Source organism: Citrobacter sedlakii NBRC 105722 (assembly GCF_000759835.1).
Lineage (GTDB): Bacteria > Pseudomonadota > Gammaproteobacteria > Enterobacterales > Enterobacteriaceae > Citrobacter_A > Citrobacter_A sedlakii.
This window is the reverse complement of the sequence record NZ_BBNB01000002.1, coordinates 401791-458000: the sequence shown is the minus strand read 5'-3', so window position 1 is coordinate 458000 and position 56210 is coordinate 401791. Positions and strand designations below refer to the sequence as shown.

The following is a 56210-nucleotide window of genomic DNA, read 5'->3' as shown; positions in this document are numbered from 1 at the left end:
GCAGCCCGCGGCGAACCGGCAAGTTTTGCCACGTCACCGTAGGTGGTGACGAATCCTTCAGGTATTGAGGCAATGATTTGCCAGACTCGTTGGGGAAAAGTGTCTTCTCTGTCCATTATTTCTTCCTGCGGTAATCCTTCAGGATAATCCCGAAACGGCGGCGGGTGAAGCGCCATTGCGCAAGAAACCAGCATCCGACGCCCGACGGCTTGCAATTGGCCGGGGCAGCAGTGATAATGCGCCTGCGCGTTGGTTAACAACGCTCTCAATGGGGGCTCTGTTGGTTCTCCCGCAACGCTACTCTGTTTACCAGGTCAGGTCCGGAAGGAAGCAGCCAAGGCAGATGACGCGTGTGCCGGGATGTAGCTGGCAGGGCCCCCACCCATTTCTGCCGTCCGAAGTAGCCCGCCGTCTCACTTCTTCATTTTGTCATGAATTCGTCATTTTTTTGTAATGAACAACTGGCAGAGTGTTGTCGGGAAGTTAAAACATAATCCCCTCTTTCTTTCCACGTCGTACCGGCGCGTTTGCGGCTACGCCGTGTTTTGCCTGCTTGCACACAAGGATTTTACGATGGCTACAGCGGTACTAAATGTCAAAATCGATGAGGCGGTGAAAGAGAAACTTCGCCAGCACGCCGAAACGAACAACGAAAATTTGAGTATCACGACAGAAAAACTGCTGCTTAGCGCCTTTGGGGCGGCAGCAGAAGGCGACGTCTGCGCAGATGAGATCGACAGCCAGCACACGATCGAGTCGCAAGTCGAACCGCTGACGTCGAAAGAAATCAAAGCATTGCGCAGATTACTGAAGAAGAAAAAATGAAACAGCAAACGCTTTCCACCGCCAGTAACTACAGTGAAGCCTGTGAATTATTGCGCTCAGGCTACGTGAAACATGTTCGCTTACACTGGAACGTCGGCAGCGACGAGTTTTTCCGTATTGCCTCAGACTGGTGCGACGCGGGCGCCAGAATCAAGAAAGAGGGTGAGGATTTTATCATCTCCCTGAAAGGCTTTCCGGTACCGCGTCAATACTAAATAATTTTGCGAACTTTACTGCCTGCTGACTGCATGCGCAGGCTCTCCCAGAGCGGCTGTAAGGTTCGAAAAGCTTCGCGCAAGCCTTCTTCCGGCAGCGCGAACGGCATCCGCAAAAAGCGATCAAACGCGCCTGCTAAACCGAAGCGGGTGCCTGTTCCCAATTGTATCCCGGCGCTCTCCGCGCGCGTGGCGAACTGCGTCGCCAGCGCGTCCGGCAGTTCCACCCAATACGAAAGTCCTCCCTGCGGCGTCTGAAAGCGCCATTCCGGAAAATGCGAGCGCATAAGCGTTTGACACAATGCGCGTCGTTCCGCCAGTTGCTGTCGGCGTTGGGGTAAAAAGGCGCTGGCATTATCGAGAAGCCACGTGGTGGCGAGCTGTTCCAGCACCGGCGAGCCGAGATCGAACGTGTCGCGCGTTTGCACCAGCGCAGCGATGGTTCTTGCTGGCGCGCGCACCCATCCCAGCCGCAAGCCGCCCCAAAAACTTTTTCCTGCCGAACCCAGCAGAATGACCGGCGCATGGCGATGATAAGCCGCCAGTGGAGGCGGCGGCGCGGCGTCGTACCACAGATTCACCATCGTTTCATCAATGACCAGCGTTGTGTGGGTTGTGGCCGCAATGTCGGCGACAATCTGGCGCGTCGGCTCATCCATGCACCGCCCGGTGGGGTTATGAAAATCCGGCATCAGATAAGCGAGCCTGGGAGAGGTCTGTGCGATAGTGGCTGCCAGTCCAGCGGTATCCCAGCCCTGCTCCGGTAACGAAACGCCAACCGGTCGACAGGAGGCGCCCTGAATCGCGGCAATGGCCAGTGGGTAAGTGGGATGATCGACAAGTACGCGGTCGCCTGGCCCGGTCATTAAACGCAGGATCAGCGCCAGGCCGCTGACCGCACCGTTCACTACCATGATTTCATCAGCATGGGTCGGCAGTCCTCGCGACGCATAGTGCCGGGCGACAGACTCGCGCAGGGAGAGCAGCCCCTGCGGCTGATAGCCGGAGGTCAACAAGTGGGGCGGCATGGCGCGCAGCGCCTCCTGGTAAGCCTGATGGATTTCAGGTCCGGCATTCAGCGCCGCCGTGGAAAGATCAACCGCCAGGGGCGTCGCCGAGCGCGTGGGCACGTCGCGAATATGCGTTGGCAAAATCACCCGCGACCCGCTGCCGTGACGGATGTCCAGATATCCCTCTTCACGTAGTTGCGCCAGCGCGCTGGCAACGGTGGTGCGGCTCACATCCAGCACTGACGCCAGTTCGCGTTCGCCAGGCAAGCGGCTGTCTAGCGCCAGACGCCCGTCAAGGATCAGCAGACGCAGCGCTTCCGCCAACTGTCGCCACAGCGGCGTACGTGAAGATGTCTCCTGCCAGTGACCCAGCAGGCGATGTAACGACTGGCTTCCATTGCGACGTGATGACATAGCAGTCCACTTTCTCAAAACTGGTCATTAATCATAGTGCCAATTATGGCGAAGATAAAAGCCATCTTGACGGGGAGGGGAAAATGGGACGTCGACTGCTGCAACTCTATTTTGGACTGGCTCTGTATGGAGTCTCAACCGCCATGTTTGTGCGCGCGGACTTAGGCGCCGATCCGTGGAACGTTTTTCATCTTGGGTTGGCAAATCTGCTGTCAATGAAGATAGGCATCGTGATGATTATCGTCGGCGCGCTGGTCCTGTTGCTGTGGATCCCGCTGCGCCAGCGTCCCGGCTTAGGCACATTCAGCAACGTTATTGTCATTGGACTTGCCGCCGATGCTGCGCTGGCGCTGATGCCGGAACTCTCCTCGCTGGTCGTGCGCAGCGTGATGCTGGCGGCGGCGGTGGTGGTCAACGCGCTGGCGACGAGCATGTATATCGGCGCTGGCTTTGGCGCCGGGCCGCGGGACGGGCTGATGACCGGCATTCATGCCCGCACCGGTTGGTCGGTACGTCTGATCCGAACGGTGATCGAGGTGTCGGTGCTCTTCAGCGGCTGGCTGCTGGGCGGCACGCTTGGCGTAGGAACGGTGCTGTACGCTCTGGCGATCGGGCCGTTAATTCAGCTCTGTTTGCCGTGGTTTCGCTACACTTCCCGGTCCCGGATCCAGACAGCGTAGTTGACGAGAGACGACTACACTTAATCCGACTGACGTGGCTGGAAAGGCTGGCCGCGCAGTAAACTTCGGAGGTTTTTCTCATGAAGTATGTTGATGGTTTTGTTGTAGCCGTCCCCGCCGAAAACAAGGAGGCTTATATGGCGCTGGCGGCGAAAGCAGCACCGCTGTTTAAGGAATTTGGCGCGCTTCGCATCGTTGAATGCTGGGCCGACGACGTGCCAGAGGGCAGCGTCACCGATTTTCGCATGGCGGTTAAAGCCGGAGAAAACGAAGAAGTGGTGTTCAGCTGGATCGAATACCCGTCGAAAGAAGTACGGGATGCGGCGAATCAAAAGATGATGTCCGACCCGCGGATGAAAGAATTCGGCGATGAAATGCCGTTTGATGGTAAACGCATGATCTACGGTGGATTTGCCCCTATTCTCGACGAATAACGTGACTGGCTGTGCGGCGTGCCGCCAGCCATTTTCACCTCAAAGGTGCTCTTCAGCCCAGAGGATAAACGCCGTTTTGGGCAGCGCTTTGCTGTACAGCCAGCCCTGACCATAATCCACGCCATGCTGGCGTAACCATGCTTCCTGCTTCGCCGTTTCAATTCCCTCGGCCACCATCTTCAGATTCAGCGTCCGGGCCATTTCGATAATGTGCGGCGTCACGTTTTTGTATTCCAGCGCGCTGACAAAGGATTTATCAATTTTCATGATATCCACTTCCAGATTCTGCAGGTAACTGAGGCTGGAGAAACCGGTACCGAAATCGTCAATATAGATGGCATGTCCCGCTTCACGATAGCGGGCAACGATGGGCGAGCTGGTTTTTGGATCGGCAAAAGCGCGTTCAGTCAGTTCCAGGGCTATCTGAGAAGGAGAAACCTGGTACTGCTGGAGCAGTTTGTTGAGCAGCGCCGGGAGCTTCTCTGAGGCAAGATCCGCGGATTCAATATTGATGGAAATATGCTGTTCCGGATGCTGCTGAAGCCATTGCCCCATATCTTCAAACACCGACTCGATGATCAGCCGGGTAAGCGATTCGGTAAGCCCGGTCTGAGCGGCAAGCGGAATAAAAATGTCCGGCGAAAGAAAGCTGCCGTCAGTTTGCCGCCAACGCGCCAGCGCCTCTGCGCCAACGATCTTCCCCGTGGTCAGCGACATGATGGGTTGATAGTGAACGCTGATGTCCCGGTTATGTATAGCATCCTGTAGCCGATGACGGGGAGACTGAATACGCCGCAAAATGCGCAGGATAAACGCCGCTGCCAGAAGCCCAATCGCCGTACCGACGGGCACCCAGATAAACGCCTGTTGATACCAGATTTTATCCAGTGGACGCGTGGAAGCCCAACTGACAATGGCAATCCCCATTTCCGGGAAGGGACGGATTTCATATACCACGCCGTGACGTTCCAGATGGCGCGGCGTTTGTTCGCGGGTATATTGCAGAACGGCGGGAGGAATGGTCCCGCTACTGGCGATAACAATATTACGTTGTGTGCCGATTATCGCCACATCGATTTGCCATGCGCCAAAGGGCACAACGTCAATAAATGAGGCGGGATCGATCATTACGATATAGCGACCATTCCCCAGCGCGGTCATATAGCGCGCAATCCCCAAATCGTTATGCGTGGTAAACCAGGCCTGGTAACCGTCATCGGTCAGCTTCATTGCGGGCGGAAAAGGAGCGGTATGGCTTTCCTGTTCCAGCGACGAGCATCGCGGGATGTTGTTTTCCAGGTACAGCACTTCCTGTACATAGCGGTAGCTAAAAGAGATACGCCGCATCGCCAGCAAATGGTCATGCGAGCAGGGGAGGCTGGTCACTGCCTCAATGTCCTGTAGGGCATTTTTCGCCTGCTGGACCACACGCTGGGTGCGCTCAAACACCTGGGTGGAATAGTTATCCAGCTCCTCAATAAACTTCCTCTCGACCTGGCGATGGGCAAGCCAGATGCTCACCCCTACTGGCAGCAAAATAGCGAGGATCAGCACGCCCGTTACCAGGCTAACCAGATGTCGTGTGGTCACGAAGATATCCTTAATAACGCATCGTAAAGAAATTATATCCGATCGCGGAAAAAAACCGGTATTGGTGAGTGTGTTAAGTGCAATGTGCGTATTGAGCCTGGTTTTCATGGGGTTGATAAACGGCCAGGCTTGGCGTATTTTATTGTTATGTTATATTGTAACAATTGAGGGGGTAAAGATGAAACCGAATATCCATCCTGCTTACCGCACCGTGGTGTTTCACGACACCAGCGCTGATGAATATTTTAAAGTAGGGTCAACCATTAAAACGGATCGCGAAATTGAGCTGGACGGTGTGGTCTACCCGTACGTCACTATTGATGTTTCATCTAAGTCGCATCCGTATTACACCGGTAAGCAAAAAACGTTTGCTAACGAAGGCAGCGCGGCGCGCTTTGAGAAACGTTTTGGCCATTTTTTAAGCTCGAAGCGGGGGTGAAAATGCAGGTACTGAATTCCTTGCGCAGCGCAAAGCAGCGCCATCCGGACTGTCAGATTGTCAGAAGAAAAGGGCGGTTATATGTGATTTGTAAAACGAATCCGCGTTTTAAGGCAGTACAAGGGCGGAAAAAGCGTCGGTAAGATTACCCGAGGCCGGATGGCGGAGCGCGCCATCCGGCCTCGGCAGGTTATTGCTGCGCTTCAGCGCGTGCCAGAGTAAAAATGTCATAAAACGACAGCTCGCCCTTACGGGAGAGCATCTTCTGTAACTGCGTCTTCTGTTCGCGATTGACGCGCGGGGACTCAAGAATCGTCTCAACCAAAGCCGGGGGAACGAATCGCGTGTTGTACCACTCGCCGTTGTAACACACCCGGAAGTCCAGCACGTCGATATCTTCATAACGATAGCGCGGAGCGACGTCAAAAAAGAAAAAACCGTTCAGTAAGATGAAAAGCACGACCAGCAGCCAGACTGAGCCAACCAGCGTGTCGGACTGCAACATGACCGCGAGGGTGGCGAACCAGGCGATGTACATGCCGATAAACAGGCCCGGATGTTTGCGGATAAAGCTGATACTGAAGCGCGGCTTATTATCGCGCTTCTCACGCACGTTAAGATCGTCAATGGTTTCGGTAAGCAGGCGTTGTATTTCTGTCATTTTTAGCCTTTGTGATTGTGCTACTTGCAGATGAACACCCCATTTTAAAAGCGGCGTAACCCTGAAAAAAGTAACAGATTAACCACAATTTAGCATAACAGTTACAATCAGGCCGACAGGTGTTTCAGGATCCGCGCTGGATTGCCGCCTACGACCACGTTTGCCGGCACATCTTTGGTCACCACCGCGCCGGAGGCCACAACGACATTGTCGCCAATCGTTACGCCCGGATTAATCACCGCGCGTCCGCCAATCCAGACATTATTGCCGATGGTGACCGGTTTGCCGAACTCCCGTCCGCTGTTGCGTTCAGTCGCGTCCAGAGGATGGGTGGCGGTATAAATATGAACGCCGGGCGCCAGCATACAGTTGTCGCCAATGCGGATGGGGCAAACGTCCAACAGTACACAGTCGAAATTGGCGTAAAAGTCTTTCCCGAGAAAGATATTGTAACCGTAGTCACAGCGAAAGGACGGTTCGATATAGGGCTTGTCACAGTGACCGAGAAGCGCGGTGAGGATCGCCAGGCGTTCGGCTTTTTCGTCCGGGGCGGTCTGATTGTAGCGGTGAACCCACTTGCGCGCCTGCATCCGGTCATCGCGCAGGGTGTCATCCGAGGGTCGGTACAGCTCGCCCGCGATCATTTTTTGCTTTTCTTCACTCATTCCATGCACTCTCTGCGTTAGCATTAAAAGCCATACAGTAGAGGGACAGAGGGTGTCAGGGAACGTTCCCTGCGTTATTTTGTGACAGAATTCACAACAGCGTATCGACGCTTAAAGCAAATATTCAACATTGTTTCGCAAGAAAACATCCGTATTTTCTAATGAGTCTGCCACGAATTAACGGATGAATTTCCAGACGGAGGAGGGGATCTTGTCGTAAAGTTTATTCATGGTTAATTCTGCGAGACGGTGATCTGCTGCTGAGTAAAATACAGCCAATTCATTGTCAGACAATTCATATTTATTTTTTTCAATCACGCGTTCCAGCGTGTCAATAGTCTGGCAGCGTCGCAAACGCATCAAATAATCAGTTTTAGTTAATGGTTTATCGGACATGATTCTTACCTATGATTGTAATAATATTTAACAAGACAAACTAACAGGATTAGCCCTGGTGGCATTCACAAAGCAGCGGAACAAGCGATTCCCGGATTTCTGCCATTTTTGGAGGTCCTGCGCATTAATGCCATAACTGCTGAACAACATAAAAGTGTCGTCCAGATATTCATCAATCTGTTCGATCAGCTTATTGTCCTCGTTATACTTAATTTTATAATTAAGCGCGAAGGTTGCAATATGCTCGATCAGTTCGTTGAGTTGCAGGTTGATAGCCGAGGTTGGATCGTTAACCCAGCCATGATTGCTTTCTTCAAGGTTTGCAAGACAATCATGATAAAGCGTTTCACAAAGAAATTTCAGCTGAGCGATATCATGTCTTTTGGGTGAGTATTCATCCATAACGCATCCCCTTCTTAGTGGCTTTAACTAACCGAACACCTTTCGGGATGGATACAACTAACAGACCTGGAACTTGCCCTCTGCTCCTGATGCTTTAACTATAATCTACTCTATAAAAGATTTCATCGTCCTATTACGAAAAATTACAATTAAGTGAATAGAAGAGTGGGGTGCAACATTATCATTATAGCACGTAATAGAGGCTGTCCGGAATAAGGTATTTTATCCTGAGTCGTAGACTCAATATATCTTATCTTTTCATTGACTTAGTTGTTGCGGGGGAGGTGTCGCTGTTTTCATCGCCAGGAATACTCTTAATAATGAATTAATAATCGACAAATAAGAATTAACTAAAACCGCTAAGAAAATCCTCCTCACTGTTGTGGATAAAGACGTTTATTCCTCAATCGTAAGTAAACGACGTTGCAATTAGCGCGATGAACACTGTCACTCGAAAAAAAAGGCCGCTTGCGCGGCCTTTATTATAATGCGGATCAACGATGCTCTACGGTATGGCTGTGCTCGACATCTTCGCTCTTGCGGCTGAAGCGACGGCGTACCACCACAAAGAACACCGGAACGAAGAAGATAGCCAGTACGGTCGCGGTGACCATACCGCCCATCACGCCTGTCCCCACGGCGTTCTGCGCGCCGGAGCCTGCGCCGGAGCTGATAACCAGCGGCATAACGCCCAGAATGAACGCCAGCGAGGTCATCAGGATCGGACGTAAACGCATACGTACCGCTTCAAGCGTGGCTTCAATCAGGCCTTTACCTTCTTTATCCATCAGGTCTTTGGCGAATTCGACGATCAAGATCGCGTTCTTCGCCGACAACCCAATGGTTGTGAGGAGGCCCACCTGGAAGTAAACGTCGTTGGTCAACCCGCGGAAGGTCGCCGCCAGCAGCGCGCCGATAACCCCAAGCGGAACCACCAGCATAACCGAGAACGGAATCGACCAGCTCTCATACAACGCCGCCAGACACAGGAAGACGACGATCAGCGAGATGGCGTACAGGGCAGGGGCCTGGTTGCCGGACAGACGTTCCTGATAGGACATCCCCGTCCAGTCATAGCCGATGCCGGAAGGCAGCTTGCTTGCCAGCTCTTCCATCATCGCCATCGCTTCACCGGTACTCTTGCCCGGCGCCGCCTGGCCCAGAATCTCCATGGAAGGCAGACCGTTATAGCGTTCCAGACGCGGTGAACCGTATTCCCAGCGTGACGACGAGAAGGCCGAGAACGGCACCATCTGGCCATCGCTGCCGCGGACGTACCAGTTACCAATATCTTCCGGCAACATGCGGTATTTCGCTTCAGACATTACGTAAACTTTCTTCACACGACCACGATCGATAAAGTCGTTTACGTAGCTGCCGCCCCAGGCTGCGCCCAGTGTGGTATTGATATCACTAATGGAAACGCCCAGCGCCTGTGCTTTTTCCTGGTCGATATCAATTTTGAACTGCGGCGTATCTTCCAGACCGTTAGGACGAACACCAACCAGCAGATCCGGGTGTTTTGCCACTTCGCCAAACAGCTGGTTACGTGCCTGTGTCAGTTTTTCATGGCCAAGACCCGCCTGGTCGATCAACTGGAAGTCGAAGCCGGTTGCAGTACCCAACTCAACAATCGCCGGCAGGTTAAAGGCGAAGACCATCGCGTCTTTAATCTGCGAGAAGGCCGCTGACGCACGTTGGGTAATCGCCTCAACTTTGTTCTCATCGCCCGGACGATCGGCCCAATCTTTCAGCGAGACGAACGCGATACCGGTGTTCTGACCGCGACCCGCAAAGCCGAAGCCGTTAACCGCAAACACCGACTCAACGTTGGCTTTTTCTTTGGTCAGGAAATAGTCGGTCATCTCATCGAGAACTTTCTGCGTCCGTTCCTGAGTCGCACCGGCAGGCAACTGGGCCATGCTCAGGAATACCCCCTGGTCTTCATCCGGCAGGAAGGAGCTTGGCAGACGAACGAACAGAAAGGCCATGCCGACCACAATGATCAGATACAGCAGCAGATAACGACCGGTACTGCGCAGAATGTTGCCTACGCTGTCGGTGTAGTGGTGCGTGCTCTTATCGAACATGCGGTTAAACCAGCCGAAAAAGCCTTTTTTGCCTTCACCGTGGTCGCCTTTGGCGATGGGCTTGAGCATGGTGGCGCACAGCGCCGGCGTCAGGATCAACGCTACCAGAACCGACAGCGCCATCGCGGAGACGATAGTGATGGAGAACTGACGATAGATAGCCCCGGTCGAGCCGCCAAAGAAGGCCATCGGGATAAACACCGCCGACAGAACCATCGCGATACCCACCAGTGCGCCCTGAATCTGGCCCATTGATTTACGCGTCGCTTCCTTCGGCGGCAGGCCCTCTTCGGACATAACACGTTCGACGTTCTCGACCACCACGATGGCGTCATCCACCAACAGACCGATGGCGAGCACCATCCCGAACATCGTCAGGGTGTTTATCGAGAAGCCGAAGGCCGCAAGGACCGCAAAGGTCCCCAACAGAACCACCGGAACGGCAATGGTTGGGATCAGCGTCGCGCGGAAGTTCTGCAGGAACAGATACATTACCAGGAACACGAGAATGATCGCTTCCACCAGCGTTTTCACCACTTCATGAATGGAGATTTTCACGAACGGGGTGGTGTCATACGGGTAAACAATTTTCAGGCCCGACGGGAAGAACGGCTCCATTTTCGCCAGTTCAGCACGGATCGCTGTCGCGGTGTCGAGCGCGTTGGCGCCCGTCGCCAGTTTAATCCCTAAACCGGACGCAGGCTGGCCGTTGAACTTCGCAATAACGTCGTAGTTCTCGCCGCCCAGTTCGATTTTGGAAACGTCACGCAGACGAACCTGCGAACCATCCTGATTCACTTTCAGCAGGATTTTGCCGAATTCTTCGGTTGAAGTCAGACGCGTCTGGGCAATGATCGAGGCGTTCAACTGCTGGCCTTTCACCGGCGGCGTACCGCCTAACTGACCCGCCGCAACCTGGGCGTTCTGCGCTTTGATTGCGTTGATCACATCGACCGGCGTCAGCTGAAATTTGTTGAGCGCTGTCGGGTCCATCCAGATACGCATCGCGTACTGCGAACCGAACAACTGCACGTCACCCACGCCGGAAGTACGGCTGATGGCGTCCTTCATGTTGGCGGCAACGTAGTCCGAAATATCTTCCTGGGTCATGGAACCGTCGGTGTTGATAACCCCGACAACCATCAGGAAGCTACTGGATGACTTCTCAACGCTCACGCCCTGCTGTTGAACTTCCTGCGGCAGCAACGGCATCGCCAGCTGCAGTTTGTTCTGCACCTGAACCTGCGCAATGTCCGCATCGGTACCGGATTCAAACGTCAGGGTGATCTGCACGGTACCCGTGGAGTCACTGTTTGAGGACATGTACATCAGGTTATCGATACCGTTCATGTTCTGTTCGATAACCTGTGTGACGGTGTCCTGCACGGTTTGCGCATCAGCGCCAGGGTAGGTTGCGGAGATCGTCACTGCTGGCGGCGCAATCGTTGGATATTGCGCGACCGGCAGTTTGAGGATCGCAAGCCCCCCTGCCAACATGATGATAATGGCGATCACCCATGCGAATATGGGGCGATCGATAAAGAAATTTGGCATGTCTTAACGGCTCCTGTTTAAGTTAAGACTTAGTTTGCTCAGGCTGGTTACCGCCAGCAGCTTGCTGTTTGTTATCTGCGGTAATCTCTTGTGCTTTCACCTGCGCACCAGGACGCACTTTCTGCAGCCCACTGACGACAACACGGTCACCCGCTTTCAGCCCATCGGTCACCAGCCACTTGTCACCAATCGCCTGACTGGCCACAATTTGACGGGTTTCGACTTTGTTATCTGCGCCGACGACCAACGCGGTAGCATCGCCACGCGGCGTACGGGTTACCCCCTGCTGCGGCACCAGCAGAGCGGATGGGTTAGTCCCTTCCTGCAAACGCGCGCGGACAAACATACCCGGCAGCAGCGTGTGGTCCGGGTTAGGGAAGATGGCGCGTAAAGTAATAGAACCGGTAGTCTGGTCGACGGTCACGTCTGAAAACTCAAGCGTGCCTGTCTGCGGGAATTTAATGCCGTCACTGGTCACCAGCTCAACTTTCGCCTTGCCGTTTTCCTGTTTCAGCGTTCCGTTAGCCAGTTCTTGTTTCAGGCGCAGGAAGTCGTTGCTCGACTGGGTAACATCAACGTAGATCGGATCAAGCTGTTGTACGGTCGCCAGCGCGGTCGCCTGACCGTTTTGCACCAGTGCGCCTTCGGTTACGGACGATTTACCAATACGGCCGCTAATCGGAGAGGTCACCTTGGTGTACGCCAGGTTAATACGCGCCGTTTCAACGGCGGCTTTAGCGGCAAGCACGGCAGCATTCGCCTGTTGCGCATCCGCCAGCGCCTGATCGTAGTCTTGTTTACTGATGTACTGCGTGCCGAGCAGTTTCTTATAACGGTTCACCGTGACCTGCGCGATGCTGGCTGCGGCCTGGGCTTTCGCCAGATCGCCTTTCGCACTTTCGTATGACGCTTGATAAGTCGCAGGATCAATCTGATAGAGAGACACACCTGCTTCGATATCGCTGCCTTCCTCGAAATTCCGCTTCAGGATAATGCCGCTTACCTGAGGGCGAACTTCGGCAATACGGAAAGCACTGGTGCGACCCGGAAGTTCAGTGGTGATCTGCAGAGGTTCAGTTTTGAGCGTCACAACCCCAACTTCTGGCATTTGCTGGCCCCCTTGTTGGGCCGGTTTGTCGTCACATCCTGTTAGCGCTAAGCTGCCTGAGAGCATCAGAACGACCGCCAGAGGCGTTAACCCTCTGTTTTTGTTCATATGTAAACCTCGAGTGTCCGATTTCAAATTGATCAATGGTCAAAAGTCCACAAACCCATTGCTGCGTTTATATTATCGTCGTGCTATGGTACATACATTCATAAATGTATGTAAATCTAACGCCTGTAAATTCACCGACATATGGCACGAAAAACCAAACAACAAGCGCAGGAAACACGACAACACATACTGGATGTAGCGCTACGTTTGTTCTCGCAACAAGGGGTATCTTCCACCTCGCTGGCGGAGATTGCAAAAGCCGCGGGCGTTACTCGTGGCGCAATCTATTGGCATTTCAGAAACAAGTCGGATTTATTCAGTGAAATCTGGGAGCTGTCAGAATCCAACATTGGTGAGCTTGAGACTGAGTATCAGGCAAAATTCCCCGACGATCCACTATCTGTATTAAGAGAAATATTAGTTCATCTTCTTGAATCTACCGTGACGGAAGAGCGGCGACGTTTATTGATGGAGATTATATTCCACAAATGCGAATTTGTGGGAGAAATGGCCGTAGTGCAGCAGGCGCAAAGAAACATCTGTCTGGAGAGCTACGACCGTATTGAGCAGACCCTCACGCACTGTATAAAAGCCAATATGCTTCCCGCGAATCTGCTCACGCGCCGCGCCGCGGTTATCATGCGCGGCTACGTCTCGGGCATCATGGAAAACTGGCTGTTTGCGCCGCATTCGTTCGATCTCAAAAAAGAAGCGCGCGATTACGTCGCTATCCTGCTGGAAATGTTTATGTTTTGCCCCACACTGCGCGCCGTCGCGCCTGACGCGCAGGCCTGAACCCGCGCCAGGAATTGTCCTGGTCGATTTCGCTGCCGCTATTCTGCCTAAGAGAGCCGTGATATTCTTGCGCGTTGACTATTTTCGGTCGTCTTTTCGGTTCAGAAACCTTCATTCACATGACTATGTTGCAGCTCTATAAACGTTCACAGCACCTTATTTTTGTCACGGTGGCTGTTTTCATTCTTATGTTGTCCTGCCCGTCATTGGCATTGGCCCGCGCCTCCACAAACGGTGACCTGCCTTCCCGGGCGGATGTGCAAAGCCAACTGGATACACTCAATAAACAAAAAGACCTTTCCGCCCAGGACAAACTGATTCAGCAGGATCTCACCGAGACCATTGCCACGCTGGAGAAAATCGAACGGGTGAAAGAGGAGACAGTTCAGTTACGCCAGAAAGTGTCACAGGCGCCGGAAAAAATGCGTCAGGCCGTGGAGTCCCTTAACGCGCTGAGCGATGTCGATAATGACGACGAGACGCGGAAAACCCTCAGCACTCTGTCACTGCGTCAGCTGGAGCTGCGCGTGGCCCAGGCGCTGGATGATCTGCAGAATTCGCAAAACGACCTGGCGACCTATAACAGTCAGTTAGTTTCCCTGCAAACGCAGCCAGAGCGCGTGCAGAACGCTATGTACGCCGCTTCCCAACAGCTTCAGCAAATCCGTAACCAACTGGATGGCGTCGGCGAAACGGCGTTACGTCCAACTCAACAGGTGCTGCTACAAGCGCAGCAAGTGTTGCTGAATGCCCAGATTGAGCAACAGCGTAAAAGCCTGGAAGGCAATACAGTGCTCCAGGACACTTTGCAAAAGCAGCGCGATTTCGTCACCGCCAACAGCAACCGGATTGAGCATCAGTTGCAGCTGTTGCAGGAAGCGGTGAATAACAAGCGGCTAACGCTCACTGAAAAGACCGCGCAGGAGGCCATTTCGCCAGATGAGACCGCGCGCATTCAGGCCAATCCGCTGGTGAAGCAGGAACTGGATATCAACCATCAGCTCAGCCAGCGTCTGATTACCGCGACGGAAAACGGCAACGCGTTGATGCAGCAAAACATCAAAGTCAAAAACTGGCTGGATCGCGCCCTGCAGTCTGAACGCAATATTAAAGAACAGATCGCGGTGCTGAAGGGGAGCCTCCTGCTGTCTCGTATCCTGTATCAGCAGCAGCAAACCCTGCCGTCGGCAGATGAGCTTGAAGATATGACCAACCGCATCGCGGATTTGCGTCTTGAGCAGTTTGAAGTCAACCAACAGCGCGACGCGCTGTTTCAGAATGATGCTTTCGTCGCCAAACTGGAAGAGGGGCATCAGAGCGACGTTAACGACGAGGTGCACGACGCGCTGCTGCAGGTGGTCGATATGCGCCGCGAGCTGCTGGACCAGTTGAATAAGCAGCTTGGCAATCAGCTGATGATGGCCATTAACCTGCAAATTAATCAACAGCAGTTAATGAGCGTATCAAAAAGCCTGAAAGAAATTCTCACCCAGCAAATCTTCTGGGTAAACAGCAACCGTCCGATGGACTGGGACTGGATAAAGGCGTTCCCGGAAACCCTGAAAGAGCAGTTTAAGGCGATGAAAATCACCGTTAACTGGGAGAAAGCCTGGCCTGCGGTATTCATCGCGTTTCTCGCTGGTTTGCCGCTGTTACTGATTGCCGGCGTGATTCGCTGGCGTCTGAAATGGCTGAAAGCCTGGCAGCAAAAACTCGCTGCGGCGGTCGGTTCCTTACGCAATGACAGCCAGTTGAATACGCCGAAAGCGATTCTGATCGATCTGATTCGCGCCCTGCCTGCGTGCCTGCTTATCCTCGCCGTCGGCCTGATTTTGCTGACAATGCAGCTCAACATCAGCGACCTGCTGTGGGCGTTCAGCAAAAAACTGGCCATCTTCTGGCTGGTGTTTGGCCTGTGCTGGAAGGTACTGGAAAAAGAAGGGGTGGCGATTCGACACTTCGGGATGCCCGCGCAGCTGACCAGCCACTGGCGGCGTCAGATCGTACGCATCAGTCTGGCGCTGCTGCCGCTGCACTTCTGGTCGGTGGTGGCCGAGCAGTCGCCGCTGCATCTGATGGATGATGTGCTGGGGCAGGCGATGATTTTCCTTAACCTGCTGTTGATCGCGTTTCTGGTCTGGCCGATGTTCCGGGAAAGCTGGCGCGACAAAGAGTCTCATGGACTGCGACTGGTCACGATCACTATCCTGTCGATTATTCCGGTTGCCCTGATGGTGCTGACCGCGACCGGCTATTTCTATACCACGCTTCGCCTGGCGGGTCGCTGGATAGAGACCGTTTATCTGGTGATTATCTGGAATCTGCTTTACCAGACCGTACTGCGCGGACTGAGCGTTGCGGCGCGGCGCATTGCCTGGCGTCGCGCACTGGCGCGTCGGCAAAATCTGGTGAAAGAGGGCGCTGAAGGGGCGGAACCGCAGGAGGAGCCGACGATCGCGCTTGAGCAGGTGAACCAGCAAACGCTGCGTATCACCATGCTGCTGATGGTCTCGCTGTTTGCGGTCATGTTCTGGGCGATTTGGTCCGATCTGATCACCGTGTTCAGCTATCTCGACAGCATTACGCTCTGGCATTACAACGGCACTGAAGCGGGCGCCGCGGTGGTGAAGAGCGTGACGATGGGCAGTTTACTGTTTGCCATTATCGCCTCAATGGTGGCCTGGGCATTGATCCGTAACCTGCCGGGCCTGCTGGAAGTGTTAGTGCTCTCGCGGCTTAAAATGCGCCAGGGCGCATCGTACGCGATCACCACGATCCTCAATTACATTATTATCGCCGTCGGGGCGATGACAGTATTCGGGTCGCTTGGCGTTTCGTGGGATAAACTGCAGTGGCTGGCGGCGGCGCTGTCGGTCGGTCTGGGTTTTGGTTTGCAGGAGATCTTCGGTAACTTTGTCTCCGGTCTGATTATCCTGTTCGAACGTCCGGTGCGGATCGGCGATACGGTGACCATCGGCACCTATTCAGGGACCGTCAGTAAGATCCGCATCCGTGCGACCACTATCACTGACTTCGATCGCAAAGAGGTGATCATCCCGAACAAGGCGTTTGTGACCGAACGTCTGATCAACTGGTCCCTGTCTGATACCACCACGCGACTGGTGATCCGCATTGGCGTGGCCTATGGTTCAGATCTGGAAAAAGTGCGTAAGGTTCTGCAACAGGCGGCGCTGGAGCATCCAAAGGTGATGCACGATCCGCAGCCTGAAGTGTTCTTTACCACCTTCGGCGCCAGTACGCTCGACCACGAGCTGCGTTTGTACGTCCGCGAACTGCGCGATCGCAGCCATACCGTGGACGAACTGAACCGCGCCATTGACCGCCTGTGCCGCGAAAACAATATCGACATTGCCTTTAATCAACTTGAAGTGCATCTGCGCAACGATAAGGGCGATGAAGTGACGGAAGTGAAGCGCGAGATTAAAGGCGACGATCCGACGCCGGCGGTAAGTTAACCAAACGGGGGGCGGCGAATGTCGCCCCTCGATTGTTTAATGAGACAGCGCAGCCAGTTCTTCTGCGGTCAGGCCAGTAAACTGCATAATACGTGAGGATTCCATCCCGTCATCCAGCATTCTACGTGCAATGACACGGGCACCCTCTTCAAGACCTTGTTGCATTCCCAGTTGAATACCCTCTGTGCGGCCTTTCTCTTCCAGCCATTCGGCAATCGTCATCAGTTGATCCTTATACTGAGGCGCACCTTGTGCCAGTTGGCGAATCAGTACGCCGGGATTTTCACAATTACCTGCCTTCACCATATAGTTTATCAACACGTTAAGTTGAGGGTCGGTAAGCGATTGCTGCGTTAGCAATGTGATCAACTGATCCAGTAACTCACTCAAATCGCGTTGACGAATATGTTTTTGCAGGAGTTCCAGCATCGCCATCCGTTGATGCTGCAGGATCTGATTATCCGGTATCGCCGTCAGGTCCACCAGCGGAAATTCACTGTCGTATAGCGTCTTTGCCATCTCGGGTTCACTAAACAGACTTTGCCAGTTGAGGCTGTGGGGCCATGGGCTTTTTAGCCCCTGGTAAAAGAGGATAGGCACCACTAACGGCAACGTTGTATGTCCCGCATCAAGATGGCGCTGCATGGCGGCAATCGCATAGCGCATCATTCGGAATGCCATGAGCTTATCGGGTGTGCTCTGATGCTCAATCAGCGCATAAATGTAACCAGGACCCTGTTCCGTCTCTAAGGAATAAAGGATATCAGCATACCGATTGCGTAAATTTTCTTCGACAAAACTACCGGACTCCAGCTTTAAGGAGTCCAGATTACAGATCTGAAGAAAATGACCGGGCAGGTGAATCTGCAGAAAATCCCGGGCAACGGCTTTTTGCGTCAGCATCTGTCGGAAAACCGCATCGTGCGGTGAAGGGGGAAGTCGTTCCATGAGCCATCCAATGGTCGCGAATTGTTGCGGCGACTATGCCATTCGCCGCGACGCTCCACCAGACAGTAATCATTGATATTGCGAGCCGTCTTCCGCGCTTTTGAGCTTGTTTTCATAATCACGCATAACGATTTCCAGCGCGCGTAGCACGGTTCGCGGAGGGAGCTGATTCTCTTCCAGCAGCACGATCAAATCGACGGCCAGTTTGACCTCGTCCGGGGCGTTTTCCAGTGACATAGATTCTCCGGGGTTTAGCGGGTTAAGTGTGCGATGACGCGTTCAATGCTGTCGAGCGCCTTGCGACAGCGCGCCAGACGACCTTCATAGATTTCCACTTCGCGCTGCAGCGTCTGTTGTTCCTGCAGACTGTGGGTTTCGGCGAGGCGCATTTTACGTTCCTGCGTCATCACTCGCAGGCGGCGTTCAAATTCCTGATGCTGAAGGCGTTTACGCTGCCATTTGGTCAGGGTGGGTGAGCTGCTGTCCCATTCGCGCAGCGACCAGCTTTCACACTCGCGGGCGATAGCCTCCAGCTGTGAGGCGAGGTGTTCCGCCAGCCAGGCGACCTGTGGAAGCTGCTGTCGCATAACCGCCTGGCGTAGCGCCTGAAGATTGGCCTCCGCTTCCTCTACGCAGTCCTGAAGACGCGTAGTGCGGGTCTGGAAAAGCTGGCGATCGAAGCGAGGGCTGAGTGTTGCGTGCTGCGCTAGCGGTGCGCAACGATGGCGCAATTCGGCGAGCCGATCGTCCAGCTTTTGTAGCAGCATGGCGGTTTTCAATGCAACACTCCAATGAAAATGATAACTGTTATGCTAAAGTAGCGTTCTGGTTTGCGACATGCCTTTATTATGCAACGAATCTTCTTGATCATCACGGGCTGGCTTGCGGTTGTCCTTGGAACGCTTGGCGTGGTATTGCCGCTTCTGCCGACGACGCCGTTTATTTTACTTGCCGCCTGGTGCTTTGCCCGCTCGTCGCCGCGTTTTCATCAGTGGTTGCTCTACCGTTCGTGGTTTGGCAGCTATTTACGCTACTGGCAAAAACATAAAGCGATGCCGCCGGGCGCGAAATCCCGGGCGATTATTCTGATCCTGATGACCTTTGGCGTCTCATTGTGGCTGACCCCCATGATGTGGGTGCGGATCCTCCTGCTTTTCATCCTCGCCTGCCTGCTGATATTTATGTGGCGAATCCCGGTAGTTGATGAAAAGCAACAAAAGCACTGAAGCGTAATCATCGCAGTTGCAATTACTGGCTGTAGCCAGTAAATTCGACCGTTTTCGAGCACAGGCGCGCCTGGTCAAAGGTTAACCACAGGTAACTTTGGCCTGCTATACACACGATCGTCCAAAGTGCGTTAAGGCAATCTGCAGGATGAAGTATACTGCGCGCAATGTAGAGTAATACCGTATTTATCAGGCACACACTTATGACCGCGACTGCACAGCAGCTTGAGTTTCTCAAAAATAGCATTAAAAGCATTCAGGACTACCCGAAACCGGGCATTCTTTTCCGTGATGTCACCAGCTTACTGGAAGACCCGAAGGCTTACGCGCTCAGCATCGACTTGCTGGTTGAGCGTTACAAAGATGCGGGCATTACCAAAGTGGTCGGTACCGAAGCGCGCGGTTTCCTGTTTGGCGCGCCGGTGGCGCTGGGGCTTGGCGTTGGTTTTGTGCCGGTACGTAAACCGCGCAAATTGCCGCGTGAGACAATCGCTGAAAGCTACGAGCTGGAATACGGCACCGATCAACTGGAAATTCACGTTGATGCCATTCAGCCTGGCGACAAAGTGCTGGTGGTGGACGACCTGTTAGCGACCGGCGGCACCATCGAAGCCACCGCGAAACTGATCCGCCGTCTGGGTGGTGAAGTCAATGACGCGGCGTTTATCATCAATTTACCGGATCTCGGCGGCGAAGCGCGTCTGGAAAAATTGGGTATCGCCAGTTACTGTCTGGTCTCCTTTGCCGGGCATTAATCCCGGTCCCCGCAACCTCGCTCATTGAGCGAGGTTGTGTTAGCATTCCCCCCTATGAATTCACCTTCCAGCGTTGCAGAGCCAGCCAATGAGTTATCAGGTTTTAGCCCGAAAATGGCGCCCACAAACCTTTGCTGACGTTGTCGGCCAGGAACATGTGCTAACCGCACTGGCGAACGGCTTGTCGCTAGGGCGTATTCACCACGCTTATCTTTTTTCCGGGACTCGCGGCGTCGGTAAAACCTCTATCGCCCGTCTGCTGGCGAAAGGGTTGAACTGCGAAACCGGGATCACCGCCACGCCATGCGGCGTTTGCGACAACTGCCGTGAAATTGAGCAGGGACGATTTGTCGATCTCATCGAGATTGACGCCGCGTCGCGTACCAAAGTCGAAGACACTCGCGACCTGCTGGATAACGTTCAGTACGCCCCTGCGCGCGGTCGCTTTAAGGTGTACCTGATCGACGAAGTGCATATGCTGTCCCGTCACAGCTTTAACGCGCTGCTCAAAACCCTTGAGGAGCCGCCAGCGCACGTCAAATTCCTGTTGGCGACCACCGACCCGCAGAAGTTGCCGGTGACCATATTGTCCCGCTGTCTGCAATTTCACCTTAAGGCGCTGGACGTCGAGCAGATCCGCCACCAGCTTGAGCACATTCTTAATGAAGAGCACATCGCGCACGAACCTCGCGCGTTGCAGTTGCTTTCCCGGGCGGCAGACGGGAGCCTGCGCGACGCGCTTAGCCTGACCGATCAGGCTATCGCCAGCGGCGACGGTCAGGTTTCAACCCAGGCGGTGAGCGCGATGCTCGGTACGCTGGATGACGACCAGGCGCTGTCGCTGGTTGAAGCGGTGATCGCCGCCGACGGTGAACGCGTCATGTCGTTGGTCAACGACGCGGCGGCGCGCGGCATCGAGTGGGAAGCGTTGCTGGTCGAAATGCTCGGCCTGCTGCATCGAATTGCGCTGGTCCAGCTTTCACCCGCGGCGCTGGGCAGCGACATGGCGACAATTGAAGTACGGATGCGCGAACTGGCGCGAACCGTACCGCCAACGGACGTACAGCTTTATTACCAGACGTTGTTGATGGGTCGTAAAGAGCTGCCTTACGCGCCGGACAGACGTATGGGGGTTGAAATGACCCTGCTGCGCGCGCTGGCGTTTCACCCACGGATGCCGTTGCCGGAACCGGAGACGCCGCGCCAGTCTTTTGCGCCCGTGGCCCCGACGGCGGTAATGAGTCCGACGCAGGTGCCGCAGCAGCCGTCTGCGCCGACACAGCAGGCGCCAGCCGCGCCATTGTCCGACGCCACCAGTCAGGTGCTGGCGGCGCGCAATCAGCTTCAGCGCGCGCAGGGAGCAACCAAAGCAAAAAAGAGTGAACCGGCAGCCGCAACCCGCGCGCGGCCGGTGAATAACGCTGCGCTGGAAAGGCTGGCATCGGTGACGGAGCGCGTGCAGGCGCGTCCCGCACCGTCTGCGCTCGAACAAGCGCCGGTGAAGAAAGAAGCGTATCGCTGGAAGGCAACCACTCCGGTTGTCGAAGTGAAAGACGTTGTCGCGACGCCGAAAGCGCTGAAAAAAGCGCTGGAGCATGAAAAGACGCCTGAACTGGCGGCGAAGCTGGCGACGGAAGCCATTGAACGCGACCCGTGGGCGGCGCAGGTGAGCCAGTTAGCGTTACCGAAACTGGTGGAACAGGTGGCGCTCAATGCCTGGAAAGAAGAGAACGGCAATGCTGTCTGTCTGCATTTGCGCTCCAGCCAGCGCCATCTGAACTCCGCTGGCGCGAAACAAAAACTGGCCGAGGCGCTGAGCGCGCTGGCCGGTACAACGGTTGAACTGACTATCGTAGAAGATGATAATCCGGCGGTGCGCACGCCGCTGGAGTGGCGTCAGGCCATTTATGAAGAAAAACTTGCGCAGGCGCGTGAGTCGATCGTTGCGGATAATAATATCCAGACCCTGCGTCGCTTTTTTGATGCGGATCTGGATGAAGAGAGTATTCGTCCCATTTGATCGTAAGCGTCGCTTACGATTGTCATCCCTTAACGTGATTGAGAGAGAAGCCTATGTTTGGTAAAGGCGGTCTGGGCAACCTGATGAAACAGGCCCAGCAGATGCAGGAAAAAATGCAGCAGATGCAGGAAGAGATTGCGAAGCTGGAAGTGACCGGCGAGTCCGGCGCAGGTCTGGTGAAAGTGACCATTAACGGCGCGCACAACTGCCGTCGCGTGGAAATCGATCCGAGCCTGCTCGAAGATGACAAAGAGATGCTGGAAGATCTGGTCGCCGCCGCGTTCAACGATGCCGCTCGTCGCATTGAAGAAACGCAGAAAGAGAAAATGGCGTCTGTGTCTTCCGGTATGCAGCTGCCGCCAGGCTTTAAGATGCCGTTCTGATGCAAACCAGCCCGCTGTTAACTCAGCTTATGGAAGCGCTGCGCTGTTTGCCGGGCGTAGGCCCGAAGTCGGCGCAGCGCATGGCGTTTACGCTGTTACAGCGTGACCGCAGCGGCGGGATGCGCCTGGCGCAAGCGCTGACCCGGGCGATGTCGGAAATCGGCCACTGTGCCGATTGCCGTACTTTCACCGAGCAGGACGTGTGCAATATCTGTTCAAACCCGCGTCGTCAGGAAAACGGTCAGATTTGCGTGGTCGAAAGTCCGGCGGATATCTACGCGATTGAGCAGACCGGGCAATTTTCCGGGCGCTATTTCGTGCTGATGGGGCACCTGTCGCCGCTCGACGGTATCGGGCCGGACGACATTGGACTTGACCGGCTGGAACAGCGCCTTTCTTCTGAGCCGCTCAATGAAGTGATCCTCGCGACCAATCCCACGGTCGAAGGGGAGGCAACGGCGAACTATATTGCCGAGCTTTGCGCGCAATATGGCGTCGAAGCCAGCCGTATCGCTCACGGCGTTCCGGTTGGCGGTGAGCTGGAGATGGTTGACGGCACAACGCTGTCACACTCTCTTGCCGGTCGCCATAAGCTTAAATTCTGAACAAACGGAGGCGGCGTTTGCGGCCTCCGCTTGAAATCTCTCCCCCGCGTCCCCATTTTCCCCTCAACGTGTTTTTACCATTAAAAATGGCTTTGTTGAGGTAGATCTACATGAAAGGACAAGAAACTCGCGGTTTTCAGTCAGAGGTAAAGCAACTTCTGCATCTGATGATCCATTCTCTGTATTCCAATAAAGAAATCTTCCTGCGTGAGCTTATCTCTAACGCCTCAGATGCGGCAGACAAGCTGCGTTTCCGCGCGCTGTCAAACCCGGACCTCTATGAAGGCGACGGTGAACTGCGCGTGCGCGTCTCCTTCGATAAAGATAAGCGTACGTTGACCATTGCCGACAATGGCGTGGGCATGAACCGGGATGACGTTATCGATCATCTGGGCACCATCGCCAAATCCGGCACGAAATCATTCCTCGAATCCATGGGATCTGACCAGGCGAAAGACAGCCAGCTGATCGGCCAGTTCGGGGTCGGCTTTTATTCCGCGTTTATTGTTGCCGACAAAGTGACCGTGCGCACCCGCGCGGCGGGCGATAAGCCGGAAAACGGCGTGTTCTGGGAATCTGCGGGCGAAGGCGAATACACGGTTGCCGACATCACCAAAGACGATCGCGGCACCGAAATTACCCTGCACCTGCGCGATGGCGAAGATGAGTTCCTCGATGACTGGCGCGTGCGTTCGATCATCAGCAAATATTCCGATCACATCGCGCTGCCGGTAGAAATTGAAAAACAGGAAGAGAAAGACGGTGAAACCGTTGTCTCCTGGGAAAAAATCAACAAGGCGCAGGCGCTGTGGACCCGTAACAAGTCCGAAATCAGCGAAGACGAATACAAAGAATTCTACAAGCACATTGCGCATGACTTTACCGATCCGCTGACCTGGAGCCACAACCGCGTGGAAGGGAAGCAGGAGTACACCAGCCTGCTGTATATCCCGTCTCAGGCGCCGTGGGACATGTGGAACCGCGATCATAAACACGGCCTGAAGCTGTACGTCCAGCGCGTGTTTATCATGGACGACGCCGAACAGTTCATGCCGAACTATCTGCGTTTCGTGCGGGGTCTGATCGATTCCAACGACCTGCCGCTGAACGTTTCTCGTGAAATCCTGCAGGACAGCACCGTTACCCGTAATCTGCGCAGCGCGCTGACCAAACGCGTTCTGCAAATGCTGGAAAAACTGGCGAAGGACGATGCGGAAAAATACCAGACCTTCTGGAAACAGTTCGGTCTGGTGCTGAAAGAAGGTCCGGCGGAAGATCACGCCAACCAGGAAACCATCGCCAGACTGATGCGTTTTGCCTCCACCCATACCGATTCCTCCGCTCAGACCGTCTCGCTGGAAGACTATGTTTCCCGCATGAAAGAAGGGCAGGAGAAGATTTACTACATCACCGCCGACAGCTATGCGGCAGCGAAGAGCAGCCCGCACCTGGAGCTGCTGCGTAAGAAAGGTATCGAAGTCCTGCTGCTTTCCGACCGCATCGACGAATGGATGATGAATTACCTGACCGAATTCGACGGTAAAGCGTTCCAGTCCGTGGCGAAAGCCGACGAATCTATCGACAAGCTGGCCGATGAAGTGGACGAAAGCGCGAAAGAAGTGGAAAAAGCGCTGACGCCGTTCGTTGAGCGTGTGAAAACTCTGCTTGGCGATCGGGTGAAAGAGGTGCGTCTGACCCATCGTCTGACCGACACGCCCGCGATTGTCACCACCGATGCGGACGAAATGAGCACTCAGATGGCAAAACTGTTTGCCGCTGCGGGTCAGGCTGTACCGGAAGTGAAATACATCTTTGAACTGAACCCGGATCACGTGCTGGTGAAACGCACCGCGGACACCGAAGATGACGCTCAGTTTAAAGAGTGGGTAGAACTGCTGCTGGATCAGGCGCTGTTTGCCGAACGCGGGACGCTGGAGGATCCGAACCAGTTTATCCGTCGCATGAACCAACTGCTGGTTTCCTGACCGCGTTGAGGTGATGCCGGAAGGCGACGAAAACGTCTTTCCGGCCTACCGACAGGTTGCTGTTTGTAGGTCGGATAAGCGTCAGCGCCATCCGGCATTCTTTTATTTGTTCCTCTCTTTTCTTATTTTCCCGCCGTTAACCGTTTCAGCGCAGGGCACCTTCCTTGAGCGAATTGCGTGATGGTGGTATCGTTTAGCGCTTTTTTAAAAAATATCGACAACCTTTAAGGGGATTTTCGTAATGCGTATCATTCTGCTTGGCGCTCCGGGCGCGGGTAAAGGAACTCAGGCTCAGTTCATCATGGAGAAGTATGGTATTCCGCAAATCTCCACGGGTGATATGCTGCGTGCTGCCGTGAAGTCTGGCTCCGAGCTGGGTAAACAAGCGAAAGACATCATGGATGCGGGTAAGCTGGTGACCGATGAGCTGGTGATTGCGCTGGTGAAAGAGCGTATCGCCCAGGAAGATTGCCGTAACGGTTTTCTGTTAGACGGCTTCCCGCGCACCATTCCGCAGGCTGACGCCATGAAAGAAGCGGGCATCGTGGTGGATTACGTTCTCGAATTCGACGTACCGGACGAACTGATCGTGGACCGTATCGTCGGTCGCCGCGTTCACGCCGCCTCTGGCCGCGTATACCACATCAAATTCAATCCGCCGAAAGTAGACGGTAAAGACGATGTGACCGGCGAAGAGCTGACTACCCGTAAAGACGACCAGGAAGAAACCGTACGTAAGCGTTTGGTGGAATACCATCAGATGACCGCACCGCTGATTGGCTACTACCAGAAAGAAGCGGAAGCCGGTAACACCCAATACGCCAAAGTCGACGGCACACAGGCCGTGGCTGACGTGCGTGCTGACCTGGAAAAAATCCTCGGTTAATCGGTAAAATGCCCGAAGGCGCCACGCTTATCGGGCTTACCGCACCGTAGGCCGGAGAGAACGCGGCACGCTACTCTCCGGCTTCGCCCAAAAATACCTCTCGCAGCAATTAGTTCTTCTTCTCTGCTTTTCCGCTACAATTATCAACCAGTTGAAACGATAAGAGGCGGTAATGCGTCAGACGAAAACCGGAATTTTGTTGGCTAACCTCGGCACGCCCGATGCGCCTACGCCAGCGGCAGTGAAACGCTATCTCAAGCAATTTCTCAGCGACAAACGCGTTGTTGATACGCCTCGTCTTTTATGGTGGCCGTTGTTACGCGGGGTGATTTTGCCGCTGCGCTCGCCGCGCGTGGCGAAACTGTATCAGTCTGTGTGGATGGAAGGCGGGTCGCCGCTAATGGTTTACAGCCGCCAGCAGCAGCAGGCGCTTGCCGCACGCTTGCCGGATACGCCGGTTGCCCTCGGGATGAGCTATGGATCGCCATCGCTGGAAAGCGCAGTGGATGAACTGCTGGCCAACCATGTCGATCATATCGTCGTGTTGCCGTTGTACCCGCAATATTCCTGTTCGACCGTCGCTGCCGTCTGGGACGAACTGGCGCGCATTCTTGAGCGCAAGCGCCACATTCCCGGCATCTCATTCATTCGCGATTACGCTGACGACAGCGCCTACATTGATGCGTTGGCCAACAGCGTGCGGGCATCATTTGCAGAACATGGCGAACCCGATCTGCTGCTGCTGTCGTATCACGGCATTCCACAGCGTTATGCAGATGAAGGCGACGATTATCCGCAGCGCTGCCGTGATACCACCCGAGAGCTGGTTTCTGCGCTCGGCCTGTCGCCGGACAAGGTGATGATGACCTTCCAGTCGCGCTTTGGTCGTGAACCATGGCTAACGCCTTATACCGACGAAACGCTGAAAATGCTCGGTGAAAAAGGGACCGGCCATATACAGGTGATGTGCCCGGGCTTTGCGGCTGACTGCCTGGAGACGCTGGAAGAGATCGCGGTACAAAACAAAGAGATCTTCCTTGAGGCGGGCGGCAAGAAATATGAATATATTCCGGCGCTTAATGCCACACCGGAACATATTGATATGATGCTAAAACTGACCGCAGCGTATCGCTAAAGCTGGGCGGTAAAGAAACGCGCGCCGTCCTGAAGCGCTTCGTCAGCGCTACGCATCATCCTGGAGTAGTGCAGGAAGGAATGCAGCGTGCCGGGATACATTTTGTATTCGCACGGCTGGCGGTGCGTCCTGAGCGTGTCAAAAAGCAGGCGGCTGTCGTCAATAAGGGGATCAAATTCGGCGGTGGCGATAAAGCATGGCGGCACGTCGCGCGTCAGGTCGTTATTGAACAGGCAATAGTAAGGCGACTCCTGGTCTTCTGCGGTACGCAGATAGGCGTTCTCAAATATCTTCAGATCGTCGCGACTCAGGCCGTCCCACTCGCCGCCCAGCAGCCGACGGCTGGGGGAGTCCTGCAAGCCATACAGACCATACCATAGCAACACGCCGGCCACTTTCCCGCATTCCAACCGTTTATCCCGCAACCACAGCGCGCTGGCGAGCGCCAGCATCGCTCCCGCCGAATCACCGGCAAAGCCAATGTGCGACATGTTCAGTTGATAATCGTCCGCGTGCTGATGAAAAAACTGGCAGGCAGAAACCGTTTCTTCAATCGCCTGCGGAAAACGGGCCTCGGGCGACAGGGAATAATCAATGCCTACCACCGTACACCGGCTATATTGTGCCAACAGACGCATAATGCGGTCGTGGGTATCGAGATTGCCGAGAATAAATCCGCCGCCGTGCAGGTAAAAGAGCGTTGCCTGACTTTCTGGCTCCGGGCAGTAAAACCGCGTGGTCAGTTCGCCGTGCGCGCCCGGAATTGTATATTCTCGCGTCGTCATCGCTGGCGCATCAAGATTCCAGAAACGACGCTCAAGCTGGTAATGCTGGCGCATGGCTTTAACATCATCGGCGGGCGGCCAGGGCGGCAGGTCGTCCTGGTGGACATTAAGCACTGTCTGCATCTCTTCTGAAATGCACGTCAGGACGGGAAGCTTATTTTCCGGTTTCATCGAACGCTCCTTGTGAAAAAGGAACATTGTAAAAATTCTCGCCGCAGAAACTGCGATCCCGTCGTCGGATATTGAAACTCTGCGGAAGCGGGGGGGAATGTGCTACCATGCACCGCTCCGTTAGTCACCCGTAAAAACAGTCATGAAATTTCCCGGTAAACGCAAATCCAAACACTATTTCCCCGTCAATGCGCGCGATCCACTGCTGCAACAAATTCAGCCTGAAAACGAGAGTAGCGCCGCGTGGGTCGTCGGTATCGACCAGACGCTGGTGGATATTGAAGCGAAAGTCGATGACGAGTTTATACAACGTTACGGATTAAGCGCCGGACATTCTCTGGTGATCGAAGATGACGTGGCGGAAGCGTTATATCAGGAGCTGAAGCAGAGAAATTTAATCACTCATCAGTTTGCGGGCGGCACCATAGGCAACACCATGCACAACTATTCGGTGCTGGCGGACGATCGCTCGGTGCTGCTTGGCGTCATGTGCAGTAACATCGAAATAGGCAGCTATGCCTATCGCTATTTGTGCAATACCTCCAGCCGTACCGATCTCAACTATCTTCAGGGCGTGGACGGACCGATTGGCCGTTGTTTTACCCTGATCGGCGAATCCGGTGAGCGTACCTTCGCCATCAGCCCCGGCCACATGAACCAACTGCGTGCGGAAAGCATCCCCGAGTCGGTGATTGCCGGTGCCTCTGCGCTGGTATTAACCTCCTATCTGGTGCGCTGTAAGCCGGGAGAACCAATGCCGGAAGCGACCATGAAGGCCATCGGGTATGCGAAAAAACACAATGTGCCGGTAGTGCTGACGCTTGGCACCAAATTCGTGATTGCCGATAACCCACAGTGGTGGCAGGCATTTCTGCAAGAAAACGTCTCAATTCTGGCGATGAACGAAGAAGAAGCCGAAGCGTTGACCGGAGAGAGCGATCCGCTGCTGGCGTCGGACAAGGCGCTGGACTGGGTGGATCTGGTGCTTTGCACCGCCGGGCCGATCGGCCTGTATATGGCGGGCTTCACCGAAGACGAAGCCAAACGGAAAACCCAGCATCCATTATTGCCGGGCGCGATTGCCGAGTTTAACCAGTACGAGTTCAGCCGCGCGATGCGTCATAAGGATTGCGTGAATCCGCTGCGGGTCTATTCTCATATCGCGCCGTATATGGGCGGTCCGGAAAAGATCATGAATACCAACGGCGCGGGCGACGGCGCGCTGGCGGCGCTACTGCATGATATTACTGCTAACAGCTATCACCGCACGAACGTGCCGAATTCCAGCAAGCATACCTTTACCTGGTTGACCTATTCGTCACTGGCGCAGGTATGCAAGTATGCGAACCGGGTCAGCTATCAGGTGTTGAACCAACACTCCCCGCGTCTGACGCGAGGATTGCCGGAACGGGAAGACAGTCTTGAGGAGTCCTATTGGGATCGCTGAACCTCTGCCCGATGGCGATTCACTGATCGGGCCTGCGTAGAGTATCAGGCGCTGTAGGCCGGACAAGGCATGACGCCGCCATCCGGCAGGGTGACATTCAGGATTCAGGATTAACCCGGCACCACATCACCTGCTGGCCCCGTTTCCAGCAGTTCCAGCATCGTCCGGGCGATTTCACGTTCGCCCATCACCACCTGATTCGCCCCGCGCTCGGTAATGTACTCCACCTCATCGTCATAGTGCGCGCGGGCGATAATCTCAATGTTCGGGCATTTCTCACGGGCAGACGCCACGATTTCACCCGCTTCGTAGCCGTTCGGGATAGTAAGGATGAGCCAGCGCGCGCAGTCCAGATGCGCCAGATTCATGATTTCTTCGTTGGCGGCATTGCCCAGCACCGCGCGGATCCCTCGCTCGCGCAGTTCATCCACGCGGGTTCGTGACGTTTCAATCACCACCAGCGGTATATCCGCCGCCATCAGTTTCTCGCCAAGCAGGCTGCCGACGCGGCCAAAGCCTACCAACAGCGCGTGGTTGCAGATATCCACCGGAATTTGCTTCTCTTCTTCGATCGCTTCTTCCAGCGTCTGCTCTTCCAGCGTTTCGGTTTTCGCCAGATATTTTTCCAGCAGCGCAAACAGTATTGGGTTTAGCATTATTGACAGGATCGCGCCGGCCAGCACCAGATTCTGCCCTTCCTGGGGCAGCAGATTCAGCGCCATCCCCAGACCTGCAAGAATAAAGGCGAATTCGCCAATCTGCGCCAGGCTGGCGGCAATGGTCAGTGCGGTACGCGGCGAATGCCCAAACAGACGCACCAGCAGGAAGGCGGCGACCGACTTACCGAAGATGATGATAGCCAGCGTGGCAAGCACCGCCAGCGGTTGTTGCACAAGGATCATCGGGTCGAACAGCATACCGACGGAAACGAAGAACAGTACGGCAAACGCGTCGCGCAAAGGCAGCGTATCGTGCGCCGCGCGGTGGCTCAGTTCAGATTCATTCAACACCATGCCGGCAAAGAACGCGCCGAGGGCGAAGGAGACGTCAAACAGTTCCACCGCGCCAAAGGCGATGCCTAACGCCAGCGCCAGAACGGATAACGTAAACAGCTCGCGGGAGCCGGTGGCGGCGCTGCGGGCCATAATCCATGGCACCAGGCGGCGACCCACCAACATCATAATGGCGATGAATGCCACGACCTTGCCGATGGTAATGCCCATATCGACCGCCAGCGAGGCGAAACCGACGTTGCCTTTTTCCACCATTCCGGCCACTGCAGGCAGAAGCACCAGCGTCAGCACCATCACCAGATCTTCGACAATCAGCCAGCCGATAGCGATCTGCCCGCGCTGGCTGTCAACCAGTTGACGCTCCTCAAGCGCGCGCAGCAGCACCACGGTACTGGCGGTCGACAGACACAGCCCAAAGACGATGCCGGTCATCAACGACCAGCCCATCACTGCGGAAAGCGCCATACCCAGCAGCGTCGCCACGGCTATCTGGGCGATCGCGCCGGGAATGGCGATGGACTTTACCGCCATCAAATCCTTGAGCGAGAAGTGCAGGCCAACGCCGAACATCAGCAGGATAACCCCCAGTTCGGCGAGTTCCGGCGCCAGTTGGGTATCAGCCACAAAACCAGGGGTAAATGGACCGGCCAGAACGCCCGCTAACAGATATCCCACCAGAGGAGAAATACGCAGTTTATTGGCAAGCATGCCGAGAATAAAAGCGAGCACAAGGCCGCCAACAATGGTGGTGATAAGCGGGGTGGCGTGATGCATTCCGTCTCCTTTGGTAGCTGATGTCCACAAATTCCACGTAATAGTTTATGACAATTTTCATTATCATGTTTATGAATAATTGTTGAATTTTGAAGAAAACTGCAATCTGGCGCAAAAAAGGCACGGATCGGAAAAGGGACTGAGGACAGGCAGAGCAAACGCTTATGATAACTGGTCTGGCACGCGGCTAAAGTTAAGCTTTAGCCGCGGTAAACTCAGGCTTTAGGTCGGTTATCAGGTAAGAATATGGTCAATATCCCGAGAAGCGGCAGGAAAGCGCAGATTTTATAAACTAAATCGATACTGGTATGGTCGGCAACTAACCCTAATACCGCCGCGCCAAGTCCGCCCATTCCGAAAGCGAAGCCGAAAAACAGACCAGAAACCATGCCGATACGGCCGGGTAACAGTTCCTGGGCATACACCAGAATGGCAGAAAACGCCGAGGCAAGAATAAAACCAATGATCACCGTTAAAATCCCCGTCCAGTAGAGCGTGGCATAGGGTAAAATCAATGTAAACGGCGCTACGCCGAGGATAGACCCCCAAATCACATATTTTCGACCGATTTTATCGCCGACAGGCCCGCCAATAACCGTCCCGGCAGCGACCGCAAACAGAAACGCAAACAGATGAAGCTGCGCGTTTTGTACCGATAATCCGAATTTTTGCATCAGATAAAAGGTGTAATAGCTGCTGATGCTCGCCATATAGAAGTATTTCGAGAAAATCAGCACCAGCAGGACGCTTACCGCGAGTACGACTTTGTTGCGCGGTAGCGGATTGATAACGCTGGCTTTAGGTTTCCCTTTGCTCATTCGATGCTGCGCGGCGTACCAGCGACTGATTTGCGCCAGCACGACAATCGCCAGCAGAGCGGCCAGCACAAACCACGCGACGTTGCCTTTACCGTAAGGGGCGATAATCACTGCCGCCAGCAGCGGCCCTAACGAGCTACCAAAGTTGCCGCCCACCTGGAAGATCGACTGGGCAAGGCCGTGACGTCCGCCGGAGGCCATGCGCGCCACGCGCGAGGATTCCGGATGGAAGACCGATGAACCTGTCCCTACCAGCGCTGCCGCCAACAAAACGGCGCCAAAGCTGCCCGCCATCGCCAACAGAACCAGCCCGCTAAGGGTGAAACACATTCCAATGGGGAGCGACCACGGCATGGGATATTTATCGGTCCAGTAGCCGACAACCGGTTGCAACAGCGACGAGGCCAGTTGAAAGGTAAGGGTGATCATGCCAATCTGCATAAACGTCAGCGAAAATTCTGACTGAAGCAGTGGGTAAATCGCCAGAATCAGCGACTGGATCATATCGTTAAGTAAGTGCGAGAGGCTGATGGCCCCTAAAATGCCAAATGACGTCCGCCCTTTCGGCAGCGACGCTGGCTGAGAGGTTTCACTGATTGCCATAAGTACCACGTCTATAGTTATTGAAGTGCAGGGAGTAATTATTATCCGCCTAACATACCTGTGACTGAGTTTTGAAGAAAGTCGCATTTCTGAAAACTTATTTGTTTATTCTCATTACTCGCTGTAATTTCTGCATTTGTCCTGGGTCAGGGAGAGAAAAAATGAAGTTTATGAAACGTGGCGTCGCACTGGCGTTGCTGGCAACCTGGGCGCTGGTCAGCCAGCCCGTGCAGGCATATGAAAAGGATAAAACTTACAAAATCACCATCCTGCACACCAACGATCATCACGGCCATTTCTGGCGCAGTGAATACGGCGAATATGGCCTGTCTGCGCAAAAAACGCTGGTGGACGGTATTCGTCACGAAGTGGCGGAAGAGGGCGGAAGCCTGCTGCTGCTCTCCGGCGGCGACATCAATACTGGCGTGCCGGAGTCCGATCTGCAGGACGCCGAACCCGACTTTCGCGGCATGAATTTGATTGGCTATGATGCAATGGCCGTCGGCAATCACGAATTCGATAATCCGCTCACTGTTTTACGCCAGCAGGAAAAGTGGGCGAAGTTTCCGTTTCTTTCCGCCAATATTTACCAGAAAAGCACCGGTGAACGTCTGTTTAAACCCTGGGCGATTTTTAAGCGTCAGGATCTGAAAATTGCGGTTATCGGTTTAACCACCGACGACACGGCGAAAATTGGCAACCCTGAATTCTTTACGGATATTGAGTTCCGTAAGCCCGCGGATGAAGCGAAGCTGGTGATTCAGGAACTGCAAATGAACGAGAAGCCGGATGTGATTATCGCGACGACCCACATGGGGCACTACGATAACGGCAATCACGGCTCCAATGCGCCGGGCGACGTCGAAATGGCGCGCAGCCTGCCTGCCGGTTCGCTGGCGATGATTGTAGGCGGTCACTCGCAAGACCCCGTGTGCATGGCGTCAGAAAACAAAAAGCAGGTCGATTATGTTCCGGGAACGCCTTGCGCACCGGATAAGCAGAACGGCATCTGGATCGTACAGGCGCATGAATGGGGCAAATACGTAGGCCGTGCGGACTTTGAGTTCCGTAACGGTGAAATGAAAATGGTTAATTACCAGCTCATTCCGGTGAACCTGAAGAAGAAAGTCACCTGGGAAGATGGGAAAAGTGAGCGCGTGCTTTACACACCGGAAATAGCCGAAAACCCGCAGATGCTCTCGCTACTGACGCCATTTCAGAATAAAGGCAAAGCGCAACTGGATGTCAAAATCGGCTCGGTGAATGCTCGTCTGGAAGGCGATCGCAGCAAAGTGCGCTTCGAGCAAACCAATATGGGCCGTCTGATCCTGGCCGCGCAAATGGCGCGTACCGGCGCGGATTTCGCGGTGATGAGCGGCGGTGGTATTCGCGACTCGATTGAAGAGGGGTATATCACGTATAAAAGCGTCCTGAAGGTGCAGCCGTTTGGCAACATTGTGGTATACGCCGATATGAGCGGCAAAGAGGTCATTGAATACCTGACCGCCGTAGCGCAAATGAAGCCGGATTCCGGCGCGTATCCGCAGTTTGCTAACGTCAGCTTTGTGGCGAAAGACGGTAAGCTAAACGATCTCAAAATCAAAGGGGAAGCGATCGATCCGGCCAAAACCTACCGGATGGCGACGCTGAGCTTTAATGCCACGGGCGGGGATGGTTATCCGCGGTTGGATAACAAGCCGGGCTACGTCAACACCGGCTTCATCGATGCGGAAGTGCTGAAAGAATATATCCAGAAAAATTCACCGCTGGATGCCGGTGCGTATGCGCCTGGCAATGAGGTGATTTTTTAAACCTGCTTGCCCGGTGACGCTATGCCGCCGGGCTGACAACGGGTTTAATCCCGACGCGCAATGTCGGCGAACTTAGCGTCCAGAATGGCGGCCAAATCGTTTGCCGCCAGTTCGATATCCAGCCCGCGCTTGCCGCCGGATACGTAAATGGTCGGGAACGTTTGTGCGGGCGCATCTATCAACGTCGGCAACCGCTTTTTCTGTCCGAGTGGGCTAATGCCGCCCACCAGATACCCCGTAGTACGTTGCGCAACCATCGGGTCAGCCATATCGACTTTTTTTGCCCCCAGCGCTTTCGCCACTTTTTTTAGATCCAGTTGACCGGCAACCGGCGTGACCGCAACGGCCAGGTGCTTCATGTCTCCGTTTACAGCGACCAGTAGCGTTTTATAAACCTGATCCGCATTCAATCCCAGTTTACGCACCACTTCGTCGCCAAAGTTCGTTTCGCCAGGATCGTGATCGTAGGTGTGGATCTGAAAGGAAATTTTGTTTTTTTCGAGTAATTTAACGGCGGGTGTCATAACTACGAATCCTTGCTCGGAGATAATTCAACAAAAGCATACCCCTGACGACTGTCTAAAAAATAGTACCATCTTGCGCAATTGTATTGGCAGGATGCAGAGTTTGAGCGACAATCGACATACACCGTCGCAAAAAGCGGCGGCATAATAATAATGATGAAATTCCTCTTTGACGGGCCAATAGCGATATTGGCCATTTTTTTAGCGCATCAGCGCCGGTAAATTTCCTTCCCCATACAGATGAAGCGCGCCGACGGCAACCACATAGCGTCCCGCGGGCAGCGCCGCCAGGCGATCCCGCCAGGCGAGGTTGCGCTGGTGCATCAGTACGTCGTACAACGATTCGCTAAAGGTGTTCGGCAGCGTCAACGCGTTATCCTGCGGCGGCGTTTTCAGCCACCAGCTCATCATCTGCTGAAGCAGCCGGGCATTGGTATGCCAGTGCGTCAGCGTATCGTCCAGCAACGCCAGGCCGTTGTCCGGCAGTTCGCTCAGTAACGTAATCTGGCTGGCCGCGCCTTCCAGTTCAATGACCGGAATCTGCGCGTTTTTGGCCGCCTGCAATAGCTGGTAGTCGATTCCGTACTCAGGCCGTAATCCTAACTGTTGCGCCTGGGTGGCCTGTAGCACCATCGCAATCTGCCACAGCGGCTGCGTGGAAAACAGGGAAGGGGAGATCCCCAGCTCGTCGGTCGCTCTGTGCAGATTGCGCAACTGGTCTTCGCTGATGCGATCTTCCAGCGCGGCAAACGCCGGTAAGTCGGCAAACGGACTGTCGCAACCGGAGACATCGGCTTCAACGATCAGCGCATCGGCGTTTCTGAGCTTTTTGAGTAGCCTGGCGGGCAGCGGCGACATGTCGCGGCTGCCCATATGAATACTGCCAATCAGGTGAAAGTGGCGATGGCCGGGCAACGAAACGTCGATGGCGGGCCAGCTATACGGATGGCCGCGCAGCGCAGCGAAAACCCTTTTTACCCGGTACAACAGATCCATGCGACCTCCCTAAGTAGAGACTCATGCTAGCGCGTGGCCTGAGAAGGTGCAAACCGTGAATTGTCGGATGACGATGCGCGCGCGGTATATCCGGCCTACAAACGGCTGTGTAGACCGGATAAGCGTCAGCGATCCGCGTTACTCTTTTGGTTTAAAACGCAGCAGACGGTTCGCGTTACTCACCACGGTAATGGATGACAGCGCCATTGCCGCCCCGGCAACCACCGGATTCAGCAGAGTACCGGTGAAGGGCCAGAGGATCCCGGCGGCGACCGGAATACCGATGCTGTTATAAATAAACGCGCCGAGCAGGTTCTGCTTCATATTTCGCAGCGTGGCGCGGGAGATCGACAGCGCGTCGGCGACGCCCATCAGGCTATGGCGCATCAGGGTGATGGCGGCGGTTTCAATCGCCACATCGCTGCCGCCGCCCATCGCGATACCGACATCCGCCTGCGCCAGCGCCGGGGCGTCGTTAATGCCGTCGCCCACCATCGCCACCTGACGTCCCTGACTCTGCAGACGCTTAATGGCATCGGCTTTACCGTCCGGCAATACCCCTGCGATCACCTCGTCGATCCCGGCTTCTTTCGCGATCGCGTTAGCGGTCGTCGGGTTGTCCCCGGTCAACATCACCAGACGATACCCGGCGCGATGAAGTCGCTGAAGCGCCGCGACGCTGTCGCTGCGCAGCGGATCGCGCACAGCCAGTAACGCTGCCGCTTTACCGTCAATCGCCAGCAGAACCGGCGTGGCGCCTTGTGACGCCTGAGCGGCAATCTCGGTCTCCATCAGCGTCGTGGCGACCTGCTGCTCATTTAACAGCGCCTGGTTGCCCAGCAGCAGGGTATGGCCTTCGGCTTCACCGCTCACGCCCAGCCCGCGCAACGTACGGAAACGGTTAACCTGCGGCAGCGTTGCCTCGCCCGCTTTGTCGAGGATCGCCCGGGCCAGCGGATGGCTGGAGCCTTGTTCCAGCGCCGCCGCCAGACGCAGCGCTATGGCGTCATCAACGCCGTTAAAGGTTGCGATCGCCACAACCTGCGGCTTGCCTTCGGTCAACGTCCCGGTTTTGTCAAAGACCACCGTATCCAGGGTGCTGGCGCGCTGTAGCGCATCGGCATCGCGAACCAGAACGCCAAATTCGGCGGCGCGCCCAACGCCGGAAATGATCGACATCGGCGTAGCCAGCCCCAGCGCACATGGACAGGCGATGATCAGCACCGTTGTCGCGATGACCAGGGTATAGACAATTTGCGGCGCGGGGCCAAAGAAGTACCATATCCCGGCGCTCACCAATGCAATAACCACTACCACCGGGACGAACACCGCAGAGATTTTATCGGCCATCTGACCGATTTCCGGTTTGCTGCTCTGGGCCTGGCGCACCATGCGAATGATGCGTGACAGTGTGGTGTGGCTCCCCGTGCGGCTTGCGCGAAACAGCACGCTGCCGTCCTGCACGACGGTACCGGCATGAACGCTATCGCCTTCGCCTTTTTGCTGCGGGACAGGTTCCCCGGTGAGCATCGCTTCATCCAGCCACGCTTCACCCTGGGTGATTTCACCGTCAACCGGTACGCGGTCCCCGGTGGTGAGCCGCAGTAGCATGCCTGGCTGGACATCGGCCAGCGGGACGCTTTTTTCGCCTTCGTCGGTGACGATCCGGGCGGTTGGCGGTGTGAGGTCGAGCAGTTTTTCCAGCGCTTTTGACGAGCGCTGGCGGGCGCGGGCTTCCAGCATATGTCCGAGGTTAATCAGACCGATGATCATCGCGCTGGCTTCATAATAGAGATGCCGCGCTTCCATTGGGAACCATTGCGGCCACAGGTTGACGCTCATCGAATAGAGCCACGCCACGCCGGTGCCGAGGGCGACCAGCGTATCCATCGTGGCGGTGCCGTTCAGCAGGCTTTTCCACGCGCTGCGGTAGAAATGGCCGCCTGCGAAAACCATAACGGCCAGCGTCGCCAGGCCGATCGCCAGCCACAGGCTGCGGTTGTCGTCGGTGACCATCATATTGTCGCCGATCATGCCCCAGACCATCACTGGCACACCGAGCAGCAGGGCGACAATCGCCTGCCAGCGAAAGCGTTTCATGGTGGCGATGGCGGTTTCCTGCTGGCGTTCGCGGCGTTTGGCGTCATCTTCAATCGCCTCGGCGCCGTAGCCCGCTTTTTCCACCGCCTGCACTAATTCTGCGGCGGACGCGCTGCCCATGACCAGCGCAGTGCGTTCCGCAAGGTTTACCCGTGCCTGCGTGACGCCCGGTACGCTTTGCAGCGCGTTCTGAACCCGGGAGACACAGCTGGCGCAGCTCATGCCGCTTAACAGCAGCTGTTGGCTATCGTCTTCAGCCGTGGCTGCCGGAAGCTCATCAGGGACCGCTGCCAGTGCTTCCGACGGGATTGATGACTCCGCCAGCGGTTTAGCCTTTGGGTGGCTTAACTCCGCGCCGTAACCGGCTTGCTTGATGGTTTCGATAAGCGCGTCGGCGCTGGCGGTGCCGGTGACGTGCGCTTCCGTAATGCTTACTTCCGCCTGGTCAACATCAGGGCGCTGCTCAAGGCTCTCTTTCACGCGTTTCACGCAATGACCGCAGGACAGGCCGTCCAGGGTCAGGTCGATGGTTTGTGGCATCACAACTCTCCTCTGTTACAGGGCAAAGGTATTGCCCCTTGCACTTCGATGGGCTAACTGTTATTTAGGGTAAACCTTCCATCAAGGGGAAGGTCAAGGGGGAAGTCATGAATATATCCGATGTCGCGAAAAAAACCGGTTTAACCAGCAAAGCCATCCGCTTTTATGAAGAAAAGGGGCTGGTGACGCCGCCGTTACGCAGTGAAAATGGCTACCGGACCTACAGCCAACAGCATCTGAACGAACTGACGCTGCTGCGCCAGGCGCGTCAGGTTGGGTTTAACCTTGAAGAATGTGGCGAACTGGTCAACCTGTTCAACGATCCGGCCCGCCACAGCGCGGATGTGAAAAAGCGCACGCTGGAAAAAGTGGCGGAAATTGAAAGGCACATCAGCGAGTTACAGTCGATGCGCGAGCAACTGCTGACGCTGGCGGACGCCTGTCCCGGCGATGACAGCGCCGACTGTCCGATTATCGATAATCTTTCCGGCTGCTGCCATCACAAGGGAAGGTGAGTTAATTACGAACGTGTTATTGCTCTGACATGCAGGGTAATCCCTTCAACGGCAATCACTTCAACTAACGTACCGCCAGCCAGATCTTCCGTGGCGCTGACCGGCCAGGAGCTGTCGCCGACCCGCACATGCCCGCGGCCATTGACCAGCCCGGACTCCAGCATAAACCGGCGCCCCACCAGTTGCTGCCCGCGCTGGTTTAACTGGCGGTCGGCGGGTTTCTGCTCCCGTACACGCTTCGCCAGCCATTTCCACCATAGCCAGGCGGCGAGGAGGGTTAAGACCGCGAACATCACGCCCTGCCACTCCCAACCAACCGGCAGTAGCCATACCGTGAGGCCGGTAATCACTGCCGCCACGCCGCTCCACAGCAGGTAGCCGTTACCGCCGAGCATTTCGGCGGCAAGCAACAGGCCGCCGAGGCTGAGCCAGAAAATATGCGGATGCGCCGCTATCATCTCGATCATTATTTTTTCCGCTCGCTGGCGCTGTCTTTAACCAGTTCAGTGATGCCGGCAATGGAGCCCATCAGACTGCTGGCATCCAGCGGCATCATCACCACTTTACTATTACTGGACGAGCCTATTTGTTGTAGCGCTTCGGTATATTTCTGCGCCACGAAGTAGTTAACCGCCTGAATATCCCCGGCGGCGATCGCTTCGGACACCATTTTGGTCGCCCGCGCTTCCGCTTCAGCGGAACGTTCACGCGCTTCCGCCTGCAGGAAGGCCGACTGGCGTTCGCCTTCCGCTTTCAGGATCTGCGACTGTTTCTCCCCCTCGGCCTTGAGGATCTCCGCCTGGCGTACCCCTTCGGCTTCCAGAATATAGGCGCGCTTGGTTCGCTCCGCTTTCATCTGCGCGTTCATAGAAGAAATTAACTCCGCCGGTGGACGCACGTCGCGGATTTCAATACGTGTGACTTTGATGCCCCACGGGTTGGTCGCCTCATCGACAATATGCAGCAGTCGCGAGTTGATGCTGTCGCGCTGGGAAAGCATTTCGTCGAGCTCCATCGAACCCAGAACGGTACGGATGTTGGTCATCGTAAGGTTGATGATCGCCAGTTCGAGGTTACTGACCTCATAGGCCGCCCGTGGAGCATCGATGACCTGGATAAAACACACGGCGTCGATGGTGACATTGGCGTTGTCTTTGGAAATCACTTCCTGCGAAGGAATGTCCAGCACCTGTTCCATCATATTGATCTTGCGGCCAATGCGGTCCATAAACGGCACAACGAGGCTCAGGCCGGGCTGGAGCGTTTTGGTGTAACGGCCAAAACGTTCCACTGTCCACTGATACCCCTGCGGTACGATTTTAACGCCCGCGCCAACGACCACCAGGGCGACAAAGATGAGAATAGGGATAAAAATAAGCATTAAAAAAACCTCCTGTTGCACTGTCCTTGAAATGATATATCGCTACCAGCGTAAACAAATTATATCCGATTAATCAAAGGGAGTTCCCCTCTTATTCCATACAGAGATACACTCATTGCCGATAAAAAATGGAAAGATGGACGCACAATGAAAGAAAATGGCATTCTGCTTCAGCTCAAAAACGTGGGATACCAGGCAGGGGAGACAGACATTCTGCGCGGTATTCGCTTTAACCTTCTCCCCGGCGAATTTAAACTGATTACCGGACCTTCCGGCTGCGGTAAAAGCACCTTGCTGAAAATTATCGCATCGTTACTTAGCCCCAGCGAAGGGGAAATTCTTTTTGCGGGTCAAGACATCGCCACGCTCAGTCCGGAAACGTATCGCCAGCAGGTTTCTTACTGTACGCAAACGCCCACGCTGTTTGGCAACACCGTGTATGATAATTTGATCTTCCCCTGGGAAATCCGCAATAAGCGCCCGGAGCGACAGCAACTTGTCGACGATCTGGCGCGATTTGACCTTTCGGAAACGCTACTGGAGAAAAACATCAGCGCGCTTTCCGGCGGCGAAAAGCAGCGTATCTCGCTAATCCGCAATCTACAGTTTTTACCGCAGGTGCTGTTGCTTGATGAAATCACCAGCGCGCTGGATGAAAAAAATAAGCGCAACGTCAACGAAATGATTCATCGCTACGCTCGTGATAAGCAAATTGGGGTGCTGTGGGTTACTCACGATAAAGATGAGATCGATCATGCGGATACGATAATTACCCTGACGCCGCATGCCGGTGAAATGCAGGAGACGCGTAATGAACGAGCATAATATTACCAATTCGTCTCTGGCCCTGGCGATGATGCTGGTGGTGGTGGCGATGCTGATCAGCCACAAAGAGAAACTGGCGCTGGAAAAGGACATTCTCTGGAGCGTTGGGCGCGCTGTCATTCAGCTTATTATCGTGGGCTATGTCCTGAAATATATCTTCGGCGTCAATCACGCCGTTCTGACGTTAGTGATGGTGCTATTTATCTGTTTTAACGCGGCGTATAACGCGCAGAAGCGCAGCAAATATATTGATAAAGCGTTTGTATCCTCATTTATTGCCATTACCGTGGGCGCAGGCTTAACACTAGCGGTGCTGGTGCTGTCAGGGTCGATTGAATTTATTCCCATGCAGGTGATTCCGATCTCCGGGATGATTGCCGGGAACGCGATGGTCGCCGTTGGCTTGTGCTATAACAATCTCGGACAGCGATTTAGCAGTGAGCGGCAGCAGATTCAGGAAAAACTGAGTCTGGGCGCGACGCCAAAAATGGCATCAGCCGGATTGATTCGCGACAGCATTCGCGCTTCGCTAATCCCAACGATTGACTCAGCGAAAACGGTTGGGCTGGTGAGTTTGCCAGGTATGATGTCGGGGCTGATCTTTGCCGGGATCGATCCGGTAAAAGCGATAAAATACCAGATTATGGTGACCTTTATGCTGCTTTCGACGGCGAGCCTGTCAACCATTATCGCCTGTTATTTAACCTATCGGAAATTCTACAATTCGCGCCACCAACTGGTGGTGACGCATTTAAAGACGTGAGCGGGGAAGGGCATCTCTGACCCGCAGGCCCGGTAAACGTAGCGCCACCGGGCACTGCAGGCGGAATTAATATAACAGTGCGTACAGCTGGCGACGGTACTTCGACGCCAGCGCATCACCCGTGCCAAGCGCGGCCAGAATTTCCTGGAACATTTTACGCACCTGTCCGTCCGCCGCGGCGAGATCGTGACGCAGATGGCTAAACAGCAGTTCCAGCGCTTCTTCGTTACGTCCCACCTGATGCAGTTGCAGCGCCAGTTGCGCCGCCAGTCCGGCATCCTGCGGGTTATCGGCAACCTGTTGCTGGAGCTGTTGAATCTCTGGCGTGTCGGCGGCCTGTTTCAGCAAATCAATCTGCGCCACCAGCCCCTGATAGCGGGTGTCCTGGTCCTGCAGAGGAATCGTTTTGAGCACCGCTTCGGCCTCTTCAGTGCGGTTCAGGGCAATCTGGGTTTCCGCAAGCAGCAGGCCAATTTCACCGTTCTGGTTAGACAACTGCCAGGCGTCTTTCAGCAGGGGCAGCGCGTCGATATAGTTGCCTTCCTGCATCAGTTGCATTGCCTGCTGGGCTTTCAACTCTTCTTCACGCGGCAGCACTTTATCGAGCAGGGCGCGAATCGCTTCTTCCGGCTGCGGCCCCTGGAAACCGTCAACCGGCTGACCGTTCTGGAACAGGTAAACGGTAGGGATCGCGCGCAGGCCAAACTGGGAGGCGATCATCTGCTCGGCGTCACAGTCGAGCTTCGCCAGGATAAACTGGCCGTTATACTGCGCGGCCAGGCTTTCCAGCACTGGCGTCAGTTGCAGACAGTGCTGGCTACGCTCGGACCAGAAATAGAACAGTACCGGTGTGGTCATCGACTGTTCTAAAGTCTGCTGCAGGTTCGATTCGTTAATGTTGACAATATTCTGTACGGACATGGAGTTGCTCTCTTTTGTCGATTTCTTTTTTACATGGGGGCTGACGCGCGCGCTTCAACTCACCCACGCAAAATTTTGTCCATCAGGCGTCCCGGCAGCAGACGTTTCAGCAGCATGACGGCCCAGGTGACCAGCGTGACCGGATAGCGAAGTTTAGGTTTGTCGCTGACAAACGCGTGGCGCACTTTATTGACCACCGCTTCAGGATCCAGGGTAAAACGGGCGGCAATGCCGGGATTCTCCACCGGTTTGTCGCTTTGCGTTTGGTTAACGTTCTCGGTAAAACGGGTACGAATGGGGCCGGGCTCGATCACGCTGACGTGAATTCCGCTGTGGCGCAGCTCCATACGTAGCGCGTCCGACCACGCTTCCAGCGCGTATTTACTGGCGGCGTAAGCGCCGCGTCCCGGCGTGGAGATCAGCCCCATCACCGACGAGGTCATGACGATACGCCCTTCGCCGTGGGGCAGCATTGCCGGTAATAAGCGCATTGTGAGCTGGTGAGCGCCAAAAAAGTTGGCGGAAAATTGCTGCTCCATCTGCTCACGACTGATGGTGCTCAGGGGACCGTAAACGCCGTACCCGGCATTATTAAAGATCCCAAACAAACAGTTATCGGTCAGGGCGATCACTTCATCGGCGGCGCGATCCACACTCTCAGGAGAGTCGAGATCGATCTGTACGCCGGTGAAGCCCATGCTATTCATGCGGGCGACATCTTCAGGTTTACGGCAGCCTGCGAGAATTTGAAAGCCCTGGCGCTTAAGTTCAAACGCGCTTTCCAGGCCAATTCCGCTGGAACATCCTGTTATTAAGACCGATTTTTGCATAACTTTACCTGTCAGGATCTCCGTTGTGTTATGACTCATGATTTACTAAAGGACTCAGCTGTTTCGCCATCCAGTCAGCGATAAACGGCTGAGCTTCGGGGTTAGGATGAATACCATCATCCTGCATCCATTGGGGTTTCAGATAGACCTCTTCCATAAAAAAGGGTAACAGAGGAATATCGAACTCACTGGCAAGCTTAGGATAAACAGCGCTGAAGGTTTCATTATAACGGCGACCGTAGTTTGCGGGCAGGCGAATTTGCATCAGCAGCGGTTCGGCGTTAGCGGCTTTCACCTTTTGCAAAATGGTGCGCAGCGTCTGTTCGGTTTGCGCCGGGGCGAAACCGCGCAGGCCGTCGTTACCGCCAAGTTCAACCAGTACCCAGCGCGGTTGATGTTGTTTTAGCAAGGCAGGCAGCCGCGCCAGCGCTTGCCCGGAGGTGTCGCCGCTGATGCTTGCATTGACAACCGTGGTTTTTGCTTGCCATTTGTCATTCAACAGCGCAGGCCAGGCTGCGCTGGCAGACATACGATAGCCGGCGCTCAGGCTGTCGCCGAGGATTAATAACGTGTCAGCCGCCACGGCCCGACAGGTAAACAGGATCAAAAACAGGAAGGGCAAATGCCAGCGGAAAACATTGTTGAAGTTCATCGTCTTAAGAAGTCCGTCGGTCAGGGGGAGCATGAGCTTTCCATCCTTACCGGAGTTGAACTGGTTGTCAAACGCGCCGAGACCATCGCCCTGATTGGCGAGTCGGGTTCGGGTAAGTCAACGCTGCTGGCGATCCTCGCCGGACTGGATGACGGCAGCGGCGGCGAGGTCAGTCTGGTGGGTAAACCGCTGCACCAGATGGACGAGGAAGCGCGGGCGCAACTGCGCGCCAGGCACGTCGGCTTTGTTTTCCAGTCGTTTATGTTGATCCCGACGCTAAACGCGCTGGAGAACGTCGAGCTGCCAGCGCTGCTGCGTGGGGAAACCAGCAGCAAAAGCCGGGAAGGCGCGAAAGCGTTGCTGGAACAACTGGGGCTGGGTAAGCGTCTGGATCATCTTCCGGCCCAGCTTTCCGGCGGCGAACAGCAGCGCGTGGCGCTGGCGCGCGCGTTTAACGGACGACCGGAGGTGCTGTTTGCGGATGAACCAACCGGCAACCTGGATCGACAGACTGGCGACAAAATTGCCGATCTGCTGTTTTCGCTGAACCGTGAACACGGGACGACGTTGATCCTGGTGACCCACGATCCCCAACTGGCGGCGCGCTGCGACAGGCGTCTGCGACTGGTCAACGGACAGTTGCAGGAGGAGGCATGATCGCACGCTGGTTCTGGCGCGAATGGCGCTCGCCGTCGTTACTGATTGTCTGGATGGCGCTGAGCCTGGCGGTGGCCTGTGTGCTGGCGCTGGGCAGCATCAGCGACCGAATGGAGAAAGGGTTAAGCCAGCAAAGCCGTGAGTTTATGGCCGGCGACCGGACGCTGCGTAGTTCGCGCGTGGTCCCGCAGGCGTGGATCGACGAAGCGCGTCAGCGCGGGCTAAAAGTCGGGGAACAACTGACCTTCGCCACCATGACGTTTGCCGGAGACACGCCGCAACTGGCTAACGTTAAGGCGGTTGATGACCTTTATCCGATGTACGGCAAGCTGGAGACCCGCCCGTCTGGGCTGAAGCCCCAGCCCGGGTCGGTGCTGCTCGCGCCGCGCCTGATGGCGCTGCTGAATCTGAAAATCGACGATACCCTTGACGTGGGCGACGCCACGTTGCGTATTGCCGGTGAAGTGGTGCAGGAGCCGGACTCGGGCTTTAACCCATTCCAGATGGCGCCGCGGCTGATGATGAACATTGCTGATGTGGAAAAAACCGGTGCGGTACAGCCCGGCAGCCGCGTTACCTGGCGCTACAAGTTTGGCGGTACTGCGCAGCAATTGGACGACTACGAAAAATGGCTGCTGCCGCAGCTCAAACCAGAGCATCGTTGGTATGGTCTTGAGCAGGATGAAGGCGCGCTCGGTAAATCCCTTGAGCGTTCGCAGCAATTTTTACTGCTTTCAGCGCTGTTAACCCTGCTGTTGGCCGTCGCCGCCGTGGCGGTGGCAATGAGCCATTACTGCCGCAGCCGCTATGATCTAGTGGCAATCCTGAAAACCCTCGGCGCGGGCAGGGCGCAATTGCGCAAACTGATCGTCGGGCAGTGGCTGATGGTGCTGGCGCTTTCTGCCGTCACCGGAGGCGCGATAGGGTTACTGTTTGAAAAGGTCTTAATGGTGCTGCTCAAGCCGGTATTGCCTGCCGCACTGCCGCCTGCCAGCCTCTGGCCGTGGCTGTGGGCGCTGGGCACCATGGTGGTGATTTCGCTGCTGGTGGGCCTGCGTCCGTATCGTCTGCTGCTGGCGACTCAGCCGCTGCGCGTACTGCGTCGCGACGCGGTGGCGAATGTCTGGCCGCTGAAGTTTTATCTGCCGGTCGTCACCGTTGTCGTTGTGCTGTTGCTCGCCGGATTAATGGGCGGCAGTCCCCTGCTGTGGGCGGTGCTGGCGGGCGCGGTGGTACTGGCGCTGCTGTGCGGCGTGCTGGGGTGGATGCTGCTGAATGTTCTGCGCGGCCTGACGCTCTCGTCGTTGCCGCTGCGTCTGGCCGTTAGCCGCCTGCTGCGTCAGCCGTGGTCCACCCTGAGCCAGCTTTCCGCATTCTCGCTGTCGTTTATGCTGCTGGCGCTACTGCTGGTGCTGCGCGGCGATCTGCTGGATCGCTGGCAGCAGCAACTGCCGCCGGAAAGCCCCAACTATTTTCTGATCAACATCGCTTCTGAACAGGTGCCGCAGGTGAAGGCCTTTCTCTCGGAGCATCAGGTGATCCCGGAAGCGTTTTATCCTATTGTCCGGGCGCGCCTGACGGCCATTAACGATAAATCGACCGAAGGCAATCCGGATGAAGCGCTAAACCGCGAGCTGAATCTGACATGGCAGGATAGCCGACCCAGCCATAATCCGATTGTCGCCGGCGTCTGGCCGCCGAAAAAGGGCGAAGTGTCGATAGAAGAGGGGCTGGCGAAGCGGTTGAACGTGTCACTGGGCGATAGCGTGACCTTTATGGGCGATACCCAACAGTTCAGCGCAAAGGTCACCAGTCTGCGTAAGGTGGACTGGGAAAGTTTGCGGCCAAACTTCTTCTTTATCTTCCCGTCCGGCGCGCTTGACGGACAGCCGCAAAGCTGGCTGACCAGCTTTCGTTGGGAAAACGGCAACGAAATGCTGACCCAACTTAACCGCGAGTTTCCGACGGTTAGCCTGCTGGATATCGGCGCTATTCTCCGGCAGGTCGGCCAGGTGCTGGAGCAGGTGAGCCGGGCGCTGGAAGTCATGGTGGTGCTGGTTACCGCCTGCGGCATCCTGCTGTTGCTGGCGCAGGTGCAGGTTGGCATGCGGCAACGCCATCAGGAACTGGTCGTCTGGCGCACGCTGGGGGCGGGCAAGAAACTGCTGCGCACCACCTTATGGTGTGAATTTGCCATGCTGGGATTGGTGTCCGGGCTGGTGGCCTCCATTGGCGCAGAAACAGCGCTGGCCATGTTGCAAACCCGGGTCTTTGATTTCCCCTGGCAGCCGGACTGGCGATTGTGGGCGGTTTTACCCCTTAGCGGCGCGTTCCTGCTTTCCGTCTGCGGCGGCTGGTTGGGGATCCGGTTACTGAAGGGGAAGGCGCTGTTCCGCCAGTTTAGCAATTAAGCAGTATGAGACTGACGCGCCGGTGAAGATACCGGCGCGCTCTTTTTTAAAAGCATAAATGGATAAGCCCGCGCCGTTTAACGGCACAAATCATTAAAAACCCGCCAACACGCCTGTAGTAATTCCGGTTAACATTCCATTGCTGAATAATTAGCAGGAAATCTATCAAGGAAAAATAATGACTATAAAAACAACAGCGCTGGCGGCATCGATCGGCGCGGCAGTGGCATTAATGTCTTTCGCTTCTCAGGCGGAAATCACTGTTCTGAAACAAGATCCCCAGGCGGGCAACCCGCTGAGCCGTCTAAACTTCACCGTGGGCGGGAGTATTCGTCCCCAGTTCCAGAATATGACGGGCGATGACGGCGCCAACGGTTATAAACGTAATGGTTTTGACGGCGGCACCCGTTTCCGTTTCGCGGCAGATTACTATCTGTTTGACGACATTAGCTGGATCAGCTTCTACGAGCTGGGCGTGAATATTCCGGCGCAGTTTAACTGGGATAACCACTACGCCGAAGGCGCGCACGACACCACCCGCCGTATGCTGTATACCGGTCTGAAAAGCGATACCTGGGGTACGCTGACTTTCGGTCAACAGAACAGCATTTACTACGATGTGGTGGGCGCGAAAACCGATATCTGGGACTATGACATGATAGGCCAGGCTCCGGGTAACGGGATCAACGGCGACTACGACGGCTCCTACCGTTCTCGCAAGATGCTGAAATACAAGAAAACCGTAGGCGATGTTGATCTCTACGCGTCTTATCTGTTCAGCGATGACTACAACGCAAACAACGGCCTGAACTACAAGCGTAAAGGCGGCGGCTCGCTGGGTGCGGATTATCATATTACTGACGATCTAAGCTGGGGTACGGCGTGGAACTACACCCGTGCAGAAATGCGCGGCAACGGCAACAAGACGTACGATCAGAACATTGTGGGTACAGCATTGAGCTGGACGCCGGAAAACTGGACCTTCTCAATGGGCGGCGGCTGGTACCAGAACTTCATGACCACGAAAAAAGTATCGGTGAACGACTACTTTGCTGGTGATGCCTGGGGTCTGGAATACTTCGCGGGCTACACTTTCCCGATCAACCAGTACGCGGTGAAATCCATTCAGCCGTACTTTATGGGAGACCGTATTGAATACGTGAATGGCCGGGATTATCTGCGCACCGATAACGGCGTGGGGATCAGCTTCCAACTGGACTATGGTTTCCGTGTTGATTACGAGCATGTCTTCACCTCCAGCACCGATGACCTGGGCGATATGAACCTCGTACGTCTGCGTTACGACTTCTGAGTCGGCGCCAGTGCCGGAGAGCGACGCGTGGCGTCTTATCCGGCCTGTGTCGCCGCACTGTGCGCGCCGGGTAAGGCGAAAACGCCGCCCGGCTCTTTTAATGGCGCAGCCAGTCCGCCACCTCTTCAAACGTCCCGCGAAAGACAATCTTGTCGGCTTTTTTCTCCAGTTGATAGCGGTACATCGGGTCGTAATATTCTTCCAGCAGCGGCACCAGCCAGTTGAAATGGGCGTCGGTGCTACCGGTACGACGCTGTTCCGTCAGCGCGGTGTCAAGCTTTGCGGTCAGTTCGGCAAAGCGTTGCAAACCCAGACGGCGGCGAATAGCGAAAAGCCCGTGATGCAGATACTCGCCATATTCCTGCCAGCCCTGTTCGTCCCCGTATGCGTGGGTGAAATCATGGTGCATACGGATAAAATACTCGTCGCGCAACCGTTCAAGACGGCGTTCGAACGGATCGTCCACCACGGCGATGCTCGCCTGAGTCATCCTGAGGCGCAGACATTCCGGCAGATGGTTTGAGCCGATCATCCGGCCTTCATCTTCCAGCACCCAGCGTGACGCCTGTTTTTGCAGTAACGTCACCGCCAGCAGGTTTTCAAAACTCGCCTGGCTGAGCTGCGGTTCCAGCGTGCGGCCAAACGAGGAGCCGCGATGATGGGCGAGCCCTTCAAGATCGACCCCATCAGGCCGCTGCTGGACCAGCTGCGTTTTGCCATTGCCTGTGCAGCCGCCGACAAGCACTATCGGTTTCTGGACCTGTTCTTCCGTAATGTGTATCGCCGCCTGGCGTAGCGCTTTGTAGCCGCCTTTGATCAGCGGGTACTCGACGCCCGCCTCGCGCAGCCACTGTTGAGTAATATGCGAACGCTGGCCGCCGCGCGCGCAGCAGAGATATCCGTGCGGGTATTTTTCGCAGGCCGCGTGCCAGGCGTCAATTCGCTGCTGGCGTTTCTCGCCGCAGACCCGTTGATGACCCAGCGCCAGCGCAGCGTCCGGCCCCTGGCGTTTGTAACAGGTGCCGACGGCGGCGCGCTCGTCATCATCCATCAAGGGCAAATTGATAGCGCCGGGCATTGCGCCTTGCTGAAATTCAACCGGCGCGCGGACATCGATTAAGGGCGTATCAGCGGCGAGGATCGCCCGATAGTCCGTTCCATCGTTCATGTGAAATCCTGAAAAGACAAAAACAGCAATGGGGGGATTTTACGCGCGTAGAGGGGAAACGGGGAAGGAAACTTCCTTCCCCTGGCACTAAATGTGTTAGTTGAGCTGGCTTTGCGCCCAGACGATACCGCTGGCGTATTCCGGCGGAAGCAGCGGCGCGAGGGCTTCAAGCGTTGCGCTCAGGCGCGCGGTGTCGCTGTCGGTCAGGTTCAGGTGGCCAACTTTACGCCCCGGACGCACCTCTTTGTCATACCAGTGCAGGTGCACGAGCGGCAGCTTCAGCCAGTCAGCATTCAGCTCGCTGCCAATCAGATTCACCATCACCGACGGGCTGTTTACCACCGGCGCTGGCATCGGCAGGCCGGTAATGGCCCGCAAATGCAACTCGAACTGGCTGATGCTGGCGCCGTTTTGCGTCCAGTGACCGCTGTTATGCACGCGCGGCGCCAGTTCGTTAATCAACAGGCCGTCCGGCGTGACAAAACACTCCATCGCCATTACGCCGACGTAGTTCAGCTCCTGCATAATGGCGGAGAGCATCGCTTCGGCCTGTGCCTGTTGTTTCGCATTGGCCTGGGGAAAAGCGACGCTGGTACGCAGAATTCCGTCCTGATGCAGGTTGCGCGTTAACGGGTAAAACACCGTACTGCCGTCGAAGGCGCGAGCGCCAACCAGCGACACTTCAGCGGAAAAGTTGATGCCCTGTTCAACGATGCATTCGCCGTAGCAGTCGGCCGGAAGCTGGTCGGTTTCCGTCGCGCGCAGTCGCCACTGGCCGCGGCCGTCGTAGCCGCCGACGCGACGTTTCACGATCGCCAGTTCACCCAGCCGTTCAAACACCGCGGGCCATTCCTTTTTATCGGCCAGCAATTGCCACGGCGCGGTCGCCAGGTTGAGCGTGTCAAAAAGCTGCTTTTGCGTCAGGCGGTCGGCAATAATCGGGAAGACGTCGCGGTTGACGAACGCGGGATGACGCGCCAGTTCACGGGTCAGCGCCGTTTCCGGCCAGCGCTCAATTTCTGCGGTGATAACGCTTTGTTGAAAAGGGACGGCGGCAGGTTCCGCGTCCAGCCCAACCGGCCAGACGGCGATACCCAGCGGTTCACCGGCCTGACGCAGCATTCGACCTAACTGACCGTTGCCCAGTACGCAGACCTGTTTCATGCCGTACCTCGCGGGTCCGGATTCTCAAGGACGTCGTCCGTCTGCGCCTTGCGCCAGTCGTGCAAACGCTGACGTAACGCGTCGTCGTGCGTTGCCAGAATTTGGGCGGCCAACAGCGCTGCGTTTGCCGCGCCGGCTTTACCTATCGCCAGCGTGCCCACCGGAATGCCGCGCGGCATTTGCACGATGGAGTAGAGGCTGTCGACGCCGCTCAGCGCTGCGCTTTGTACCGGAACGCCCAGCACCGGCACCAGCGTTTTCGCCGCAATCATGCCCGGCAGATGCGCCGCGCCGCCGGCGCCGGCGATAATCACCTGATAGCCGTGTTCTTCCGCACTTTCGGCGAAGCTGAACAGTTTATCGGGGGTGCGGTGCGCAGAGACAACCTCAACGTGGTGTGGGACGTTCAGAATATCGAAGATTTCGGCGGCGAACTGCATGGTAGCCCAGTCGCTTTTGGACCCCATCACGATGGCGACTCGCGCCGGGTTATTGCGGGAAGACATGCGTCTGAAAACTCCTGTGGTGCGGGACACGCTGCTTTTGAGGCCACAGAGAATAGCATGTAAATACGCCAAGGAAAACGGTTGCGTCACTTATGAGGCTGGCAATTCGCGGGGAGATTTAAAACGGGAAAGAGATCAGTTTAACGTCTGTCGGCGTCACTTTTACCATCGACCCTTCGCTGTGCCAGGCACCCAACACCACGCGGAACGCGGGTTGGTCGTTAGCGGTAAGGGTATGCACGTCCGGGCGGTGGGTGTGCCCGTGGATCAGCCACTGCACCTGATGTTTTTCCATCCCGGCCACAACGGCATCTTGATTAACGTCCATGATGGCCAGCGATTTGCTGCTGTTGGCGGCTTTGCTGCCCGCGCGCATTTTCGCGGCTACCCGTTTGCGAATAAACAACGGCAGGGCGAGAAACAGCGTTTGCAGCCAGCGCTGATGAACTTTGGCGCGAAACGCCTGATAACCGTGGTCGTCAGTACACAGCGTATCGCCATGCATAATCAGTATCCGGCGGCCATACAGCGTGAGCACCTTTTCCTGCGGTAAAAGGATCATTGCGCTTTCACGCGCGAAGCGTTTCCCAAGCAGAAAGTCCCGGTTGCCGTGAATAAAGAAGCAAGGAACGCCCGCGTCAACCACCGCCTTGATTGCCGCCGCGATTTGCCGGTGCAGAGGCAGAGGGTCGTCGTCGCCGATCCAGGCTTCAAACAGATCGCCGAGGATATACAGCGCGTCGGCCTGACGGGCCTCTCCGGCTAAAAAACGCAGAAAACCGGCGGTGATCGCCGGTTCTTCCGTGCAGAGATGAAGATCTGCAATAAACAGTGTCGCCACGATTACTCGCTAACGGTCACGTTTTCGATGATCACGTCTTCTTTTGGTACGTCCTGGTGCATACCGCTGCGACCGGTCGCGACGCCTTTGATTTTATCCACAACGTCCATGCCTTCAACGACCTCGGCAAATACGCAGTAACCCCAGCCCTGCATGCTTTCGCCGGAGAAGTTCAGGAAGTCGTTGTCGACGACGTTGATGAAGAACTGCGCGGTTGCAGAGTGCGGAGCCTGAGTACGGGCCATCGCCAGCGTACCGCGGGTGTTTTTCAGACCGTTGTTGGCTTCGTTTTTGATCGCTTCTTTCGTTGCTTTCTGCTTCATGCCAGGTTCGAAACCGCCGCCCTGAATCATGAAACCGTTAATCACACGGTGGAAAATGGTGTTGTTGTAAAAACCTTCGCGGCAGTAGTCCAGGAAGTTTTTAACTGTTTCAGGCGCTTTATCATCAAACGTTTTGATTACGATATCGCCGTGATTAGTGTGGAAAGTAACCATTTTTGCATCCTGTTCCGATAGAGAAGTGCTTTAACCCGATGAGGGTCAGAGTAAGGGGTGTGTTATAGCATAAGCGCAGGCTGTGATCACCTTGCAAAGTGTGCTGATCCCATGCCGAATTATGGGTATTATACGGACTTTACGATCCACACACGTCTTACACGGAACCTTCAATGTTAAAAATTTTTAATACACTGACGCGCCAAAAAGAGGAATTCAAACCTATTCATGCCGGGGAAGTCGGCATGTACGTGTGTGGTATTACCGTTTACGATCTCTGTCATATCGGACATGGCCGTACTTTCGTCGCGTTTGATGTGGTGGCGCGTTACCTGCGTTTTCTGGGCTACACGCTGAAATACGTACGCAACATTACTGATATCGACGACAAAATCATCAAACGCGCTAATGAAAACGGTGAAAGCTTCGTGGCGCTTGTCGATCGCATGATCGCGGAAATGCACAAAGATTTTGATGCGCTGAATATTCTGCGCCCGGACATGGAGCCACGCGCGACGCATCATATCGCCGAGATCATTGAGATCACCGAGCAACTGATCGCCAAAGGCCACGCTTACGTCGCAGACAACGGTGACGTGATGTTCGACGTGCCGACTGACCCAAACTACGGTCTGCTGTCTCGCCAGGATCTGGATCAGTTGCAGGCCGGGGCGCGCGTGGACGTGGTTGACGTCAAACGCAACCCGATGGACTTCGTGCTGTGGAAGATGTCCAAAGAGGGCGAACCGAGCTGGCCGTCGCCGTGGGGCGCAGGCCGTCCTGGCTGGCATATTGAATGCTCGGCCATGAACTGCAAACAGCTGGGTAATCATTTTGATATTCACGGCGGCGGTTCGGATCTGATGTTCCCGCATCATGAAAACGAAATCGCGCAGTCCACCTGTGCGCACGACGGCGAATACGTGAACTACTGGATGCACTCCGGCATGGTGATGGTCGATCGCGAAAAGATGTCTAAATCGCTGGGCAATTTCTTCACCGTGCGCGACGTGTTGAAATACTACGATGCGGAAACGGTGCGCTACTTCCTGATGTCCGGTCACTACCGCAGCCAGCTGAACTACAGCGAAGAGAACCTCAAGCAGGCGCGTTCAGCGCTGGAGCGGCTGTACACCGCGCTGCGCGGAACGGATAAAACCGTCGCTCCTGCCGGTGGCGAGGCCTTTGAAACGCGCTTTATTGAGGCGATGAACGACGACTTCAATACGCCGGAAGCCTATTCGGTGCTGTTCGACATGGCGCGCGAAGTGAACCGTCTGAAAGGGGAAGATATGGCAGCCGCCAATGCCATGGCGTCGCATCTGCGTAAAATTTCTGCTGTGCTCGGTCTGCTGGAGCAGGAGCCGGAAGCGTTCCTGCAAAGCGGCGCGCAGGCGGATGACGGCGAAGTAGCCCAAATCGAAGCGTTGATCCAGCAGCGTCTGGATGCCCGTAAAGCGAAAGACTGGGCGGCGGCGGATGCGGCGCGCGATCGTCTGAACGAAATGGGTATCGTCCTGGAAGACGGACCACAGGGAACCACCTGGCGTCGCAAGTAAGACGGAGATCCCCGGCGGCGTTTACGCTTGTCGGGTTGAGGTTATTTACAGGCCGGATAAGACGTAACGCGTCGCTATCCGGCTTTTTATCGCCGTTTCCACCACAACATCCCCATTAGCATCAGCCCCGGTAACCACACCCACAGCAGTTCCGAGAATATCACCTGATGGCCATACGGCGTGGCATAGCGCGATAGCGCGAACGGCGCGACCTTAATCACCTGCCACGGCGCAAAAAAGCGTTCATCCGACCACGGCCACAGCCAGCCGACACCTTTTCCGCCGGTAGTGATCGAATCCAGTAAACTGTGTGACAGCAGTGATACCGTAAGAAACAGCCAGCAGCGCGTCAGGCTGGCTTTCAACCATCGTCGACCAATGAGCACGCACAGTATCGGCACCACAAAAGCAAACAGCAGCGAATGGGTAAAGCCGCGATGGCCGAACGCGTTGCCGTAGGCCACGCCGAGTTTAAAGGAGAGCACATCCATGTCCGGCACCATCGCCAGCGCGATACCGGCAAACAGCAAACGGGGGGGAATGACTTTTGTGCCCAGCCCTAAGCCGAGGCAGAGCGGGACAGCCGCGTGGGTGAGAATCGTTGGCATATTTTCGCTTCGTATGAAAAAACGCTATGTTCGCAACGCACTGTGAAGGGACGATGAAGTCACTCGACGGGAAGGGGAGCATCGCCGGACAGGGTGCGAAGACCGCTGTCCGGCAAAGGGCATCAGGCGACGACGGTGACGCTCTGACCGGCATAGCTGACGGTTTGACCGGCAACGATTTTGCAGCGTTTGCGGGTTTCCACCGCGCCGTCAACGTTGACCTGTCCTTCCGCAATGGCCATTTTCGCCTGGGCGCCGCTTTCGCTCCAGCCTTCCAGTTTCAGCAAATCACACAGTTCAACGTGAGAATGCTTGCCTAAAGAAAATGTCGCCATGTTAGTTATCCTGTGGGTCGTGATATTCAACACACGCCTGAAGCGTGTTTTCGATAAGAGTGGCGACGGTCATTGGGCCAACGCCGCCCGGCACGGGGGTAATGTAAGATGCGCGCGCGGACGCGTCGTCAAAAACGACGTCGCCAACCACCTTGCCATTTTCCAGACGGTTAATGCCGACATCAACCACGATGGCGCCTTCTTTGATCCACTCACCGGGAATAAAGCCCGGTTTACCGACCGCGACGACCAGCAGATCGGCATTTTCGACATGATGGCGCAGATTTTTGGTAAAGCGATGCGTCACCGTGGTCGTGCAACCGGCCAGCAGCAGCTCCATGCTCATCGGGCGGCCCACGATGTTGGATGCGCCAATCACGACGGCGTTCAGGCCGTAAAGGTCGATATTGTAGCGTTCAAGCAGGGTAACGATGCCGCGGGGCGTACAGGGACGCAGACGCGGCGCGCGCTGGCACAGGCGACCAACGTTGTAAGGATGAAAACCATCCACGTCTTTGTCCGGATCGATACGCTCCAGCACTTTCACGTTATCGATACCCGCCGGAAGCGGCAATTGCACCAGAATACCGTCAATGGTGTTATCGGCATTCAGCGTATCGATCAGTTCCAGTAACTCCGCCTCGCTGGTGGTTTCCGGCAGGTCATAGGAGCGGGAGACGAATCCCACTTCGTCACAGGCCTTACGTTTGCTTGCGACATAAATCTGCGAAGCCGGGTTACTGCCTACCAGCACAACCGCCAGTCCTGGCGCCCGCAGTCCGGCCGCCACGCGCGCCTGAACTTTTTGAGCAACCTCAGAGCGCACCTGCTGCGCAATCGTTTTACCGTCAATAATCTTTGCTGCCATCAGAGAGAGG

Annotated in this window: 56 protein-coding genes, 1 other RNA gene and 1 other annotated feature (1 of these 58 running past the window's edge); of the genes, 26 read left to right on the top strand and 31 right to left on the bottom strand. The window is 55.5% G+C overall.

Going from position 1 to position 56210, the window contains the following annotated elements; translation table 11 throughout:
- On the bottom strand, positions 1 to 116 hold the beginning of the coding sequence (locus CSE01S_RS06545) for an MGMT family protein (protein WP_199956501.1). The gene continues 196 nt to the left of window position 1, outside the view; the window shows 116 of its 312 coding nt (coding positions 1-116); its start codon is at positions 114 to 116; its stop codon lies beyond the left edge, outside the window.
- A gap of 162 nt (positions 117 to 278) precedes the next feature.
- On the opposite strand from CSE01S_RS06545, the gene ffs reads away from it, so the two are divergent.
- The 3 genes from ffs (at position 279) to CSE01S_RS06535 (ending at position 1040) form a co-directional block, all read left to right on the top strand.
- Positions 279 to 375: signal recognition particle sRNA small type (ffs, locus tag CSE01S_RS22185), an RNA gene on the top strand.
- Between the two features lie 198 nt (positions 376 to 573).
- A complete protein-coding gene (locus tag CSE01S_RS06540; protein ID WP_042285870.1) occupies positions 574 to 825 on the top strand; it encodes a hypothetical protein in 252 nt (83 codons plus the stop codon).
- Positions 822 to 1040 (top strand): hypothetical protein, encoded by a 219-nt coding sequence (locus CSE01S_RS06535; protein WP_042285866.1) that lies wholly within the window; start codon positions 822 to 824, stop codon positions 1038 to 1040. The genes CSE01S_RS06540 and CSE01S_RS06535 overlap by 4 nt, the downstream gene beginning before the upstream one ends.
- Here the strand turns inward: CSE01S_RS06535 and yczR are convergent.
- Positions 1037 to 2464: a MocR-like transcription factor YczR gene (gene yczR / locus CSE01S_RS06530; RefSeq protein ID WP_042285864.1), complete on the bottom strand. Its 1428-nt coding sequence runs from the start codon at positions 2462 to 2464 to the stop codon at positions 1037 to 1039. The genes CSE01S_RS06535 and yczR overlap by 4 nt on opposite strands.
- Positions 2465 to 2547: 83 nt before the next feature.
- Here yczR and yczE point away from each other — a divergent pair, with 83 nt between their 5' ends.
- Both yczE and CSE01S_RS06520 read left to right on the top strand, forming a co-directional pair.
- Entirely contained in the window at positions 2548 to 3144 is a 597-nt protein-coding gene (yczE, locus tag CSE01S_RS22710; protein WP_042285861.1) for a membrane protein YczE, read from the top strand.
- Positions 3145 to 3224: 80 nt separating this feature from the next.
- Positions 3225 to 3578, top strand: a complete 354-nt coding sequence (locus tag CSE01S_RS06520) for a DUF1428 domain-containing protein (protein ID WP_042285859.1) — start codon at positions 3225 to 3227, stop codon at positions 3576 to 3578.
- A gap of 39 nt (positions 3579 to 3617) precedes the next feature.
- On the opposite strand, the gene pdeB is transcribed toward CSE01S_RS06520, so the two are convergent.
- On the bottom strand, positions 3618 to 5168 hold the full coding sequence (gene pdeB, locus CSE01S_RS06515; protein WP_042285856.1) for a cyclic di-3',5'-guanosine monophosphate phosphodiesterase PdeB: 1551 nt from the start codon (positions 5166 to 5168) through the stop codon (positions 3618 to 3620).
- Between the two features lie 178 nt (positions 5169 to 5346).
- On the opposite strand from pdeB, the gene CSE01S_RS06510 reads away from it, so the two are divergent.
- A complete protein-coding gene (locus tag CSE01S_RS06510; RefSeq protein WP_042285853.1) occupies positions 5347 to 5607 on the top strand; it encodes a type B 50S ribosomal protein L31 in 261 nt (86 codons plus the stop codon).
- A gap of 2 nt (positions 5608 to 5609) precedes the next feature.
- On the top strand, positions 5610 to 5750 hold the full coding sequence (gene ykgO / locus CSE01S_RS06505) for a type B 50S ribosomal protein L36 (protein WP_016537667.1): 141 nt from the start codon (positions 5610 to 5612) through the stop codon (positions 5748 to 5750).
- A 47-nt stretch (positions 5751 to 5797) separates the two neighbouring features.
- Here the strand turns inward: ykgO and CSE01S_RS06500 are convergent, their stop codons facing one another.
- From CSE01S_RS06500 to acrA, 6 genes are all read right to left on the bottom strand, one after another.
- On the bottom strand, positions 5798 to 6268 hold the full coding sequence (locus CSE01S_RS06500) for a YlaC family protein (RefSeq protein ID WP_042285848.1): 471 nt from the start codon (positions 6266 to 6268) through the stop codon (positions 5798 to 5800).
- A 107-nt stretch (positions 6269 to 6375) separates the two neighbouring features.
- Complete coding sequence (gene maa, locus CSE01S_RS06495) at positions 6376 to 6933, bottom strand: maltose O-acetyltransferase (protein ID WP_042285845.1); 558 nt, start codon at positions 6931 to 6933, stop codon at positions 6376 to 6378.
- A 177-nt stretch (positions 6934 to 7110) separates the two neighbouring features.
- Positions 7111 to 7329, bottom strand: a complete 219-nt coding sequence (hha, locus tag CSE01S_RS06490) for a hemolysin expression-modulating protein Hha (protein ID WP_001280991.1) — start codon at positions 7327 to 7329, stop codon at positions 7111 to 7113.
- Positions 7330 to 7356: 27 nt separating this feature from the next.
- Positions 7357 to 7731, bottom strand: coding sequence for an Hha toxicity modulator TomB (gene tomB, locus CSE01S_RS06485; RefSeq protein WP_042285841.1), 375 nt, complete (start codon positions 7729 to 7731; stop codon positions 7357 to 7359).
- 494 nt (positions 7732 to 8225) lie between these two features.
- Entirely contained in the window at positions 8226 to 11375 is a 3150-nt protein-coding gene (acrB, locus tag CSE01S_RS06480) for an efflux RND transporter permease AcrB (RefSeq protein WP_042285838.1), read from the bottom strand.
- Between the two features lie 22 nt (positions 11376 to 11397).
- Positions 11398 to 12591 (bottom strand): multidrug efflux RND transporter periplasmic adaptor subunit AcrA, encoded by a 1194-nt coding sequence (acrA, locus tag CSE01S_RS06475; RefSeq protein ID WP_042285835.1) that lies wholly within the window; start codon positions 12589 to 12591, stop codon positions 11398 to 11400.
- A 141-nt stretch (positions 12592 to 12732) separates the two neighbouring features.
- Here acrA and acrR point away from each other — a divergent pair, with 141 nt between their 5' ends.
- Both acrR and mscK read left to right on the top strand, forming a co-directional pair.
- Entirely contained in the window at positions 12733 to 13386 is a 654-nt protein-coding gene (acrR, locus tag CSE01S_RS06470) for a multidrug efflux transporter transcriptional repressor AcrR (protein WP_042285832.1), read from the top strand.
- A 119-nt stretch (positions 13387 to 13505) separates the two neighbouring features.
- Positions 13506 to 16862, top strand: coding sequence for a mechanosensitive channel MscK (mscK, locus tag CSE01S_RS06465; RefSeq protein WP_042285830.1), 3357 nt, complete (start codon positions 13506 to 13508; stop codon positions 16860 to 16862).
- A 36-nt stretch (positions 16863 to 16898) separates the two neighbouring features.
- Here the strand turns inward: mscK and CSE01S_RS06460 are convergent, their stop codons facing one another.
- The 3 genes from CSE01S_RS06460 to priC form a co-directional block, all read right to left on the bottom strand.
- On the bottom strand, positions 16899 to 17810 hold the full coding sequence (locus tag CSE01S_RS06460; RefSeq protein ID WP_042285827.1) for an Rpn family recombination-promoting nuclease/putative transposase: 912 nt from the start codon (positions 17808 to 17810) through the stop codon (positions 16899 to 16901).
- A 69-nt stretch (positions 17811 to 17879) separates the two neighbouring features.
- The gene (gene rsmS, locus CSE01S_RS06455; protein ID WP_042285825.1) at positions 17880 to 18047 is read right to left on the bottom strand and encodes a pleiotropic regulatory protein RsmS; all 168 of its coding nucleotides are present in this window, start codon (positions 18045 to 18047) and stop codon (positions 17880 to 17882) included.
- A 14-nt stretch (positions 18048 to 18061) separates the two neighbouring features.
- Complete coding sequence (gene priC / locus CSE01S_RS06450) at positions 18062 to 18589, bottom strand: primosomal replication protein N'' (RefSeq protein WP_042285823.1); 528 nt, start codon at positions 18587 to 18589, stop codon at positions 18062 to 18064.
- 69 nt (positions 18590 to 18658) lie between these two features.
- On the opposite strand from priC, the gene CSE01S_RS06445 reads away from it, so the two are divergent.
- The 8 genes from CSE01S_RS06445 (at position 18659) to hemH (ending at position 26805) form a co-directional block, all read left to right on the top strand.
- A complete protein-coding gene (locus CSE01S_RS06445) occupies positions 18659 to 19036 on the top strand; it encodes a DUF454 family protein (protein ID WP_042285821.1) in 378 nt (125 codons plus the stop codon).
- 203 nt (positions 19037 to 19239) lie between these two features.
- On the top strand, positions 19240 to 19791 hold the full coding sequence (gene apt / locus CSE01S_RS06440) for an adenine phosphoribosyltransferase (RefSeq protein WP_042285819.1): 552 nt from the start codon (positions 19240 to 19242) through the stop codon (positions 19789 to 19791).
- Positions 19792 to 19879: 88 nt separating this feature from the next.
- On the top strand, positions 19880 to 21811 hold the full coding sequence (gene dnaX / locus CSE01S_RS06435) for a DNA polymerase III subunit gamma/tau (protein WP_042285817.1): 1932 nt from the start codon (positions 19880 to 19882) through the stop codon (positions 21809 to 21811).
- Positions 21144 to 21208, top strand: a sequence feature (DnaX frameshifting element). It overlaps the preceding gene by 65 nt.
- A 53-nt stretch (positions 21812 to 21864) precedes the next feature.
- On the top strand, positions 21865 to 22194 hold the full coding sequence (locus tag CSE01S_RS06430) for a YbaB/EbfC family nucleoid-associated protein (RefSeq protein WP_001515903.1): 330 nt from the start codon (positions 21865 to 21867) through the stop codon (positions 22192 to 22194).
- Positions 22194 to 22799: a recombination mediator RecR gene (recR, locus tag CSE01S_RS06425; protein WP_042285814.1), complete on the top strand. Its 606-nt coding sequence runs from the start codon at positions 22194 to 22196 to the stop codon at positions 22797 to 22799. The genes CSE01S_RS06430 and recR overlap by 1 nt, the downstream gene beginning before the upstream one ends.
- Positions 22800 to 22909: 110 nt before the next feature.
- On the top strand, positions 22910 to 24784 hold the full coding sequence (htpG, locus tag CSE01S_RS06420) for a molecular chaperone HtpG (RefSeq protein WP_042285811.1): 1875 nt from the start codon (positions 22910 to 22912) through the stop codon (positions 24782 to 24784).
- 241 nt (positions 24785 to 25025) lie between these two features.
- Complete coding sequence (gene adk / locus CSE01S_RS06410; protein WP_042285806.1) at positions 25026 to 25670, top strand: adenylate kinase; 645 nt, start codon at positions 25026 to 25028, stop codon at positions 25668 to 25670.
- 172 nt (positions 25671 to 25842) lie between these two features.
- The gene (gene hemH, locus CSE01S_RS06405) at positions 25843 to 26805 is read left to right on the top strand and encodes a ferrochelatase (RefSeq protein WP_042285804.1); all 963 of its coding nucleotides are present in this window, start codon (positions 25843 to 25845) and stop codon (positions 26803 to 26805) included.
- Here hemH and aes read toward each other — a convergent pair.
- Positions 26802 to 27761: an acetyl esterase gene (aes, locus tag CSE01S_RS06400; protein WP_042285802.1), complete on the bottom strand. Its 960-nt coding sequence runs from the start codon at positions 27759 to 27761 to the stop codon at positions 26802 to 26804. The two genes, hemH and aes, sit on opposite strands and share 4 nt — an antisense overlap.
- A 142-nt stretch (positions 27762 to 27903) precedes the next feature.
- On the opposite strand from aes, the gene gsk reads away from it, so the two are divergent.
- A complete protein-coding gene (gene gsk / locus CSE01S_RS06395; protein WP_042285800.1) occupies positions 27904 to 29208 on the top strand; it encodes an inosine/guanosine kinase in 1305 nt (434 codons plus the stop codon).
- 110 nt (positions 29209 to 29318) lie between these two features.
- On the opposite strand, the gene ybaL is transcribed toward gsk, so the two are convergent.
- Both ybaL and CSE01S_RS06385 read right to left on the bottom strand, forming a co-directional pair.
- Positions 29319 to 30995 (bottom strand): YbaL family putative K(+) efflux transporter, encoded by a 1677-nt coding sequence (gene ybaL, locus CSE01S_RS06390; protein WP_042285798.1) that lies wholly within the window; start codon positions 30993 to 30995, stop codon positions 29319 to 29321.
- A gap of 215 nt (positions 30996 to 31210) precedes the next feature.
- Entirely contained in the window at positions 31211 to 32416 is a 1206-nt protein-coding gene (locus CSE01S_RS06385; protein WP_042285796.1) for an MFS transporter, read from the bottom strand.
- A gap of 161 nt (positions 32417 to 32577) precedes the next feature.
- Between CSE01S_RS06385 and ushA the strand changes: the two genes are divergently transcribed.
- The gene (ushA, locus tag CSE01S_RS06380) at positions 32578 to 34227 is read left to right on the top strand and encodes a bifunctional UDP-sugar hydrolase/5'-nucleotidase UshA (protein WP_042285794.1); all 1650 of its coding nucleotides are present in this window, start codon (positions 32578 to 32580) and stop codon (positions 34225 to 34227) included.
- Positions 34228 to 34271: 44 nt separating this feature from the next.
- Here ushA and ybaK read toward each other — a convergent pair whose 3' ends face one another.
- The 3 genes from ybaK to copA form a co-directional block, all read right to left on the bottom strand.
- Positions 34272 to 34751 (bottom strand): Cys-tRNA(Pro)/Cys-tRNA(Cys) deacylase YbaK, encoded by a 480-nt coding sequence (gene ybaK / locus CSE01S_RS06375; protein WP_042285792.1) that lies wholly within the window; start codon positions 34749 to 34751, stop codon positions 34272 to 34274.
- 201 nt (positions 34752 to 34952) lie between these two features.
- The gene (locus CSE01S_RS06370) at positions 34953 to 35747 is read right to left on the bottom strand and encodes a TraB/GumN family protein (RefSeq protein WP_042285789.1); all 795 of its coding nucleotides are present in this window, start codon (positions 35745 to 35747) and stop codon (positions 34953 to 34955) included.
- Positions 35748 to 35885: 138 nt separating this feature from the next.
- Entirely contained in the window at positions 35886 to 38387 is a 2502-nt protein-coding gene (copA, locus tag CSE01S_RS06365; RefSeq protein ID WP_042285787.1) for a copper-exporting P-type ATPase CopA, read from the bottom strand.
- A 107-nt stretch (positions 38388 to 38494) separates the two neighbouring features.
- On the opposite strand from copA, the gene cueR reads away from it, so the two are divergent.
- Positions 38495 to 38902 carry a Cu(I)-responsive transcriptional regulator gene (gene cueR / locus CSE01S_RS06360; protein WP_042285786.1) on the top strand — a complete coding sequence of 136 codons (408 nt, stop codon included), beginning with the start codon at positions 38495 to 38497 and terminating at the stop codon, positions 38900 to 38902.
- Positions 38903 to 38907: 5 nt separating this feature from the next.
- Here cueR and CSE01S_RS06355 read toward each other — a convergent pair whose 3' ends face one another.
- Both CSE01S_RS06355 and CSE01S_RS06350 read right to left on the bottom strand, forming a co-directional pair.
- Positions 38908 to 39369, bottom strand: coding sequence for an NfeD family protein (locus CSE01S_RS06355; protein ID WP_042285783.1), 462 nt, complete (start codon positions 39367 to 39369; stop codon positions 38908 to 38910).
- On the bottom strand, positions 39369 to 40283 hold the full coding sequence (locus tag CSE01S_RS06350; protein ID WP_042285781.1) for an SPFH domain-containing protein: 915 nt from the start codon (positions 40281 to 40283) through the stop codon (positions 39369 to 39371). Before CSE01S_RS06350 ends, CSE01S_RS06355 begins: the two co-directional genes overlap by 1 nt.
- Before the next feature lie 147 nt (positions 40284 to 40430).
- Between CSE01S_RS06350 and fetA the strand changes: the two genes are divergently transcribed.
- Positions 40431 to 41108 carry an iron efflux ABC transporter ATP-binding subunit FetA gene (gene fetA, locus CSE01S_RS06345; protein ID WP_042285778.1) on the top strand — a complete coding sequence of 226 codons (678 nt, stop codon included), beginning with the start codon at positions 40431 to 40433 and terminating at the stop codon, positions 41106 to 41108.
- A complete protein-coding gene (gene fetB, locus CSE01S_RS06340; RefSeq protein WP_042285775.1) occupies positions 41095 to 41871 on the top strand; it encodes an iron efflux ABC transporter permease subunit FetB in 777 nt (258 codons plus the stop codon). Before fetA ends, fetB begins: the two co-directional genes overlap by 14 nt.
- Positions 41872 to 41937: 66 nt before the next feature.
- Here the strand turns inward: fetB and CSE01S_RS06335 are convergent, their stop codons facing one another.
- From CSE01S_RS06335 to tesA, 3 genes are read right to left on the bottom strand one after another with little or no spacing between them, the layout of a single operon-like run.
- The gene (locus tag CSE01S_RS06335; protein ID WP_042285772.1) at positions 41938 to 42792 is read right to left on the bottom strand and encodes a co-chaperone YbbN; all 855 of its coding nucleotides are present in this window, start codon (positions 42790 to 42792) and stop codon (positions 41938 to 41940) included.
- A gap of 59 nt (positions 42793 to 42851) precedes the next feature.
- Entirely contained in the window at positions 42852 to 43661 is an 810-nt protein-coding gene (locus CSE01S_RS06330) for an SDR family oxidoreductase (protein WP_120714857.1), read from the bottom strand.
- Positions 43651 to 44274, bottom strand: a complete 624-nt coding sequence (gene tesA / locus CSE01S_RS06325) for a multifunctional acyl-CoA thioesterase I/protease I/lysophospholipase L1 (RefSeq protein WP_042286206.1) — start codon at positions 44272 to 44274, stop codon at positions 43651 to 43653. The genes CSE01S_RS06330 and tesA overlap by 11 nt, the downstream gene beginning before the upstream one ends.
- Here tesA and ybbA point away from each other — a divergent pair.
- From ybbA to CSE01S_RS06310, 3 genes are all read left to right on the top strand, one after another.
- A complete protein-coding gene (ybbA, locus tag CSE01S_RS06320) occupies positions 44245 to 44931 on the top strand; it encodes a putative ABC transporter ATP-binding protein YbbA (protein ID WP_042285767.1) in 687 nt (228 codons plus the stop codon). The genes tesA and ybbA overlap by 30 nt on opposite strands.
- Positions 44928 to 47342 carry a putative ABC transporter permease subunit YbbP gene (gene ybbP, locus CSE01S_RS06315; protein WP_042285764.1) on the top strand — a complete coding sequence of 805 codons (2415 nt, stop codon included), beginning with the start codon at positions 44928 to 44930 and terminating at the stop codon, positions 47340 to 47342. Before ybbA ends, ybbP begins: the two co-directional genes overlap by 4 nt.
- A 178-nt stretch (positions 47343 to 47520) precedes the next feature.
- The gene (locus CSE01S_RS06310; RefSeq protein ID WP_042285761.1) at positions 47521 to 48654 is read left to right on the top strand and encodes a porin; all 1134 of its coding nucleotides are present in this window, start codon (positions 47521 to 47523) and stop codon (positions 48652 to 48654) included.
- 97 nt (positions 48655 to 48751) lie between these two features.
- Here the strand turns inward: CSE01S_RS06310 and mnmH are convergent, their stop codons facing one another.
- From mnmH to ppiB, 5 genes are all read right to left on the bottom strand, one after another.
- The gene (mnmH, locus tag CSE01S_RS06305; protein WP_042285757.1) at positions 48752 to 49822 is read right to left on the bottom strand and encodes a tRNA 2-selenouridine(34) synthase MnmH; all 1071 of its coding nucleotides are present in this window, start codon (positions 49820 to 49822) and stop codon (positions 48752 to 48754) included.
- Between the two features lie 96 nt (positions 49823 to 49918).
- The gene (gene purK, locus CSE01S_RS06300) at positions 49919 to 50986 is read right to left on the bottom strand and encodes a 5-(carboxyamino)imidazole ribonucleotide synthase (protein ID WP_042285754.1); all 1068 of its coding nucleotides are present in this window, start codon (positions 50984 to 50986) and stop codon (positions 49919 to 49921) included.
- Positions 50983 to 51492, bottom strand: a complete 510-nt coding sequence (gene purE, locus CSE01S_RS06295) for a 5-(carboxyamino)imidazole ribonucleotide mutase (RefSeq protein ID WP_042285752.1) — start codon at positions 51490 to 51492, stop codon at positions 50983 to 50985. The genes purK and purE overlap by 4 nt, the downstream gene beginning before the upstream one ends.
- Before the next feature lie 118 nt (positions 51493 to 51610).
- Positions 51611 to 52333 (bottom strand): UDP-2,3-diacylglucosamine diphosphatase, encoded by a 723-nt coding sequence (lpxH, locus tag CSE01S_RS06290; protein ID WP_042285748.1) that lies wholly within the window; start codon positions 52331 to 52333, stop codon positions 51611 to 51613.
- 2 nt (positions 52334 to 52335) lie between these two features.
- Positions 52336 to 52830, bottom strand: a complete 495-nt coding sequence (gene ppiB, locus CSE01S_RS06285; protein ID WP_012904905.1) for a peptidylprolyl isomerase B — start codon at positions 52828 to 52830, stop codon at positions 52336 to 52338.
- Between the two features lie 173 nt (positions 52831 to 53003).
- Between ppiB and cysS the strand changes: the two genes are divergently transcribed.
- Positions 53004 to 54389, top strand: a complete 1386-nt coding sequence (gene cysS / locus CSE01S_RS06280) for a cysteine--tRNA ligase (RefSeq protein WP_042285746.1) — start codon at positions 53004 to 53006, stop codon at positions 54387 to 54389.
- A gap of 86 nt (positions 54390 to 54475) precedes the next feature.
- Here the strand turns inward: cysS and CSE01S_RS06275 are convergent, their stop codons facing one another.
- The 3 genes from CSE01S_RS06275 to folD all read right to left on the bottom strand — a co-directional run bounded on the left by CSE01S_RS06275 (position 54476) and on the right by folD (position 56200).
- The gene (locus tag CSE01S_RS06275; protein WP_042285744.1) at positions 54476 to 54997 is read right to left on the bottom strand and encodes a metal-dependent hydrolase; all 522 of its coding nucleotides are present in this window, start codon (positions 54995 to 54997) and stop codon (positions 54476 to 54478) included.
- A gap of 122 nt (positions 54998 to 55119) precedes the next feature.
- Positions 55120 to 55332 (bottom strand): ribosome-associated protein YbcJ, encoded by a 213-nt coding sequence (gene ybcJ / locus CSE01S_RS06270; RefSeq protein WP_042285741.1) that lies wholly within the window; start codon positions 55330 to 55332, stop codon positions 55120 to 55122.
- A 1-nt stretch (position 55333) separates the two neighbouring features.
- Positions 55334 to 56200 carry a bifunctional methylenetetrahydrofolate dehydrogenase/methenyltetrahydrofolate cyclohydrolase FolD gene (folD, locus tag CSE01S_RS06265; protein ID WP_042285739.1) on the bottom strand — a complete coding sequence of 289 codons (867 nt, stop codon included), beginning with the start codon at positions 56198 to 56200 and terminating at the stop codon, positions 55334 to 55336.
- Between the last annotated feature and the right edge of the window lie 10 nt (positions 56201 to 56210).

Coding starts and splice junctions, on each gene's coding strand:
- CSE01S_RS06540 (WP_042285870.1), top strand. CDS start 574: ATGGCTACAGCGGTACTAAATGTCAAAATCGATGAGGCGGTGAAAGAG.
- CSE01S_RS06535 (WP_042285866.1), top strand. CDS start 822: ATGAAACAGCAAACGCTTTCCACCGCCAGTAACTACAGTGAAGCCTGT.
- yczR (WP_042285864.1), bottom strand. CDS start 2,464: ATGTCATCACGTCGCAATGGAAGCCAGTCGTTACATCGCCTGCTGGGT.
- yczE (WP_042285861.1), top strand. CDS start 2,548: ATGGGACGTCGACTGCTGCAACTCTATTTTGGACTGGCTCTGTATGGA.
- CSE01S_RS06520 (WP_042285859.1), top strand. CDS start 3,225: ATGAAGTATGTTGATGGTTTTGTTGTAGCCGTCCCCGCCGAAAACAAG.
- CSE01S_RS06510 (WP_042285853.1), top strand. CDS start 5,347: ATGAAACCGAATATCCATCCTGCTTACCGCACCGTGGTGTTTCACGAC.
- ykgO (WP_016537667.1), top strand. CDS start 5,610: ATGCAGGTACTGAATTCCTTGCGCAGCGCAAAGCAGCGCCATCCGGAC.
- CSE01S_RS06500 (WP_042285848.1), bottom strand. CDS start 6,268: ATGACAGAAATACAACGCCTGCTTACCGAAACCATTGACGATCTTAAC.
- maa (WP_042285845.1), bottom strand. CDS start 6,933: ATGAGTGAAGAAAAGCAAAAAATGATCGCGGGCGAGCTGTACCGACCC.
- hha (WP_001280991.1), bottom strand. CDS start 7,329: ATGTCCGATAAACCATTAACTAAAACTGATTATTTGATGCGTTTGCGA.
- tomB (WP_042285841.1), bottom strand. CDS start 7,731: ATGGATGAATACTCACCCAAAAGACATGATATCGCTCAGCTGAAATTT.
- acrB (WP_042285838.1), bottom strand. CDS start 11,375: ATGCCAAATTTCTTTATCGATCGCCCCATATTCGCATGGGTGATCGCC.
- acrA (WP_042285835.1), bottom strand. CDS start 12,591: ATGAACAAAAACAGAGGGTTAACGCCTCTGGCGGTCGTTCTGATGCTC.
- acrR (WP_042285832.1), top strand. CDS start 12,733: ATGGCACGAAAAACCAAACAACAAGCGCAGGAAACACGACAACACATA.
- mscK (WP_042285830.1), top strand. CDS start 13,506: ATGACTATGTTGCAGCTCTATAAACGTTCACAGCACCTTATTTTTGTC.
- CSE01S_RS06460 (WP_042285827.1), bottom strand. CDS start 17,810: ATGGAACGACTTCCCCCTTCACCGCACGATGCGGTTTTCCGACAGATG.
- rsmS (WP_042285825.1), bottom strand. CDS start 18,047: ATGTCACTGGAAAACGCCCCGGACGAGGTCAAACTGGCCGTCGATTTG.
- CSE01S_RS06445 (WP_042285821.1), top strand. CDS start 18,659: ATGCAACGAATCTTCTTGATCATCACGGGCTGGCTTGCGGTTGTCCTT.
- apt (WP_042285819.1), top strand. CDS start 19,240: ATGACCGCGACTGCACAGCAGCTTGAGTTTCTCAAAAATAGCATTAAA.
- dnaX (WP_042285817.1), top strand. CDS start 19,880: ATGAGTTATCAGGTTTTAGCCCGAAAATGGCGCCCACAAACCTTTGCT.
- CSE01S_RS06430 (WP_001515903.1), top strand. CDS start 21,865: ATGTTTGGTAAAGGCGGTCTGGGCAACCTGATGAAACAGGCCCAGCAG.
- recR (WP_042285814.1), top strand. CDS start 22,194: ATGCAAACCAGCCCGCTGTTAACTCAGCTTATGGAAGCGCTGCGCTGT.
- htpG (WP_042285811.1), top strand. CDS start 22,910: ATGAAAGGACAAGAAACTCGCGGTTTTCAGTCAGAGGTAAAGCAACTT.
- adk (WP_042285806.1), top strand. CDS start 25,026: ATGCGTATCATTCTGCTTGGCGCTCCGGGCGCGGGTAAAGGAACTCAG.
- hemH (WP_042285804.1), top strand. CDS start 25,843: ATGCGTCAGACGAAAACCGGAATTTTGTTGGCTAACCTCGGCACGCCC.
- aes (WP_042285802.1), bottom strand. CDS start 27,761: ATGAAACCGGAAAATAAGCTTCCCGTCCTGACGTGCATTTCAGAAGAG.
- gsk (WP_042285800.1), top strand. CDS start 27,904: ATGAAATTTCCCGGTAAACGCAAATCCAAACACTATTTCCCCGTCAAT.
- ybaL (WP_042285798.1), bottom strand. CDS start 30,995: ATGCATCACGCCACCCCGCTTATCACCACCATTGTTGGCGGCCTTGTG.
- CSE01S_RS06385 (WP_042285796.1), bottom strand. CDS start 32,416: ATGGCAATCAGTGAAACCTCTCAGCCAGCGTCGCTGCCGAAAGGGCGG.
- ushA (WP_042285794.1), top strand. CDS start 32,578: ATGAAGTTTATGAAACGTGGCGTCGCACTGGCGTTGCTGGCAACCTGG.
- ybaK (WP_042285792.1), bottom strand. CDS start 34,751: ATGACACCCGCCGTTAAATTACTCGAAAAAAACAAAATTTCCTTTCAG.
- CSE01S_RS06370 (WP_042285789.1), bottom strand. CDS start 35,747: ATGGATCTGTTGTACCGGGTAAAAAGGGTTTTCGCTGCGCTGCGCGGC.
- copA (WP_042285787.1), bottom strand. CDS start 38,387: ATGCCACAAACCATCGACCTGACCCTGGACGGCCTGTCCTGCGGTCAT.
- cueR (WP_042285786.1), top strand. CDS start 38,495: ATGAATATATCCGATGTCGCGAAAAAAACCGGTTTAACCAGCAAAGCC.
- CSE01S_RS06355 (WP_042285783.1), bottom strand. CDS start 39,369: ATGATCGAGATGATAGCGGCGCATCCGCATATTTTCTGGCTCAGCCTC.
- CSE01S_RS06350 (WP_042285781.1), bottom strand. CDS start 40,283: ATGCTTATTTTTATCCCTATTCTCATCTTTGTCGCCCTGGTGGTCGTT.
- fetA (WP_042285778.1), top strand. CDS start 40,431: ATGAAAGAAAATGGCATTCTGCTTCAGCTCAAAAACGTGGGATACCAG.
- fetB (WP_042285775.1), top strand. CDS start 41,095: ATGAACGAGCATAATATTACCAATTCGTCTCTGGCCCTGGCGATGATG.
- CSE01S_RS06335 (WP_042285772.1), bottom strand. CDS start 42,792: ATGTCCGTACAGAATATTGTCAACATTAACGAATCGAACCTGCAGCAG.
- CSE01S_RS06330 (WP_120714857.1), bottom strand. CDS start 43,661: ATGAGTCATAACACAACGGAGATCCTGACAGGTAAAGTTATGCAAAAA.
- ybbA (WP_042285767.1), top strand. CDS start 44,245: ATGCCAGCGGAAAACATTGTTGAAGTTCATCGTCTTAAGAAGTCCGTC.
- tesA (WP_042286206.1), bottom strand. CDS start 44,274: ATGAACTTCAACAATGTTTTCCGCTGGCATTTGCCCTTCCTGTTTTTG.
- ybbP (WP_042285764.1), top strand. CDS start 44,928: ATGATCGCACGCTGGTTCTGGCGCGAATGGCGCTCGCCGTCGTTACTG.
- CSE01S_RS06310 (WP_042285761.1), top strand. CDS start 47,521: ATGACTATAAAAACAACAGCGCTGGCGGCATCGATCGGCGCGGCAGTG.
- mnmH (WP_042285757.1), bottom strand. CDS start 49,822: ATGAACGATGGAACGGACTATCGGGCGATCCTCGCCGCTGATACGCCC.
- purK (WP_042285754.1), bottom strand. CDS start 50,986: ATGAAACAGGTCTGCGTACTGGGCAACGGTCAGTTAGGTCGAATGCTG.
- purE (WP_042285752.1), bottom strand. CDS start 51,492: ATGTCTTCCCGCAATAACCCGGCGCGAGTCGCCATCGTGATGGGGTCC.
- ppiB (WP_012904905.1), bottom strand. CDS start 52,830: ATGGTTACTTTCCACACTAATCACGGCGATATCGTAATCAAAACGTTT.
- cysS (WP_042285746.1), top strand. CDS start 53,004: ATGTTAAAAATTTTTAATACACTGACGCGCCAAAAAGAGGAATTCAAA.
- CSE01S_RS06275 (WP_042285744.1), bottom strand. CDS start 54,997: ATGCCAACGATTCTCACCCACGCGGCTGTCCCGCTCTGCCTCGGCTTA.
- ybcJ (WP_042285741.1), bottom strand. CDS start 55,332: ATGGCGACATTTTCTTTAGGCAAGCATTCTCACGTTGAACTGTGTGAT.
- folD (WP_042285739.1), bottom strand. CDS start 56,200: ATGGCAGCAAAGATTATTGACGGTAAAACGATTGCGCAGCAGGTGCGC.